The 45,941-nt window shown below is 71.1% G+C and carries 45 protein-coding genes; 30 read left to right on the top strand and 15 right to left on the bottom strand.

All coding sequences use genetic code 11. The annotated features are described in order from the left end of the window. Nucleotides 1-223: hypothetical protein (locus ACGFMK_RS38825; protein ID WP_392774134.1), on the top strand; the 223-nt coding region annotated here is incomplete at its 5' end. Here the strand turns inward: ACGFMK_RS38825 and ACGFMK_RS38820 are convergent. Then, entirely contained in the window at nucleotides 213-1,184 is a 972-nt protein-coding gene (locus ACGFMK_RS38820; protein WP_392774133.1) for a quinone oxidoreductase family protein, read from the bottom strand. The genes ACGFMK_RS38825 and ACGFMK_RS38820 overlap by 11 nt on opposite strands. Nucleotides 1,185-1,278: 94 nt before the next feature. On the opposite strand from ACGFMK_RS38820, the gene ACGFMK_RS38815 reads away from it, so the two are divergent. Then, the gene (locus ACGFMK_RS38815) at nucleotides 1,279-1,584 is read left to right on the top strand and encodes a hypothetical protein (protein ID WP_392774131.1); all 306 of its coding nucleotides are present in this window, start codon (nucleotides 1,279-1,281) and stop codon (nucleotides 1,582-1,584) included. Beyond that, on the top strand, nucleotides 1,581-2,444 hold the full coding sequence (locus tag ACGFMK_RS38810) for a RimK family alpha-L-glutamate ligase (protein ID WP_392774129.1): 864 nt from the start codon (nucleotides 1,581-1,583) through the stop codon (nucleotides 2,442-2,444). Before ACGFMK_RS38815 ends, ACGFMK_RS38810 begins: the two co-directional genes overlap by 4 nt. Before the next feature lie 331 nt (nucleotides 2,445-2,775). Here ACGFMK_RS38810 and ACGFMK_RS38805 read toward each other — a convergent pair whose 3' ends face one another. Then, nucleotides 2,776-2,898, bottom strand: coding sequence for a hypothetical protein (locus ACGFMK_RS38805; protein ID WP_392774127.1), 123 nt, complete (start codon nucleotides 2,896-2,898; stop codon nucleotides 2,776-2,778). A gap of 245 nt (nucleotides 2,899-3,143) precedes the next feature. Here ACGFMK_RS38805 and ACGFMK_RS38800 point away from each other — a divergent pair, with 245 nt between their 5' ends. Beyond that, a complete protein-coding gene (locus ACGFMK_RS38800) occupies nucleotides 3,144-4,343 on the top strand; it encodes a hypothetical protein (protein ID WP_392774126.1) in 1,200 nt (399 codons plus the stop codon). A gap of 211 nt (nucleotides 4,344-4,554) precedes the next feature. Here ACGFMK_RS38800 and ACGFMK_RS38795 read toward each other — a convergent pair whose 3' ends face one another. The 5 genes from ACGFMK_RS38795 to mptB form a co-directional block, all read right to left on the bottom strand. Then, nucleotides 4,555-5,472, bottom strand: coding sequence for an acyl-CoA desaturase (locus ACGFMK_RS38795; protein WP_392774125.1), 918 nt, complete (start codon nucleotides 5,470-5,472; stop codon nucleotides 4,555-4,557). A gap of 49 nt (nucleotides 5,473-5,521) precedes the next feature. Beyond that, complete coding sequence (locus tag ACGFMK_RS38790; RefSeq protein ID WP_392774124.1) at nucleotides 5,522-6,493, bottom strand: heme A synthase; 972 nt, start codon at nucleotides 6,491-6,493, stop codon at nucleotides 5,522-5,524. Nucleotides 6,494-6,723: 230 nt separating this feature from the next. Beyond that, nucleotides 6,724-7,509 (bottom strand): ABC transporter permease, encoded by a 786-nt coding sequence (locus ACGFMK_RS38785; protein WP_392774123.1) that lies wholly within the window; start codon nucleotides 7,507-7,509, stop codon nucleotides 6,724-6,726. Continuing rightward, the gene (locus ACGFMK_RS38780; RefSeq protein ID WP_392774121.1) at nucleotides 7,506-8,432 is read right to left on the bottom strand and encodes an ABC transporter ATP-binding protein; all 927 of its coding nucleotides are present in this window, start codon (nucleotides 8,430-8,432) and stop codon (nucleotides 7,506-7,508) included. The genes ACGFMK_RS38785 and ACGFMK_RS38780 overlap by 4 nt, the downstream gene beginning before the upstream one ends. Before the next feature lie 6 nt (nucleotides 8,433-8,438). Next, the gene (gene mptB / locus ACGFMK_RS38775; protein WP_392774119.1) at nucleotides 8,439-10,070 is read right to left on the bottom strand and encodes a polyprenol phosphomannose-dependent alpha 1,6 mannosyltransferase MptB; all 1,632 of its coding nucleotides are present in this window, start codon (nucleotides 10,068-10,070) and stop codon (nucleotides 8,439-8,441) included. 182 nt (nucleotides 10,071-10,252) lie between these two features. On the opposite strand from mptB, the gene ACGFMK_RS38770 reads away from it, so the two are divergent. Genes ACGFMK_RS38770 through ACGFMK_RS38740 form a run of 7 tightly spaced genes read left to right on the top strand, consistent with a single transcriptional unit; the run spans nucleotide 10,253 to nucleotide 16,637 of the window. Beyond that, nucleotides 10,253-11,029, top strand: a complete 777-nt coding sequence (locus tag ACGFMK_RS38770; RefSeq protein ID WP_392774139.1) for a helix-turn-helix transcriptional regulator — start codon at nucleotides 10,253-10,255, stop codon at nucleotides 11,027-11,029. Next, nucleotides 11,026-12,474, top strand: coding sequence for a Fe-S cluster assembly protein SufB (gene sufB / locus ACGFMK_RS38765; protein WP_285483018.1), 1,449 nt, complete (start codon nucleotides 11,026-11,028; stop codon nucleotides 12,472-12,474). The genes ACGFMK_RS38770 and sufB overlap by 4 nt, the downstream gene beginning before the upstream one ends. Before the next feature lie 2 nt (nucleotides 12,475-12,476). Further along, on the top strand, nucleotides 12,477-13,649 hold the full coding sequence (gene sufD, locus ACGFMK_RS38760) for a Fe-S cluster assembly protein SufD (protein WP_392774117.1): 1,173 nt from the start codon (nucleotides 12,477-12,479) through the stop codon (nucleotides 13,647-13,649). Between the two features lie 27 nt (nucleotides 13,650-13,676). Then, nucleotides 13,677-14,447, top strand: coding sequence for a Fe-S cluster assembly ATPase SufC (gene sufC / locus ACGFMK_RS38755; protein WP_247049213.1), 771 nt, complete (start codon nucleotides 13,677-13,679; stop codon nucleotides 14,445-14,447). A gap of 50 nt (nucleotides 14,448-14,497) precedes the next feature. Then, the gene (locus ACGFMK_RS38750; RefSeq protein WP_392774115.1) at nucleotides 14,498-15,799 is read left to right on the top strand and encodes a cysteine desulfurase; all 1,302 of its coding nucleotides are present in this window, start codon (nucleotides 14,498-14,500) and stop codon (nucleotides 15,797-15,799) included. Next, entirely contained in the window at nucleotides 15,796-16,245 is a 450-nt protein-coding gene (gene sufU / locus ACGFMK_RS38745) for a Fe-S cluster assembly sulfur transfer protein SufU (protein ID WP_392774113.1), read from the top strand. Before ACGFMK_RS38750 ends, sufU begins: the two co-directional genes overlap by 4 nt. Beyond that, entirely contained in the window at nucleotides 16,242-16,637 is a 396-nt protein-coding gene (locus ACGFMK_RS38740; protein ID WP_323330369.1) for a metal-sulfur cluster assembly factor, read from the top strand. The genes sufU and ACGFMK_RS38740 overlap by 4 nt, the downstream gene beginning before the upstream one ends. On the opposite strand, the gene ACGFMK_RS38735 is transcribed toward ACGFMK_RS38740, so the two are convergent. Continuing rightward, the gene (locus ACGFMK_RS38735; RefSeq protein WP_392774111.1) at nucleotides 16,627-17,424 is read right to left on the bottom strand and encodes a DUF4184 family protein; all 798 of its coding nucleotides are present in this window, start codon (nucleotides 17,422-17,424) and stop codon (nucleotides 16,627-16,629) included. The genes ACGFMK_RS38740 and ACGFMK_RS38735 overlap by 11 nt on opposite strands. 17 nt (nucleotides 17,425-17,441) lie before the next feature. Between ACGFMK_RS38735 and ACGFMK_RS38730 the strand changes: the two genes are divergently transcribed. After that, nucleotides 17,442-17,774, top strand: a complete 333-nt coding sequence (locus ACGFMK_RS38730) for a YnfA family protein (protein WP_392774110.1) — start codon at nucleotides 17,442-17,444, stop codon at nucleotides 17,772-17,774. 29 nt (nucleotides 17,775-17,803) lie between these two features. Beyond that, nucleotides 17,804-18,568 (top strand): signal peptidase I, encoded by a 765-nt coding sequence (lepB, locus tag ACGFMK_RS38725; protein ID WP_392774108.1) that lies wholly within the window; start codon nucleotides 17,804-17,806, stop codon nucleotides 18,566-18,568. On the opposite strand, the gene ACGFMK_RS38720 is transcribed toward lepB, so the two are convergent. After that, nucleotides 18,492-20,435, bottom strand: coding sequence for an ABC1 kinase family protein (locus ACGFMK_RS38720; RefSeq protein ID WP_392774106.1), 1,944 nt, complete (start codon nucleotides 20,433-20,435; stop codon nucleotides 18,492-18,494). The genes lepB and ACGFMK_RS38720 overlap by 77 nt on opposite strands. Before the next feature lie 169 nt (nucleotides 20,436-20,604). On the opposite strand from ACGFMK_RS38720, the gene ACGFMK_RS38715 reads away from it, so the two are divergent. From ACGFMK_RS38715 to ACGFMK_RS38705, 3 genes are all read left to right on the top strand, one after another. Further along, nucleotides 20,605-21,147: a snapalysin family zinc-dependent metalloprotease gene (locus tag ACGFMK_RS38715; RefSeq protein ID WP_392774104.1), complete on the top strand. Its 543-nt coding sequence runs from the start codon at nucleotides 20,605-20,607 to the stop codon at nucleotides 21,145-21,147. Nucleotides 21,148-21,334: 187 nt separating this feature from the next. After that, nucleotides 21,335-22,552 carry a sensor histidine kinase gene (locus ACGFMK_RS38710; RefSeq protein WP_392774102.1) on the top strand — a complete coding sequence of 406 codons (1,218 nt, stop codon included), beginning with the start codon at nucleotides 21,335-21,337 and terminating at the stop codon, nucleotides 22,550-22,552. Then, nucleotides 22,549-23,202, top strand: coding sequence for a response regulator (locus ACGFMK_RS38705; protein ID WP_392774100.1), 654 nt, complete (start codon nucleotides 22,549-22,551; stop codon nucleotides 23,200-23,202). The genes ACGFMK_RS38710 and ACGFMK_RS38705 overlap by 4 nt, the downstream gene beginning before the upstream one ends. Before the next feature lie 37 nt (nucleotides 23,203-23,239). Here ACGFMK_RS38705 and cysC read toward each other — a convergent pair whose 3' ends face one another. Continuing rightward, nucleotides 23,240-25,051 (bottom strand): adenylyl-sulfate kinase, encoded by a 1,812-nt coding sequence (cysC, locus tag ACGFMK_RS38700; RefSeq protein ID WP_392774098.1) that lies wholly within the window; start codon nucleotides 25,049-25,051, stop codon nucleotides 23,240-23,242. Next, nucleotides 25,051-25,983, bottom strand: coding sequence for a sulfate adenylyltransferase subunit CysD (gene cysD, locus ACGFMK_RS38695; protein ID WP_392774096.1), 933 nt, complete (start codon nucleotides 25,981-25,983; stop codon nucleotides 25,051-25,053). Before cysD ends, cysC begins: the two co-directional genes overlap by 1 nt. A 39-nt stretch (nucleotides 25,984-26,022) precedes the next feature. Between cysD and ACGFMK_RS38690 the strand changes: the two genes are divergently transcribed. Genes ACGFMK_RS38690 through ACGFMK_RS38670 form a run of 5 tightly spaced genes read left to right on the top strand, consistent with a single transcriptional unit; the run spans nucleotide 26,023 to nucleotide 30,146 of the window. Then, nucleotides 26,023-26,502, top strand: coding sequence for a nuclear transport factor 2 family protein (locus tag ACGFMK_RS38690; RefSeq protein WP_392774095.1), 480 nt, complete (start codon nucleotides 26,023-26,025; stop codon nucleotides 26,500-26,502). Beyond that, nucleotides 26,499-27,689, top strand: a complete 1,191-nt coding sequence (locus ACGFMK_RS38685; protein WP_392774093.1) for a hypothetical protein — start codon at nucleotides 26,499-26,501, stop codon at nucleotides 27,687-27,689. The genes ACGFMK_RS38690 and ACGFMK_RS38685 overlap by 4 nt, the downstream gene beginning before the upstream one ends. A 2-nt stretch (nucleotides 27,690-27,691) precedes the next feature. Then, on the top strand, nucleotides 27,692-28,474 hold the full coding sequence (locus ACGFMK_RS38680) for an SDR family oxidoreductase (protein ID WP_392774091.1): 783 nt from the start codon (nucleotides 27,692-27,694) through the stop codon (nucleotides 28,472-28,474). Between the two features lie 8 nt (nucleotides 28,475-28,482). Continuing rightward, nucleotides 28,483-29,643, top strand: coding sequence for a sulfotransferase family protein (locus ACGFMK_RS38675; RefSeq protein ID WP_392774089.1), 1,161 nt, complete (start codon nucleotides 28,483-28,485; stop codon nucleotides 29,641-29,643). Nucleotides 29,644-29,660: 17 nt separating this feature from the next. Beyond that, nucleotides 29,661-30,146: a hypothetical protein gene (locus ACGFMK_RS38670; protein ID WP_392774087.1), complete on the top strand. Its 486-nt coding sequence runs from the start codon at nucleotides 29,661-29,663 to the stop codon at nucleotides 30,144-30,146. A 2-nt stretch (nucleotides 30,147-30,148) separates the two neighbouring features. Here ACGFMK_RS38670 and ACGFMK_RS38665 read toward each other — a convergent pair whose 3' ends face one another. Next, nucleotides 30,149-31,816: a GGDEF domain-containing protein gene (locus ACGFMK_RS38665; RefSeq protein ID WP_392774086.1), complete on the bottom strand. Its 1,668-nt coding sequence runs from the start codon at nucleotides 31,814-31,816 to the stop codon at nucleotides 30,149-30,151. 137 nt (nucleotides 31,817-31,953) lie between these two features. Between ACGFMK_RS38665 and ACGFMK_RS38660 the strand changes: the two genes are divergently transcribed. After that, a complete protein-coding gene (locus ACGFMK_RS38660; RefSeq protein WP_392774084.1) occupies nucleotides 31,954-32,307 on the top strand; it encodes an ArsR/SmtB family transcription factor in 354 nt (117 codons plus the stop codon). Continuing rightward, a complete protein-coding gene (locus ACGFMK_RS38655) occupies nucleotides 32,304-32,939 on the top strand; it encodes an SRPBCC family protein (RefSeq protein ID WP_392774082.1) in 636 nt (211 codons plus the stop codon). The genes ACGFMK_RS38660 and ACGFMK_RS38655 overlap by 4 nt, the downstream gene beginning before the upstream one ends. 164 nt (nucleotides 32,940-33,103) lie before the next feature. Here ACGFMK_RS38655 and ACGFMK_RS38650 read toward each other — a convergent pair whose 3' ends face one another. Then, complete coding sequence (locus tag ACGFMK_RS38650) at nucleotides 33,104-33,451, bottom strand: PASTA domain-containing protein (protein ID WP_392774080.1); 348 nt, start codon at nucleotides 33,449-33,451, stop codon at nucleotides 33,104-33,106. 82 nt (nucleotides 33,452-33,533) lie between these two features. On the opposite strand from ACGFMK_RS38650, the gene ACGFMK_RS38645 reads away from it, so the two are divergent. The 5 genes from ACGFMK_RS38645 (at nucleotide 33,534) to ACGFMK_RS38625 (ending at nucleotide 41,143) form a co-directional block, all read left to right on the top strand. Continuing rightward, a complete protein-coding gene (locus tag ACGFMK_RS38645) occupies nucleotides 33,534-35,102 on the top strand; it encodes a deoxyguanosinetriphosphate triphosphohydrolase family protein (RefSeq protein ID WP_392774078.1) in 1,569 nt (522 codons plus the stop codon). A 283-nt stretch (nucleotides 35,103-35,385) separates the two neighbouring features. After that, the gene (locus ACGFMK_RS38640; RefSeq protein ID WP_392774076.1) at nucleotides 35,386-38,265 is read left to right on the top strand and encodes a S8 family serine peptidase; all 2,880 of its coding nucleotides are present in this window, start codon (nucleotides 35,386-35,388) and stop codon (nucleotides 38,263-38,265) included. A gap of 65 nt (nucleotides 38,266-38,330) precedes the next feature. Then, entirely contained in the window at nucleotides 38,331-38,981 is a 651-nt protein-coding gene (locus ACGFMK_RS38635; RefSeq protein WP_392774075.1) for an acVLRF1 family peptidyl-tRNA hydrolase, read from the top strand. A 145-nt stretch (nucleotides 38,982-39,126) separates the two neighbouring features. After that, complete coding sequence (locus ACGFMK_RS38630) at nucleotides 39,127-40,755, top strand: ABC-F family ATP-binding cassette domain-containing protein (protein WP_392774073.1); 1,629 nt, start codon at nucleotides 39,127-39,129, stop codon at nucleotides 40,753-40,755. Between the two features lie 178 nt (nucleotides 40,756-40,933). Then, nucleotides 40,934-41,143 (top strand): helix-turn-helix domain-containing protein, encoded by a 210-nt coding sequence (locus ACGFMK_RS38625; RefSeq protein WP_003071237.1) that lies wholly within the window; start codon nucleotides 40,934-40,936, stop codon nucleotides 41,141-41,143. Here ACGFMK_RS38625 and ACGFMK_RS38620 read toward each other — a convergent pair. Further along, complete coding sequence (locus ACGFMK_RS38620; protein ID WP_392774136.1) at nucleotides 41,130-42,455, bottom strand: glycosyltransferase 87 family protein; 1,326 nt, start codon at nucleotides 42,453-42,455, stop codon at nucleotides 41,130-41,132. The two genes, ACGFMK_RS38625 and ACGFMK_RS38620, sit on opposite strands and share 14 nt — an antisense overlap. Before the next feature lie 72 nt (nucleotides 42,456-42,527). Beyond that, complete coding sequence (locus tag ACGFMK_RS38615) at nucleotides 42,528-43,379, bottom strand: LLM class flavin-dependent oxidoreductase (RefSeq protein WP_392774071.1); 852 nt, start codon at nucleotides 43,377-43,379, stop codon at nucleotides 42,528-42,530. 72 nt (nucleotides 43,380-43,451) lie between these two features. Here ACGFMK_RS38615 and ACGFMK_RS38610 point away from each other — a divergent pair, with 72 nt between their 5' ends. Both ACGFMK_RS38610 and ACGFMK_RS38605 read left to right on the top strand, forming a co-directional pair. Then, on the top strand, nucleotides 43,452-43,895 hold the full coding sequence (locus ACGFMK_RS38610) for a MarR family winged helix-turn-helix transcriptional regulator (RefSeq protein ID WP_392774069.1): 444 nt from the start codon (nucleotides 43,452-43,454) through the stop codon (nucleotides 43,893-43,895). A 97-nt stretch (nucleotides 43,896-43,992) separates the two neighbouring features. Next, entirely contained in the window at nucleotides 43,993-45,864 is a 1,872-nt protein-coding gene (locus ACGFMK_RS38605; RefSeq protein ID WP_392774068.1) for an ABC transporter ATP-binding protein, read from the top strand. The last annotated feature ends 77 nt before the right edge of the window (nucleotides 45,865-45,941 follow it).

The following is a 45,941-nucleotide window of genomic DNA, read 5'->3' as shown; positions in this document are numbered from 1 at the left end:
GGGCGGGGGGCGCGATGGGGGGGCCCACGACGGGTGGGGGGACGTCGACGCACCGGGCTTCGACGACCCCGTCTGGGTGCACTTCTCGGTGATCGACCCCGCGAGCCGCGGGGTCGGCCCGGGTGGGTTCCGGCAGCTGACCGTGGGCGCCGAGGTCGAGTTCACCGTCGAGCGCGCCGAGCAGGACGGGTTCCACTGGCGCGCTGTGTGGATCACGGAATGAGCAGCACCTTGCCGGTCGTCCGGCGGCCCTGAAGGTCTTCGTGGGCGCGCTGGGCGTCGGCGAGCGGGTACGTGCCGCCGATGCGGACGGTCAGGTCGCCCGCCAGGACCGCGTCGAACAGCTCCTTCGCGCGCCAGTCCAGCTCCTCGCGCGTGCGGACGTAGTGCACCGACGTCGGGCGGGTCAGGTACAGCGAGCCGCCCGAGTTGAGGCGCTGGGGGTCGACCGGCGGCACCGGGCCGCTGGCCGCGCCGAACAGCGCGAGCAGGCCGCGGATCTTGAGGCTCGCCAGGCTGGCGTCGAAGGTGTCCTTGCCGACGCCGTCGTAGACGACGTCCACGCCTTCGCCGTCGGTCAGGTCGCGGACCGCCTTCGTGAAGTCGTCGCGGTCGTAGCGGATCACTTCGTCGGCGCCGGCCTCACGCGCGAGCTTCGCCTTCTCCTCGGTCGACACCGTGCCGAAGACCCGGGCGCCGCGCGCCTTCGCCAGCTGCACCAGCAGCAGGCCGACGCCGCCGGCGGCCGCGTGCACCAGCACGTCGTGGCCCGGCTGCACCTCGAACGTCGACGCGACCAGGTAGTGCGCCGTGATGCCCTGCAGCATGGTCGCCGCGGCCGTCTCGAGGGAGACGCCCTCGGGCACCTTCACCGCCACCGACGCCGGAAGCAGCTTGCGGGCGGCGTAGCTGCCCAGCGAGCCCTGCCAGGCCACGCGGTCGCCGACCGCGAAGCCCTCGACGTCCGGGCCGACCTCGGCGACCGTGCCCGCGCCCTCCAGGCCCGGGACGAACGGCAGCTCCATCTTGTAGATGCCCTGGCGCTGGTAGGTGTCGATGTAGTTCACCCCGGCCGCGGCGACGTCGACCAGCAGCTCCCCGGCGCCGGGGGCCGCGACGTCCACTTCGGCCGGTTCGAGCACTTCCGGGCCGCCGGTCTTCGTCACCTGCACTGCGGTGGGCATGCGTCCTCCTCGGGGGTCGGGCTTCTACCGGGACAACTATGGCCGACGCCACGCTGTTCCGCGTGCCGGTCGCTTGTTGGTTATGGTTCGGGGCGTGGCTGAGGAAACCGAGGAAAAGACGACCCCGCCGACGTCGGCCCAGCTGACCGCGGCGCGCAAGTTCGTGAAGGCGCACGGCAAGCCGTCCCGCGCGGTGGTGGAGAACATCGGCCGCGCCGGGGCCCGGGTCGTAATGGTCGGGGCCGACGGCGCGCTCGGCGACGTCGTCGTGCCGGCCGTCGCGACCGGTGAGGCGCTGGTCGAGGCCGTCGAGGACCTCGAAACCGCTTCGTGGGACGCGGAGACGGTCAAGGCCACCAAGATCGGTGCCGCGCACCGCCGCAAGATGGCCGGCAAGTGAGCCGCACCGCGATCCTCGTCGGCTGCGCCGAACTGCCCGAGGGCGACGGCGACGAGCACGCCGTCCCGGCCGCGCTGGGCGAGCTGGGCTTCGACGTCTCGTGGGCGGCCTGGGACGACTCCCGCGTCGACTTCGGCGCGGCCGACGCCGTGATCCTGCGCGCCACCTGGGACTACCCGGCCCGCCGCGGCGAGTTCCTCGAGTGGTGCGAGTCGGTGCCCGCGCTGTACAACCCGGCGTCCGTGGTGCGCTGGAACACCGACAAGTCGTACCTGGCGGAGCTGCTGGACGCGGGTGTGCCGGTGGTCCCGACCACGCTGGTCGAGCCGGGCTCGCCGGCCAAATTCCCGAAGTCGGCGTACGTGGTCAAGCCGTCGGTCGGCGCGGGTTCCCGCGGCGCGGCCCGGTTCGACGCCGGCGCGGACGCTTCTTCCCACGTGGCCGCCCTGCACGCTGACGGCCACACCGCGCTGATCCAGCCGTACCAGTCCAGTGTGGACACCGAGGGCGAGCTGGCCCTGTCGTACTTCGGCGGCATCTACTCCCACGCCTTCGCCAAGAGCGCGATGCTCGGGTCCACAATGGACGACTCCGGCCTGTACCTGACCGAGCAGCTGGCCAAGGCCGAGCCGCCCGCCGACGCGATCGCCGTCGCCGAGGACGTCCTGGACGCGGCGTCGGCGCTGCTGGGCATCCTGCGCGCGGAGCTGCTGTACGCCCGGGTGGACCTGGTCCGCGGCCCGGACGGCAAGCCGTTGCTGCTGGAGCTGGAGCTGACGGAGCCCTCGCTGGGCTTCCGCCAGACAGACCCGGCCGCGGCGATGCGCTTCGCCTCGGCGGTCCGCCAGCAGCTGGCGTAGCCGGCGGCGGCCTCGACGATCGCGGTCAGCTCGGCCGGGTGCGACAGGAACGGTGAGAAAGACGACGGCAGCCGTTCGACGTGCCCGGCCCGCCGCGCTGTCCGGATCGACGTCGGCGACGAAGTTCTCGTGCGGCGTCAGCGGCGTGGAGAGGTCGCCGTCGACCTTCCACCAGGACGGCGGCTGCCCGCCGACCGCCCCGAAGGCCCCGTGAACGAACAGCGAGGTCGGACGCGTCATCGGGTCTCCACGGGGCTCGCGGGTCAGGCGCGCACACCCCGGCGGAAGGCCGCGACGAGCCAGCCGCATTTCCGCTGGGCGGAAGACCTGGTCATCGGGCAGCCTGGTAGACGGCTGCCAGCGCGAGGACGACGATCGCGCCGATCGTGGTGACGGCGACGGATCCGGTGATCACGTAAAGGCCGCCTATTCCGGTCAGCCCGGCTTTGATCACTTCTCGCAGCCCCCGTGACCCGCCTCTGCGGGTCGAAGGCCGGCCCCCGATTTCTTTGCCCACCGCACTACCTCTCTCTATGGTGTACTAGTACGCCATAGAGTCGATTGTGCCTCTCGAAGTCTGGGACCAGGAATGATCTTTGATGGTGCGAAGGTGTTTCTGTCGGTCGGGCCGATGCTTTTCTTTTTCCGCCGGTGTCCGGGTTTTCCGCCGGTTGTCGATCTCTGCCCGGAGGCGCCGCGGTGACGGCCCAGCCGGACTGCGAACGCCTGGGCAGGTCTCCCGAGAAGGCGGCGCTGGGCCTGCTCGCCAGACGGCAGGACGGGGATCTGCTCGGAACTCTCCGGCGCGCGGTCGAATCCTCGGTGAGCGGTTCTCCAACCGCGCTCGCCTGTCTTGTCGATCCGACCGCTTCACTGGCCGCCACGCCGGAGGTGCGCACGCTGGCGATCTGGGGGCTCATCGTCGACCGGATCGGCAAGCTGGGCTCGGTGCTGGAACCGCGGGAGCACTTCACCCTGCTCGCCGCGTTCCGGCTCCCGCCGGTGCCGGACGGCGGCGCGAGCTGGGCACCGACCCTCCAGGAACGGTTCCGCCAGCTGGCCAAGGTGCGCGGCCTGTTCGGAAGCCGGGAACCCCTGTCGGACACGCCGATGAACAGGGCTTGGGGGAGTGCGCTCGGGACGCTCTGCGACGCCGTGGCCCGAGCGGTCGCGCGGATCGAGGGGGATGCTTGGCTGCCCTACGTGGAAATCGGGCGCTCGGCCGCGGAAGGAACCTTGCCCGGAACCCGGAGTGCGGAAGGGGTCCGCGCTCCGTCCGAAGGCGCGCAGCCGGTGTTCGTGGAACGGATGGTCGTCACCGTCGTCATGGATCGCCGGACAGCGTTGCGCCGCTTCACCAAACGGGTCGTCGTGGCTCGCGAGGACGGTCTCGACGGTTACGACGTGCACGCGGTGATCGGCTGGTCCGGGAACCTCAGCGATCTCCCCGTCAAGGCCCTGTGGAACTGCCGCCTCGTCGCGCTGCCCGGGGAGCACCCGGGTGATCCCGTGGTGCCCAGGCTGCGGTTCCGGCGGAGGCTGCGGCTGAACGAGTCCTACGGTTTCGCTTCCGAAGCGGTCGACGAGCGCCCCCACGAAGAGCGGCAGTGGATCGGCGTCGCCATCGACCACCACGGTGTGGCGCCGGGGAAGTTCGAGAACGGCGAACCGGTCGCCGGACTGACGATCCGGGTGAACTTCGACGAAGAATGCCTGCCGGAAGCCTGCTGGTGGTACGCGGAGCAGCTGGAGGTCGAAAGGCTGCGCCGGCCGCCGGCGGGGGATCCACGTCTGCTCGACGTCGGGGACGGGTTCGTGCAGCACACCTTCGAGGGGCACTGCCACCCGCGGGAGGAGTACGGCATCGCCTTCAAGTGGCCCCGAACCTGCTGGGAATGAAGCCGCACCTGGCCGATGCGGCTTCCTCTCCCTGGAGACATGGCCTTGGTTCAGTTGCCGGTGTTCCCGCCGCCTTCTCCGCCGCCACCGCCACGCTTGTGGTGGTGTCGGTACACGCTTCCGTCTCCTTATGAATCTTGCGGAGCGTAGTACTACGCTCCGCAAGAGAAGACTACCGTACGTGTTCGCGCAGGCGTGTACTGGGTGGCCGCTAAGCGCGCTTCGCGGCCAGCCGATCCACTCGCGGCCACCGCACATCGGTTGCCCAGCCGAGTTTCTCGAAGCCCCAGATCACCCGGGCCGACACGTCCACCTGGCCCCGCAGCACCCCGTGCCGTGCGCACGTCGGATCCGCGTGGTGGGAGTTGTGCCACGATTCGCCCATCGACAGGATCGCCAGCGGCCAGAAGTTGGCCGCTTTGTCGCGGCTGGCGAACGGGCGCTCGCCGATCAGGTGGCAGATCGAGTTCACCGACCACGACACGTGGTGCAGGAACGCGATGCGGACCAGGCCGGCCCAGAAGAACGCCGTCACCACGCCCCACCACGACCAGCTGATCAGGCCGCCGAGCACGGCCGGCAGGGCGAGGCTGAGCGTGATCCACAGCCAGAAGAAGCGGTTGACGACCCGCAGGTCCGCGTCCGCGACCAGGTCCGGGGCGAAGCGGTCGGCGTTGGTCACCTCGCGGCCGAACATCCAGCCCATGTGCGCGTGCCAGAACCCGCGCAGCAGCGCCGACGGCGACGTGCCGAACAGCCACGGCGAGTGCGGGTCGCCCTCGCGGTCGGCGAAGGCGTGGTGCCGGCGGTGGCTCGCGACCCAGAAGATCACCGAACCCTGCACCGCCATGCTGCCCGCGACGGCCAGCGCGATCCGCAGCGGCCGGTTCGCCTTGAACGCGCCGTGGGTGAAGTAGCGGTGGTAGCCGACGGTCACGCCCAGCGTCGCGAAGACGTAGAACACGGCGGCGAGAATCAGGTCGATCCAGGACATGCCCCAGCCCCAGACGAGCGGGACGGCGATGAGCAGCGCCGCGAACGGCACCAGCAGGAACGTCTTGAGCACGATCATCTCGCCGGTGCCGCGGCGGTGGGAGATGAGCGGCTTGGGCGCGGAGCGCGTCGTCATGGCGCGAACCGTAGCCTGGCCGAGTTACGACGGCGTGGCCGCGGGTTGCTCAGGCGGTGGCGAGTTCCGGTTCCTTCGGCGCGGCGGCCAGCGAGACGACCGGGCCGCGGTCGCGGCTGCCGGTCCACAACGACGCCGTCGCGACGATGACGGCCATCGCGCCGAGGACGTGGAACGACACCATGGCCTCCGGCACCCCCAGCGCGTACTGCAGCGAACCGAGCCCGCCCTGGGCGAGCGCGACCACCCAGACGACCGTGTAGCGCTGCCAGAGCGACTTCGGGGCACCGGCGCGCATCAGCTGCAGGCCGAACACCGCGAGCAGCAGCAGGTAGGCGAGGAGCAGCCCGCCGTGGACCTGGGCGAGCGTCTCGACGGAGACGGCGAGGCGGTGGGTGTTGATGTCGCCGCTGTGCGGGCCGGCGCCGGTGACCGTGGTGCCGGCCGCGAGCACGAGCCACATCACGACGGCGAGCACGACCAGCAGCTTGCGTCCGGCCGCCGGGACCAGCGACCGCGCGGGCTCGTCGCCCTCGCGGAACGCGCGCAGCAGCAGGACGGCCAGCCAGACCAGGGGAGTGGTGGCGAGGAAGTGGATCGCGACGGTCCACCACTCCAGCTTCGCGAGCACGGTCATGCCGCCGACGACGGCCTGCAGCACGACGCCGCCAGGCATCGTCCAGGCGAGCTTCACCAGGCGCTTGCGAGACGGGTGGTCGATCTGGACGCGCCAGGCGGTGATGACGGCGATCGCGGCCACGGCGATGACGACGCCGGTCAGCATCCGGTTGCCGAACTCGATCCACTGGTTCAGCGCGTCGATGCCGGAGTCGTGCTTCGGCACGAGGCTCCCGGCCACGCACTGCGGCCAGGTCGGGCAGCCGAGCCCGGAGCCCGTGACGCGCACGATGGAGCCGGTGACGCCGATCAGCGCCTGCGCCAGGACCGCGGCGACCCCGACGGCCCGCTGCACGGCGGCGGAGGGATACGGCAGGCGGGCGACAAGGCTGGTGAACGGCACGGCATCGATGGTAGAGCGCGTGGAAATCCGGCTTTCGGCAGGTCCCGGCGCCCAGAACGCCGACGCGGGCACAAGGGACCAAGGTCACGTCCGACCCGGGCCGCGGCCCCCACCCTTCCCGGGGGGACGAGCCCAGGCTCAGTCTATCGCCGGTCACCGACATTTCCGGCTCGTGGAGCCCGGCTGCTCGAAGTTGTCCACAACGCCCGAGCCGTGTGGACAGGTCCGTCTCAGGTGAGCTTGGTCGTGCGGCTTGCCAGTGCCCCCGCGGCAGCTGCCCAGACCACCAGCACCGCCATCGGTCCCGGCGCGAACGCGCCGTCCACCAAAGCCGCGCGCATGCCTTCGGCCAGCGCCCCGGACGGCAGCAGCTCGACGACCACCGCCAGCCCGGACGGCAGGGCCGACGGCGCCAGCAGGATCCCGCCCGCCAGCAGCAGTACGAACCAGACGATGTTCGCCAGCGCCAACACGGCTTCCGCGCGCAATGCACCGCCTAGCAGCACGCCCAGCGCGCCGAACGCCAGCGTGCCCAGTACCAGCAGCAGAACCGCCGACAGAAGTCCGGCGAGGGAAGGCGACCAGCCCAGGAACAACGCCACCACGCCGATCACCACCGACTGCAGCACGACCACCACCAGGGCCGCGATGAGCCGGCCCGCGACCAGCAGCCAGCGCGGCAACGCCGTCGCCGAGAGGCGCTTCAGGACGCCGTACCGGCGGTCGAAGCCCAGGGCGATCGCCTGGCCGGTGAACGCCGACGACATCACCGCCAGCGCCAGGATCCGGGGCGTGATCCAGTCCACTTTGGACGTCGAACCGAGCTGGGACGCCGGGAGGATGTCCAGCAGTGACAGGCCGATCAGCAGTGCCAGCGGGATGAGCAGGGTCAGCAGCACCTGCTCGCCGTGGCGCAGGGTGAGGCTCGCCTCGACGCGCGCGTGGGTTCGCAGCATGCGGCCCAGCGAGCCGCGTCCGGGCGCCGGGGTGAACGTGCCGGGTTCGAAAGCCGTCATGCCCGCAGCTCCCGTCCGGTCAGCTCCAGGAAGACCTCTTCCAGCGTGCGGCGGCCGACCTGCAGTTCCTCCGGCAGCACGCCCTGCTGGGCGCACCACGACGTGACCGTCGACACGACCTGCGGGTCGACCAGGCCGACCACGACGTAGGTGCCCGGCGCCGACTCGCGCACGTCGTAGCCCTCCGGCAGCGCCGCGGTGAGCAGTGCCGTGTCGAGCCGCGTGCGGGCCTTGAACCGCAGGCCCGCGGTGCCGCTCTCGTCGATCGTCAGGGTGTGCGGCGCGCCCGAGACGACGACCTTGCCGTGGTCCATGATCACCACGGTGTCGGCCAGCGCTTCGGCCTCTTCCATCAGGTGCGTGGTCAGCAGCACCGAGACGCCGTCGGTGCGCAGCGCGCCCAGCAGGTCCCAGACCAGGCGCCGGGCCTGCGGGTCCATGCCGGCCGTCGGTTCGTCGAGGAACAGCAGCTCGGGCCGCCCCACCAGGGCGCACGCCAGCGAAAGCCGCTGCTGCTGCCCACCGGAGAGGCGCTTGAACGGTGTCCGCCGCACCGAAGCCAGCCCGAGGGTCTCCAGGAGCCAGGCCGGGTCCAGCGGCGACGCCGCGCACGAAGCCACCAGGCGCAGCATCTCGTCGGCGCGGACGCCGGGGTACGCGCCGCCACCCTGGGGCATGATCCCGACGCGGGGGCGCAGCGCCGCCGACTCGCGTACCGGGTCGAAGCCGAGCACCCGGACCGTGCCGGCGTCAGGCTTCAGGAAGCCTTCGCAGATCTCGACGGTGGTGGTCTTGCCGGCCCCGTTCGGGCCGAGCAGCGCGAGCAGGCTGCCGCGCTCCATCCGCAGGTCGAGACCGTCGACCGCGCGGGTGGAGCCGTAGCTTTTGACCAGCCCGCTGATCTCGACGGCAGGGACACTCACATCGCGTCACGATACGGCGTCGGCGTGCGCGGGCACCGGCGGGGACGGCCGGGACAGCAACACGGGCGCGAGGCGCCGCACGATCAGCATCCCGCCGCCGCAGACGACGATCGCCGCGACGTAGGCGAACGGCAGCACGTACGGGCGGCCGTCGAAGGTGCTGCCGGTGGGCGGGAGCAGGAACGGCAGCGCCGCGCTGACCATCGTTGCGGCGACGCGGAAGCGGGACGTCCCGGCCGCCGCGGCGAGCGGGATCACCGCCCACAGCAGGTACCACGGCTGCAGGTTGATCTGCAGGATCATCACCGCGCCGAGGGAGACGCCGAGCCCGATGATCGGCCGGTAGCGCCACTTGAAGCTGTCCCACAGGAACTTGACCGTGATCGCGACGGCGACGGCGTAGCCGAGCATGCCGAAGATCGGCACCAGGGCGCTGGTGTGGTTGCCGAGGTTCAGGGTGATGCCGAGCACGCCGGCCAGGTTGGCCAGCTCGTTGCTCGGCGAGATCCAGCTGTGCACCAGCCCGGGCGCGGCGAAGGTCGCGCCGATCCAGCCGAAGCCGAGCCCGGAGCCGAAGCAGACGGCCGCCAGCACGACGCCGAACCAGGCCGCCATCGGCGCCCCGGCCAGGAATAGGTCCTTGAGCCTGCCGTGCCAGCGCCGCGCGACCATCACCGCGAAGAACGGCAGCGCGAACACCGCCGGCACCTTGACCGCGACGCCGAGGGTGATGATCGCGACACCGAGCCCGATGTACAGCAGTTCACCCTGGGCCAGCGGTGGTGGCGTGTCGCCCTTCACCCGGATCGGCAGCCGACGGATGCCGACCTCCAGCCCGGCGAGCATCAGGCCGATGGCCAGCGCGTCGTTGTGGGCGCCGGCGACGAAGTGGAAGATCAGCAGCGGGTTCAGGGCGCCCAGCCAGAGCGCGGTCGCGGGCTGGACGCCGAAGCGGCGGGCCAGCCGGGGCAGGGCCCAGACGATGAGGACCACGCCGGCCAGCGCGAGCACGCGCTGCAGCAGCACGCCCATCGCGATGCTCTGGCCGGAGATCGGCGCGAGCCAGCCGCCGAGGCGCAGCACCAGCGGCCCGTACGGCGCCGGCGTCTCGCGCCACATGTTCGACACGCCCGCGGTGAACGGGTCGGCGACGCCGAGGGCCTGCGCCGGGCCGAGGGTGTAGGGGTCCATCCCGCGGTGCACGATCTCGCTCTGCGCGAGGTAGCTGTAGACGTCGCGGGAGAACAGCGGCGGGATCACCAGCAGCGGCAGCACCCACAGCGCGATCGTGCGGGCGAGCTGGCCCTGCGACGCGAGCCGAGCGCGGTCCGGGCGGGCGAACTTCCCGAGCATCAGCCAGCTGAGCACCAGGATGCCCATGCCGGAGATGGCGATGGCCAGCGACACGGTGGGGATGCGGGTGAACAGCCGCAGCACCGGGATCTCCTGCACCGGGTTGATCACCGGCGCGGCCCCGGCGCCGAGGGAGCCCAGCGCCAGGAAGAGTGACCCGACCGTGCCGAACCGCCGGACGACGTTCAGCCCCCGCACCTCGTCCCCCACCAGGGGGAGCGCCACGCGGGGCTCGACGGGCGAGAGCGTCACCGGATGCGTGCTCCCGGTGACGATGTCCGCCACTCGCCGGTCCTGCCGTGCAGGATGTTCACCCAGTTCGCCCACAGCCACGGGAGCCAGGGTATCGCCGCCCGCGCGGAGTGAGTCGGGTCACTGCCGAAGACCCCGCCTTTGCCGTCCGCCGGGAAATAAGACACACTTGTGTTGTGAAAAAGACGGAGGCGGGTGACCCGGCGGGCGGCGACATGCCCCGCGCCACGGTCAACGCTGTCCCGTCGCAGGTCAGCGCCGAGGGCAAGACCCGCAACGAGGTCGCCCGGCTGCTCCTGGAACAGGGTCCCATGACCGCCGTCGTGGTCGCCGAGCAGCTCGGGATCAGCCCCGCGGCCGTCCGCCGCCACCTGGACGCTCTTCTCGCGGACGGCGAAGCCGAGACCCGGGACGCGCCCCGCCGAGGACCCCGAGGCCGGGGTCGTCCGGCCAAGCTCTTCCTGCTGACCGAGTCGGGCCGCGCCCGGTTCGGGCACGCCTACGACGACCTGGCCGTCTCCGCCATCCGCTTCCTGGCCGAGCACGCCGGTGAAGACGCCGTGCGCGCGTTCGCCGAGCAGCGCATCGAGAAGCTCGTCGGGCCGCACCGCTCCGCGATCACCGGATCGAGTGATCCGGCGACGCGCGCGGAGGCCCTGGCGACCGCCCTGACCAGGGAGGGCTACGCTGCGTCGACCCGTCAGGTAGGCGCGCCGGCACCCGGTCAGAACGTCGGCGCTCAGCTCTGCCAGCACCACTGTCCGGTCGCCCACGTGGCCGCGGAGTTCCCGCAGCTGTGCGAGGCCGAGACGGAGGCGTTCGCCGAGCTGCTGGGCACCCACGTCCAGCGGCTGGCGACCATCGCGCGCGGTGACTCCGCGTGCACCACCCACGTACCCGCCACGGCGGGTCCGCCGGCCCATCCCGAGCCGGTCAGAACGGTGCCCTCAGGGCGCATAGCACGGATCCCGAATGGAGGGAAACCCGCATGACTGCCGCTGCCGAGCAGCGCACTCCCACCACCGCGCCACTGAGCCAGGAAGAGACCATCGAGTCCCTTGGCAAGTACGCGTTCGGCTGGGCCGACTCCGATGAAGCGGGCGCCAGCGCCCGTCGCGGGCTGAACGAGGATGTCGTCACCGACATCTCCGGCAAGAAGTCCGAACCGGAGTGGATGCGCGAAGCGCGACTGAAGGCGCTCAAGCTCTTCGAGAAGAAGCCCATGCCCAACTGGGGGGCCGACCTCTCCGGGATCGACTTCGACAACATCAAGTACTTCGTCCGCTCCAGCGAGAAGCAGGCTGCGAGCTGGGAAGACCTGCCCGAAGACATCAAGAACACGTACGACAAGCTCGGCATCCCCGAGGCGGAGAAGCAGCGCCTCGTCGCCGGTGTCGCGGCCCAGTACGAGTCCGAGGTCGTCTACCACTCGATCCGCGAGGACCTCGAGAAGCAGGGCGTGCTCTTCCTCGACACGGACACCGCGCTCAAGACGCACCCGGAGCTGTTCGAGGAGTACTTCGGCTCGGTCATCCCGGCCGGCGACAACAAGTTCTCCGCACTGAACACGGCGGTGTGGTCCGGCGGCTCGTTCATCTACGTGCCCAAGGGCGTCAAGGTGGACATCCCGCTGCAGGCCTACTTCCGGATCAACACCGAGAACATGGGCCAGTTCGAGCGCACCCTGATCATCGTCGACGAAGACGCCTACGTGCACTACGTCGAGGGCTGCACGGCGCCGATCTACCAGTCCGACTCGCTGCACTCGGCGGTCGTGGAGATCATCGTCAAGAAGGGCGCCCGCTGCCGCTACACGACCATCCAGAACTGGTCGAACAACGTCTACAACCTGGTCACCAAGCGCGCCAAGTGCGAAGAAGGCGCGACCATGGAATGGATCGACGGCAACATCGGTTCCAAGGTGACCATGAAGTACCCGTCGGTCTTCCTCATGGGCGAGCACGCCAAGGGTGAGGTCCTCTCGGTCGCGTTCGCGGGCGAGGGCCAGCACCAGGACGCGGGCGCCAAGATGGAGCACCTCGCGCCGTACACCTCCTCGACGATCGTGTCGAAGTCGGTGGCGCGCGGCGGCGGCCGCACCTCGTACCGCGGCCTGGTCCGCGTGGCGAAGCGGGCGCACCACTCGCGCTCCAGCGTCGTGTGCGACGCCCTGCTGGTCGACACGATCTCGCGCTCGGACACCTACCCGTACGTGGACATCCGCAACGACGAGGTGTCCATGGGCCACGAGGCCACGGTGTCCAAGGTCAGCGAAGAGCAGCTGTTCTACCTGATGTCGCGCGGCCTCGACGAGGCCGAGGCGATGGCGATGATCGTGCGCGGGTTCGTCGAGCCCATCGCGCGTGAGCTGCCGATGGAGTACGCGCTCGAGCTGAACCGCCTGATCGAGCTCCAGATGGAAGGGTCCGTCGGCTAGTCATGTCGGTTACCGAGAACAACGTTTCCGAAGCTCTCCGCGAGGGGGCCGTCATTCCGGCGGCCTCCCGCGCGGAGCGCTTCACCTCCTACGACGTCGAGGCCTTCGAGGTCCCGGGCGGCCGTGAGGAGAACTGGCGCTTCACGCCGATGAAGCGGCTGCGCGGCCTGCACGACGGCAGCGCGCCCGCCACCGGCGAGATCACGCTGGAAGCCGACGCCGCCCCCGAGCTGACCATCGAGACCGTCGGCCGCGACGACGCGCGCCTCGGCCAGGCCGGCGTGCCGAGCGACCGCGTCGCCGCGCAGGCCTACTCCTCGTTCACCACGGCCACCGTCGTGACGGTGCCCAAGGAGACGAAGGCGTCCAAGCCGTCCGTGCTGCGCATCCACGGCCCGGGGGTGGACAAGGTCGCCTACGGGCACCTGCAGGTCCGCGCCGAGGCGTTCGCCGAAGCCGTCGTCGTCCTCGACCACGTCGGCTCCGGCACCTACGCCGACAACGTCGAGTTCGTCATCGGTGACGGCGCCAAGGTCACCGTAGTCAGCGTCCAGGACTGGGCCGACGACGCGGTGCACGTCTCCGAGCAGCACCTGAAGCTGGGCCGCGACGCCGCGCTGCGGCACACCGTGATCACCCTGGGCGGTGACCTGGTCCGCGTCTCGCCGACGGCGACCTTCGCCGACAAGGGCGGCGACGTCGACATGCTCGGCGTTTACTTCGCCGACGGCGGCCAGCACCAGGAGCACCGCCTCTTCGTCGACCACGCGGTCCCGAACTGCAAGTCGCGGGTGGGCTACAAGGGCGCGCTGCAGGGCGAGGGCGCGCACACGGTCTGGATCGGCGACGTGCTGATCCGCGCCGCGGCCGAGGCCACCGACACCTACGAGTTCAACCGCAACCTCGTGCTCACGCCCGGGGCGCGCGCGGACTCCGTGCCGAACCTGGAGATCGAGACCGGCGAGATCGAAGGCGCCGGCCACGCGAGCGCGACGGGAAGGTTCGACGACGAGCAGTTGTTCTACCTCCAGTCGCGCGGGATCGCCGAAGAAGCCGCCCGCCGTCTGGTCGTGCGCGGGTTCTTCCACGAGATCCTGGTGAAGATCGACGTCCCCGAGGTGCGGGAGCGCCTCGAAGCCGCGATCGAGGCCGAGCTCGAAGCCGTTGGCGCCTGACCGCTCTCTGACTTAGGAAACGAAGAAATGGCTACCCTGGAAATCAAGGACCTGCACGCCTCGGTCAACACCGACGAAGGCGCCAAGGAGATCCTCAAGGGCGTGAACCTGACGATCAAGTCGGGCGAGACCCACGCGATCATGGGCCCCAACGGCTCCGGCAAGTCCACCCTGTCCTACGCGATCGCCGGTCACCCGAAGTACCAGGTGACCTCCGGCGAGGTGCTGCTCGACGGCGAGAACGTCCTCGAGATGAGCGTCGACGAGCGCGCCCGCGCCGGCCTGTTCCTGGCCATGCAGTACCCGGTCGAGGTGCCCGGCGTGTCCATGTCCAACTTCCTCCGCACCGCCGCCACCGCGGTCCGCGGCGAGGCTCCCAAGCTTCGCCTGTGGGTCAAGGAGGTCAAGGAGGAGATGGGCAAGCTCGAGATCTCGCAGGAGTTCGCCGAGCGCTCGGTCAACGAGGGCTTCTCCGGCGGCGAGAAGAAGCGCCACGAGATCCTGCAGCTGGCGCTGCTCAAGCCGAAGTTCGCCATCCTCGACGAGACCGACTCCGGCCTCGACGTCGACGCCCTGCGCGTCGTCTCCGAGGGCGTCAACGCCTACAAGGCTTCGAGCGAGGTCGGCGTCATGCTGATCACGCACTACACCCGGATCCTGCGGCACATCACGCCGGACTTCGTGCACGTCTTCGCCGGCGGCCAGATCGTCGAGTCGGGCGGCAAGGAGCTGGCCGACGAGCTGGAGGAGCACGGCTACGTCAAGTACGCCGGCAAGCCCGAGCCGGCCGCGCTCTGACGTTTCCCACCCCAGGACTACACCGAGAAAGAAAGAGAGGAGCCGGCCCGATGACCACCACCTCGGCTAGCTCTGTTCCTTTGGACGTCGCCGCCCTGCGCGCCGACTTCCCGATCCTGTCGCGCACCGTCCGCGACGGGAAACCCTTGGTGTACCTGGACTCCGGGGCGACCTCGCAACGCCCGACCGCGGTGTTCGACGCCGAACGCGACTACGTCTTCACGTCGAACGCCGCCGTCCACCGCGGTGCGCACCAGCTGTCCGAAGAGGCCACCGACGCCTACGAGTCCGCGCGCGCGAAGATCGCGGAGTTCGTCGGCGCCGACCCCGAGGAGCTGGTGTTCACCAAGAACGCGACCGAGGGCATCAACCTCGTCGCGTACTCGATGAGCAACGCCGCCACGGCCGGTCCGGAAGCCGAGCGCTTCCGGGTCGGCCCGGGCGACGAGATCGTCATCACCGAGATGGAGCACCACGCGAACCTCGTGCCCTGGCAGCAGCTGTGCCAGCGCACCGGGGCGACGTTGAAGTGGTTCAAGGTGACCGCGGATGGCAGGCTCGACCTGTCCGATGTGGACGAACTGATCACGCCGCGCACGAAGGTGGTCGCGTTCGCGCACCAGTCGAACGTCCTCGGCACGGTCAACCCCGTCTCGTTGCTCGTCGAAAAGGCCAAGGCCGTCGGCGCGCTCACCGTGCTCGACGCCTGCCAGTCGGTGCCCCACTTCGCCGTCGACTTCCACGCGCTGGGTGTCGACTTCGCGGTGTTCTCCGGCCACAAGATGCTCGGCCCGTCCGGCATCGGTGTCCTTTACGGGCGCACCGAGCTGCTCTCGGCCATGCCGCCGTTCCTCACCGGCGGGTCGATGATCGAGATGGTCAAGATGGAGGCCACCACCTTCGCGCCGCCACCGCAGCGGTTCGAGGCGGGCGTGCCGATGACGTCGCAGGCCATCGGCCTCGGCGCGGCCGTGGACTACCTCTCGGCCGTCGGCATGGACCGCATCGCGGCGCACGAGCACGAGCTCGCCGCGGCGGCCCTCGAAGGCATCGGCGCCATCCCCGGCGTCCGGATCATCGGGCCGACCGATCTGAAGGACCGCGGCGCGACCGTGTCGTTCGTGATCGACGGCGTGCACCCGCACGACGCCGGTCAGGTGCTCGACAGCCTGGGCATCGCCGTCCGCGTCGGCCACCACTGCGCGTGGCCGCTGCACCGGGCGTGCGGCGCGCAGGCGACCGTGCGGGCGTCGTTCTACCTCTACAACACGCTGTCCGAAGTGGACGCCCTGGTAGCGGGTGTTCGCGAGGCCCAGAAGTTCTTCGGAGTGGCCCAAGAGGTGACACAGTGAACCTGGAGAGCATGTACCAGGAGATCATCCTGGACCACTACAAGAACCCGCACGGGCGCGGCCTGCGCGACCCGTTCGACGCCGAGTCGTTCCAGGTCAACCCGACCTGCGGCGACGAGGTGACACTGCGGGTCAAGCTCGACGACGGGAAGGTCTCCGACGTCTCCTACGACGGCCAGGGCTGCTCCATCAGCCAGGCCTCGACGTCGGTCATGACGGACCTCGTCACCGGGCACACCCTCGAGGAAGCGTTCACCACCATGGACGCGTTCGTCGAACTGATGCAGGGCAAGGGAAAGGTCGAACCGGACGAGGAAGTGCTGGAGGACGGCATCGCCTTCGCGGGCGTCGCCAAGTACCCGGCCAGGGTCAAGTGCGCCCTCCTCGGCTGGATGGCCTTCAAGGACGCCGTCGCCCGGACCACCAGTGGAGTTGAGAAAGCATGACCGAAGAGACCGCCACTCGTGAGGGGCGCACCGCCGCCGACCTCGACGCCGAAACCACCGCGACGCAGGACATCGACCTCGCGAAGCTCGAGGACGTCGAAGAGGCCATGCGCGACGTCGTCGACCCCGAGCTCGGCATCAACGTCGTCGACCTGGGCCTGGTCTACGACATCCGCGTCGAGCCGGACAACACGGCGACCATTGACATGACGCTCACGTCGGCGGCCTGCCCGCTGACCGACGTCATCGAGGACCAGACGTCGGCCGCGCTGACGTCCGGCGGCCTCGTCAAGGACTTCCGGATCAACTGGGTCTGGATGCCGCCGTGGGGCCCGGAGAAGATCACCGAGGACGGCCGCGAGCAGCTGCGCGCCCTCGGCTTCACCGTCTGACTTCTCGCACACAAAGCGGGTCACCCTCCGGGGTGGCCCGCTTTGTGTATAACGACCTATACCGCGCGTGCCAGGCCAACGCGTACAGGACGAGCGTGGTGAGGAAGCCGCTGCCGGCGCCGGTGACCGCGAGATAGGTCGCGTTGCCGACCACACCCGCGCGGGTCATCGGGTCGTGGTGGGCCAGGAACGGCAGTACCTGCGCCAGGACGCCCGCCGAGGCTCCGATGATGAGGAACGCCACTACCGCCTTGCGATGGCGGGTGGCCGGCGGCGCCGGTTCGGCCGGCGCGGCGCGGTACCACTTCCGCAGCCACCACAGGAGAATCGCGGCCCCGGCGATGGTGCTGACCAGCTGGATCAGCCGGCCGACGTCGACCCCGGTGACGAGCGGGGTCCGCAGGAAGGCGAACCCGTCGTTCTCGTGGGTGAAGGCGTCCCAGCCGACGTGGGTGGCGGCGCCGATGACCAGGGACAGCGCGATCCAGCCCGGCCGTCGCCAATCGAAGGGGTGACGGGGGAGCCGTTCGGCCAGGGGTTTCGGGGCCAGGGCCAGCAGGGGGCGTTTCAGGACGACCTGGAAGAGCGCGAGGATCACCAGCGCGAGGAGCGGGTCGAGCCAGAGGGCCGAGGCGAGTTCGTGCGTCTTCGTCAGGCCGACGCCGGGAAGCCGTGGCACGAACCAGAAGACGTCCGGCGCCACGGACCCGGCGACGAGCGCGGACGGGACCAGCGGCCCGCGCAGCAGCGGGAGCACGGCGGCGGGATGGCTCAGCGTGAACGGCACGGAGCTAGTATCCCGGGGTGGTCCTGCGGTCGATCCTCCTGTTCCTGGCCGCGGCGGTCTGCGAAATCGGCGGCGCGTGGCTGATCTGGCAAGGCGTCCGCGAGCACCGCGGCTGGCTCTGGATCGGCGGCGGCCTGGTCGCCCTGGGCCTGTACGGCTTCGTGGCCACCCTCCAGCCGGACGCCCAGTTCGGCCGCATCCTGGCGGCGTACGGCGGCGTGTTCGTGGCGGGCTCGCTGGCCTGGGGGATGGTGGCGGACGGTTACCGCCCCGACCGGTACGACGTGATCGGCGCGCTGCTCTGTCTCGCGGGGGTCGCGGTGATCATGTACGTGCCCCGGACGGGGTAACGCTGTCCGCTGTGTCCCGATAGATCTTCGTGACCGAACCTGCCTTCCCGCCCGCACCACCGTCCTCGCCGAAACGCTCCGGTGTGTCCAAGGTGCTGCTGGTGATGATCGTCGTCGCGGTGCTCGGGGTGGCCGCCGGCGTCTACGGCGTCGGCCGGATCATGGTGGGGTACGAGGCCTACAAGATCCCGGGCGCGCACATGAGCCCGACCCTGGTGCCCGGTGACCAGCTCGTGGTGCGCCGGGCGAACGGCACCGAGGTGCACCGCGGGGACCTCGTCGCCATCGACGCCGGCTCGTTCGCCCAGCCGAGCCACGAGGGCGTCAGCGTCTTCCGCGTGGTCGGGATCGCCGGGGACACCGTCGCCTGCTGCACCGACCGTCGCCTCTCGGTGAACGGCAAGCCGATCACCGAGCCCTACATCAACCCCGGCGACGACGCCCTCTTCGGGTTCTCCACCAAGGTCCCCGACGGCGCGATCTTCGTCGAGGGTGACAACCGTGGCAACTCCGACGACTCGCGGTTCAGCGGTCCCGTGCGGCTGTCCGGTGTCATCGGGTTCGTGGTCGCGACCGGCACGGTCATCACCCCGCGGACGCTGGCCCCGGTGACCGCCTTCACCGACGCGAGCCTGCCGGGAACCCCGTACTCCGACTCGACGCTCCCCACCCTGCGGTGGTGGATCCTCGGCGGGTTCGTGCTGTTCGCCGCCGGGCTCATCGGCGTGATCGTGAGCGCTGTCCGGAGCGCCGGAAGACGACGAAAAGCAGCCGCAGCCCCACCAGCGCACTGATCACCAGCAGGTTGTAACCGAAGGCCTGGTTCAGCGTCAGCTCCGGCAGGATCCGCGGGCCGCTCGTGCCGGTCAGCAGGAACACCGCCATCAACCCCGTTGCCGCGCCGACGAAGGCCAGCAGGACCTCGTGGACCAGGCCGGTGACGACGTCGCGGTCGCGTTCGTCGGAGAACAGCCGGACGTTCACCGACAGCCGGCCCTCCTCCAGCGCGGCGCCGATCCGGTCGACGCGGCGGGGGATGCGGCGCAGCACCGGGAGCAGCGCCGTCAGCTCGGTGACCGCCGTGCGGCCCAGCGAGCCGGGCCGCAGTCCGGCGCCGACCTGCTCGACGGCGAACGCGCGGGACTCGGCCACGACGTCGAAGCCGGGGGAGAGAGCGGCGAGCGTGCCCTCGACGGTGGCCAGGGCCCGGAACACCGCGGCCACCGGCGGCGGGACGCTCAGCCGGAAGTCCGCGATCACCCGGAACAGGCCGGTGAACAGGTCGACGTCCGGGGTGCGGCTCGGCCCGAAGTGGCGGGCGACCAGGGCGCCGAGGGCGCGTTCGAGGCGTTGCTCGTCGATGTCGCCGGTGCGGTCGACGATCTCCAGCAGCCCGTCGCGCAGGCCCGCCGGATCACCGCGGTCCAGGGCCAGCACGAGGTTCTGCAGGCCGCCGCGCAGCCCGGAGTCGAGGCGGCCGACCGAGCCGAAGTCGAGCAGGCCGAGCCTTCCGTCGGCCAGCAGCATGAGGTTGCCCGGGTGCGGGTCGGCGTGGAAGACGCCGCCGATCATGACCTGGTCGAGCAGGCACCGCAGCAGCGACCGGGCGAGCCGCTCGCGGTCGGGCGCAGGCGCGGTCTCCAGGGGTTTGCCGTCGAGCCGGGACATCACCAGGACGCGCTCCGTGGACAGTGCTTTGTGGACGGTCGGCAGCACGACGTCCGGGCCGGAAGTGGCGGCCACGGCGGCGATGTTGCGGGCCTCGATGGTGAAGTCCAGCTCTTCGGCCAGCGCCGCGGCGAACCCGTCGGCGAGTTCGGCGACGCCGAGCGAGCGCGCCCAGTCCGCCCGTTCCTCCAGGGCGGCGGCGACCCGGCGGACGATGTCGACGTCACGTTCGGCCTGCTCCCGCACACCGGGCCGCTGGACCTTCACGACGACGTCCTCGCCGCTGCGCAACCGTGCTTTGTAGACCTGCGCGACCGACGCCGCCGCAAGGGGTTCCGGGTCGAACTCGGCGAAGACGTCGTCGGGTGAGCCGCCGAGCTCGGCTTCCAGCACCGCCCAGACGGCTTCGGCGCGGGCGGGCGCGACCTGGTCCTGGAGCTTGCCCAGTTCCTCGACGAACGCCGGGGGCAGCAGGTCCGAGCGCGTCGAAAGGAGCTGGCCGAGCTTCACGAACGTCACGCCGCCCTCCTCGAGCGCGCGGCGCAGCGAGCGGGCGAGCTTGGCGTGCCGTCCCGGCGCCAGGCCGGGTTCGCGGCGCCCGGCGAGGTAGCGGCCGAGGCCGTGCTTGATCGCGATCCGGCTGATCTGCGAGTACCGGCGGGCGCGCGACACCCGGGCGCGCACCGCTCGCAGTCGGCCGAGCCCGAGGCCGCCCGGGAACGCCATCTCGGCGACGAACAGGAAGAGCAGGGTCGCGAGGAAAGCGCTGCCTGCCAACGGGATCAGCAGTCCGAGCGCCGCGGCGCCGTGGTGCAGCAGAGAAACCGGGAACGCCCGCGCGATCCCGCCCGCGACGAGCCAGCCGAACGCGGCGCCGCACAGCGCGCGGGCGGTGCCGATCCGGACGCCGAGCACCCGCCTCGACGCGACCACGAGCGGCCACAGCACGAGCGCGTACAGGGGGAGGGTCAGCAGGCCCAGCAGGATGTCCACGCCGGGGAGCAGACCACGGCGGCCGGGCGGGGCGGCTCACGCGGCGGCGGGAGCGGGCTCCCTCGTGCGAGGGAGCTACTTTCGGCCGTGGCCCGGACCACCGGTGGACTTCTAACCTGACCGCGCGAACCACGGTGAAGTGTTCTCTAACCGGACAAAAGGAGACACGATGAACGGACGTCTGCTCGGACGGATCCTGGTGCTGGCCGCGGCGGTCACGGTGCCGCTGGGCGCCGGGCTCACCACGGCTTCCGCCGCGCCGGCCGCGGTCACGACGGTGTACTACAGCTCGTCCGGCGCGCCCGACTACCTGGCGCAGATCGACCAGGGCGCGGCCAACTGGAACGCCGTGGTCACCGACGTCAAGCTGGTCAAGCGCAGCAGCGGTGCCACGGTCAAGTTCCACGAGATCCACAGCGGCGGCTCGTACACGAACACGAACGGCCACGGCCGGGGCGACATCTACCTCGACACCAGCCAGGTCGCGGAGGGCTTCGACCCGACCCGGATCGCGGCGCACGAGCTGGGCCACAACCTCGGCCTGCCCGACGACTACACCGGCCCGTGCACCGAGCTGATGTCCGGCCACGGCCCGGGCACGGCGTGCAAGAACGCGAAGCCGTCGGCCGCGGAGGCGGCGAAGGTCCAGTCCCTGTGGGCGAACGGCTTCGCGGCGGCCCGCACGGCGGAGACCCGCCAGGTCGCTTACTGACCGCTTCGCGCCTGGTTGCCCACAGGGCAAGCGAGATGTGGACAACCAGGCGCCGGCGGCGGCCTTTCGGGGTTTCCGTCGGAGGGCCCCGGTACGCTGGAAGCGGGGCCGGACCCCCGGAGAGGGCGGGGGGCGCCTCCATCTCGAGAGGGAAGCAGCCGGGCCCGCGAGCTGCGAAGATCGCCGGGTGCGTGTACTCCGGCCGCTGGTGAGCAGGGCGACCTACCGCCGCTGGGTGTACCTCGTCCTCGGCGGGGCGATCAGCGTGCCCTACCTGCTGTTCGCCGCCGTGGCCGTGCCGTCGCTGCTGCCCTTCGCCGCGACGCTGGGGCGGGCCACCCTGATCGGTGGCCTCGTCACGTTGCTCGTCGTGGGCGGGACGGCCTTCCTGCCCGCCGTGCACGTCCTCGAGTCCACCGCCGTGCGCGAGCTGCTCGACAACCCGGCGCCCGGCGCGCCCGCGAAACCGCGTACGCGGCCGGGGCGGATGCGGGCCGCGGCGATGTTCGTGCTGCACGTGGTGGTCGGGTTCGGGGTCAGCTTGGCCAGCCTGGCCGCGCCGGTCGCGTTCGGGTTCTCGGTCAGCGCCGTGTTCACCGGCAAGCTGGTCCAAGGCGAGGCCGAGGTCACCGTGCCGAAGGGCTGGGCGTCCGCGTGGATCCCGGTCGTCTTCGCGGTCACCCTGGTGATGCTGATCTACGCCGTGTGGGTGATCGGGGCGCTGCTGCGCCGGGCCGCCGCGCGGTTGCTCGGGATGACCGCGGCCGACCGGATCGCCCAGCTGGAACGGCGGACCGAGCAGCTCGCCGAGCGCAACCGGCTGGCCAGGGAGCTGCACGACTCGGTGGGGCACGCGCTGAGCGTCGTGTCGATCCAGGCCGGTGCCGCCCGGCGGACCCTGCGCACCGATCCGGAGTTCACCGAACGCGCGCTCGGCGCCATCGAGGACTCGGCCCGCACCGCGCTCGACGACCTCGACCACGTGCTCGGGCTGCTGCGCGAAGAAGCCGCGGGCCGGACGCCGCAGCCGTCGCTGACCGAGCTGCCGAACCTCCTCGAGGAGACCCGCCTGGCCGGCACCGAGGTCACCGCCGCGATCGCGGGCGACTTGGCCGCGGTGCCGGCGGTGGTGTCGCGCGAGGTGTACCGGATCCTGCAGGAATGCCTGACCAACGCCGTCCGCCACGCCGGTAGGGTCCCGGTGACGCTGGCCGTCGACGTCACGGCCAGCGGCCTGGTCGCCCGGGTCGGCAACCCGCTCGGCAGCGGGACGCCGCGGGCCGGGCGCCGCGGCCTGCGCGGGATGGCCGAGCGGGCGGCCGTGCTCGGCGGCGAGCTGACGGCCGGGCGGGCCGGGGAACGGTGGGAGGTCGTGGTGCGGGTGCCGTGGGGGAGCGGACGATGAACGTCGGGGTGCTGCTGGTCGACGACGAACCGCTGATCCGCGCCGGGCTGCGCGCGATCGTCGACAGCGAAGACGGCCTGACCGTGCTCGGCGAGGCCGCCGACGGCGCCGAGGTGCCCGGGCTGGTGGCCCGGCTACGCCCCGACGTCGTCCTGATGGACGTCCGGATGCCCGCGGTGGACGGGATCCGCGCCACCGCGCACCTGATGTCCACTGTGGATAGTCCACCGAAGGTGATCGTGGTGACCACCTTCGAGAACGACGACCACGTCTACGACGCGCTCGTCGCCGGCGCCAGCGGGTTCCTGCTCAAGCGGGCCCGGCCGGAGGAGATCGTCGCGGCGATCCGGACCGTCGTGACGGGGGAGTCGCTGCTGTTCCCGGCGGCGATCCGCCGGCTGGCCGCCCAGCACTCGCCGTCGCCGGCGGGCGACGGCCTGGCGAGCGTCGGGCTGACCGAGCGCGAGCGTGAAGTGCTGCGGCTGATGGCCACTGGACTGTCCAATGTGGAGATCGCGAATGCGCTGTACCTGGGCGTCCAGACGGTGAAGACCCACGTCGGCAACGTCCTGGCCAAGCTCGGCGCCCGCGATCGCACCCAGGCCGTCGTCCGCGCCTACGACTCCGGGTTCGTCACACCCGCCGGTTAGCCCGCGCCGCCGGAGGTGCTGCCCGGACGGGCAGCGGTCAGCCGAGGTCGTCGAGCAAGGCCTGGATCGCCGCGGCCATCGCGGCCGGGTCGCCGTCGCCGGGGCGCAGCACCAGGTCGGGAGCCGTCGGCCGCTCGTACGGCGCGTCGATGCCGGTGAACCCGGTGATCTCCCCGGCGCGCGCCTTCGCGTACATCCCCTTCGGGTCGCGCGCCTCGCACATCTCCAGCGGCGTGTCGACGAAGACCTCGGCGAATGGCAGCCCCGCGTGGATCGACCGGGCCTGCTCCCGGTCCGCCGCGTACGGGCTGATCAGCGACGCGATCGCGACGACACCCGCGTCGGCGAACAGCTTGGCGACCTCGGCGACGCGCCGGACGTTCTCCGCGCGGTCGGCCGGGCTGAACCCGAGGCCCGCGTTGAGCCCGTGGCGCAGGTTGTCGCCGTCCAGCAGGTAGGCCGGGCGGCCCGCGGCGACCAGCCGGCGTTCCAGCTCCACCGCCACCGACGACTTGCCCGACGCCGAGAGCCCGGTCAGCCACACCGTGGCGCCGCGCGTCGGCCGGTCCTCGCGGCGCACCGCCGTGGTGTGCCAGACGACCGGGGACGCCGCGGCGCCGGTGATCATCCCGGCCGCGACCGTGTCGCCGGTGTGCTCGTCGACCAGCAGGAAGCCGCCGGTGGCGCGGTTGCGGCGGTAGGCGTCGAACAGCAGGGGCGCGCGGGTGCGCAGCCGGATCCGGCCGATGTCGTTGAGCCGCAACGACTCCGCCGTCTCGTCGCGGTGCAGCGTGGTGACGTCGAGGCGGTAATCGAGCTTCTCCACGGACCCGCGGGTCTCGGTGGTCGTGTGCCGGACGACGTAGGTCGCGCCCGGGGTCAGCTCGGCCCGCTCGGAGAACCAGCAGACCAGCGCGTCGACCTCGCGGGCGGACTCCGCGCGGTTGCCGGGGCGGCACAACATCGCGCCGCGGCCGAGATCGAGGTCGTCGGCCAGTTCGACCGTCACGGCCTGCCCGGTGAACGCCTCGTCGAGGGGCGTTCCGCCCGGGCCCCACACCGCGCGCACCTGGGTGGTGAACCCGGACGGCAGTGCCACGACCTCGTCACCCGGCTTGAACACGCCGCCGGCGATCGTGCCCGCGTAACCGCGGAAGTCCGAGCGCCGGATCACGTACTGCACCGGGAACCGCGCGTCGATCAGGTTGCGGTCGGACGCGACGTGCACCTCTTCGAGCTGGTGCAGCAGCGAAGTCCCCTCGTACCACGGCATGCTGGCGCTGCGGTGGACGACGTTGTCGCCGTGCAGCGCCGAGACCGGCACGAACGTCAGGTCGGCGACGTCGAGCTTCATCGCGAACCGCCGGAAGTCCTCGCGGATCTCGTCGAACCGCTCCTGGGACCAGCCGACGAGGTCCATCTTGTTGACGCACACCACGAGGTGTCCGATCCCGAGCAGGGACGCGAGGAACGCGTGCCGCCGGGACTGTTCGAGGACGCCCTTGCGTGCGTCGACGAGCACCAGCGCCAGGTCGGCGGTGGACGCGCCGGTCACCATGTTCCGGGTGTACTGCAGGTGCCCCGGGGTGTCGGCGATGATGAACTTCCGCTTGGGCGTGGCGAAGTAGCGGTGCGCGACGTCGATGGTGATGCCCTGCTCGCGTTCGGCGCGCAGGCCGTCGGTGAGCAGCGCGAGGTCGGGGTAGTCCTCGCCGCGCTCGCGGCTCGTCCGTTCGAGGGCGGCGAGCTGGTCGGTGAAGATCGCCTTCGAGTCGAACAGCAGCCGCCCGATCAGCGTGGACTTGCCGTCGTCGACGCTGCCCGCCGTGGCGATCCGCAGCAGCTGCATCAGAAGTAGCCTTCCCGCTTGCGGTCTTCCATGCCTGCCTCGGAAATCCTATCGTCCGCTCGGGTGGCACCGCGCTCGGTGATCCGCGTCGCGGCCACCTCGGCGACCACTTCGGACGGGGTCGCCGCCGGCGATTCGACGCAGCCGGTGCACGTCGCGTCGCCGACGGTCCGGAACCGCACGGTCGCCTCGTACGGCGTCTCACCGTCTACAAGAGACAGAAACCGTGTTGCGGCGAGCAACATCCCGTCGCGCTGGACGACCTCGCGCCGATGCGCGTAGTACAACGGTGGCAAGGCGATCCGCTCGTCACGGATGTACTGCCAAATGTCCAGCTCGGTCCAGTTCGACAGCGGGAAGACGCGGATGTGCTCCCCGCGCCGGTGCCGCCCGTTGTAGAGGTTCCACAGCTCGGGCCGCTGCGCCCGCGGGTCCCACTGGCCGTGCTCGTCGCGGAAGCTGAACACACGCTCCTTGGCCCGGGCCTTCTCCTCGTCGCGGCGGGCGCCGCCGAACACGGCGTCGAAGCCGCCTTCCCGGATGGCGCGCAGCAGCGTGGCGGTCTGCAGCCGGTTGCGGCTGGCGCGCGGCCCGGTCTCCTCGACGACGCGCCCGGCGTCGAGGTCGTCCTGCACGCTCGCGACGTGCAGCCGCAGGCCGAGGGAGGCGACGGTCTCGTCGCGGAACCGCAGCACCTCGTCGAAGTTGTGGCCGGTGTCGACGTGCAGCACCGGGAACGGCAGCGGCGCCGGCCAGAACGCCTTCGCGGCGACGTGCAGCATCACCACCGAGTCCTTGCCGCCGGAAAAGAGCAGGACGGGGTGCTCGAAGGTCGCCGCCACCTCGCGGAAGACGTGCACGGCCTCCGCTTCGAGCGCGGCCAGGTGCGACAGCTCGTACGAGGTCACGGACACCCGAAAAAAGTAGAACATGTTCTTGTCATCGGTCAAGCGGTGCGAGACCCTGTGACGATGGACCTGGTCGTACTCGAAGAGATCCGCCGGCTGAAGTACCGCTACCTGCGCGGCGTCGACCTGAAGCTGTGGGACGAGGTGGCCGACACCTTCACCGTCGACGCCACGGCCGACTACGGGACCCGCGCCACGGGCCGTGAAGGGCATCAGCTCGCCGGCCGCGACGCCATCCTCGAGTTCCTCACCAAGAGCCTCGGCAACGGCATCATCACCGTGCACCACGCAGGTCAACCCGAGATCGACGTCGACGGCGACACCGCGACCGGGCGGTGGTCGTTCACCGACAAGGTGATCGTGCCCGACCACAAGGTGATCATCGACGGCGCCGCGTTCTACGAGGACACCTACCGCCGCGACACCGACGGCGCGTGGCGGATGACGCACATCGGCTACACCCGGACGTACGAGTCGATGACCTCCTGGGAAGGCAACCCGGGCTTCCGGCTGCTCGCCAACCGCTGGGCCGTTCCGGCATGATCGAGAACGAGTTCTCGCTGACGCGGCCGTTCGCTGACGCGATCGTCGAAGCCGAAAAGCTGCTCGCCGGCGCGCCGCACGTGAAGACCGAGCAGGACCTGCTGGAGGGGTACGACTACCTCGCGGGCAGCATCCGGGCGTCGCTGCAGATGGCCTGGGCCTACCAGCGCGACTTCCCGTACTTCACCTCCTCCACCGGGCCGTACACGAAGATGGGGCTGGACAACCCGGACACGCTCTACTTCAACGCGAACATCCGCGACGACCGTGAGTACCTGGTCACCGGCGTCCGGGGGACCACCGCCGACCTGAGCTTCCAGATCCTCAACGGCGACTACTCGCCGGTCGTGGTGCCCGACAGCCTCGCCGCGTTCGACGACCGCGCGATCGAAATCGACGAAGACGGCCGGTTCGAGCTGCGCTTCGGCCCGGCGCGCGAGAACCCCGGACCGAACTACTTCACCCTGGGCCAGGGCTCGTCGATGCTCGTGGTGCGCGAGGTCCACAGCGACTGGGCGACCGAGAAGCGCGGCGAGATCCGCATCCAGTGCGTCGACACCGCGGGGCAGGCGCCGCCGGTGCCGGACCGGTCGGCGCTGGCCAAGCGCTACGGCGTCACCGGCAAGATCCTGCTGAGCCGGTTGAAGACGTTCCTGGCCTTCCCGAAGTGGTTCTACGACGACCTGCCGGTGAACACGATGACCGAGCCGCGTTCGACGCCGGGCGGGCTGACCACGCAGTTCTCCTCGGCCGGACATTACGAGCTGGGCGACGAAGAGGCGATGGTCGTCACCGTGCCGCGCTGCGCCGACGCGCCGTACCAGGGCATCCAGCTCGGCAGCCTCTGGTACGTCTCGCTCGACTACATCAACCACCAGACGAGCCTCACCGCCGACCAGGCGCGGGTCGACCCGGACGGCAAGATCCGGTTCGTCATCAGCGAGCGCGACCCCGGCGTCGCGAACTGGCTGGAGCGCACCGGGCACGACCGCGGGTACGTCCAGATCCGCTGGCAGCGGCTCGCCCGCGACCTCGGCCCGGACGACGGCCCGGTCGTCGAGGTCGTCAAGGTGGACGACCTGCCGGACCGGGTGCCGTTCTACGACGAAGCCCGGGTGACGCCGGAGGAATGGGCGTCGAGGATCGCGGCCCGGCAGGACGCCGTCGCCGCCCGGATGCTGGGGTGAGCATGTCGGAGTTGTTGCGGGACAAGGTGGTCGTCGTCTCGGGCATAGGCCCGGGCCTCGGCCGGTCGATCGCCGTGCGCAGCGCCATGGCCGGTGCGGACGTCGTGCTCGCCGCGCGCACCGAGTCGCGGCTCACCGAGGTCGCCAAGGAGGTCACCGATCTCGGCCGCCGGGCCGTCGCGGTCCGGACCGACATCGACGACGCCGACTCCGCCGCCAACCTGGTGAGCGAGGCCGTCGAGGCGTTCGGCCGGGTGGACGCGGTGGTGCACAACGCCTTCGCCGTCCCGCCGCTGACCGATCTGGCCACTGTGGACTTCGACGCGGTCCGCGCGGGCTTCGAAACCGCGGCGATCTCCGTGCTCCGGCTGACCCGGCTGTTCCTGCCCGCGCTCAAGGAGAGCAAGGGCTCGCTGGTGATGATCAACTCGGCGGTGCTGCGGCATTCGCGGCGGACGTTCGGCGCGTACAAGATGGCGAAATCGTCGCTGCTGTCGCTGTCGCAGAGCCTGGCGAGCGAACTCGGGCCGGACGGCATCCGCGTCAACACGGTCGCGCCCGGGTACATCTGGGCGCCGAACCTCAAGTGGTACTTCAATTATCTGGCCAAGGAACGCGGGATCACGGCCGAGGAGGTCTACGCCGAGACGGCGTCGACCATCGACCTGCGCAAGCTGCCGGAACCCGACGAGATCGCCGACGCCGTGGTGTTCCTCGCGTCGCCGATGGCGCGCGCGATCACCGGGCAGTGCCTCGACGTCAACGGCGGCGAGTACCACCACTAGGAGGATCCATGCTCCCCGGCCGGGCCGACCTGGGCACGTTCGACGACCTGCACGCCTCGGCGTCGAAGCTCACCGGGCTCGACGACTTCGGCGGCGACGACTACGTCGAGGGCCTGCGTGTGCTGCTGGAGTCGTTCGAGGCGGACGAGGACCTGACGCCGTTCGGGAACAAGGTGCACCGCGCGATGCTGCGCGGCGCGCTCGTCGCCCGATTGCTCAGTGAGGCGGGCTGGAAGCAGCACCCGGCGTCGGCTTCCGTGGCGATCGAGCGGCCGATCTTCGTGACCGGCCTGCCCCGCACCGGCACGACGGCGCTGCACCGGCTGCTCGTCGAGGACCCCGCGCACCAGGGGCTCGAGGTGTGGCTCGCCGAGGTGCCGCAGCCGCGGCCGCCGCGTTCGACGTGGGCGGAGAACCCGGTGTTCCAGGGGATCCAGGCCGGCTACGAGCGTCACCACGTCGAGCACCCGGAGTTCATGGGCGTGCACCACATGTCCGCGGACCAGGTCGAGGAGTGCTGGCAGCTGCTGCGGCAGTCGATGCGGTCGGTGTCGTTCGAGTGCCTCGCGCACCTGCCGCGCTACTCGCGCTGGCTGGCGAAGCAGGACTGGACGGATGCCTACGGCCGCCACCGGCGCAACCTGCAGCTGATCGGGCTGCCGGACGCGGACCGGCGGTGGGTGCTGAAGAACCCGAGCCACCTGTTCGCGCTGGACGCCCTGATGGCGGCGTACCCGGACGCGCTGGTGATCCAGACCCACCGCGCGCCGCGCACGATCATGGGCTCGATGTGCAGCCTGGCGGAGAAGGCCGCGGACGGCTGGTCGTCGAAGTTCCGCGGCGAGGTGATCGGGCGCTCGCAGCTGGACCTGTGGGCCCGCGGCGCGGACGAGTTCCACGCCTCTCGCGCCCGGTATGACGCGGCCCAATTCTGCGATGTGGCGTACGAGGACTTCGTCGCGGACCCGGTCGGCACGGTGTCCACTGTGTACGACCACTTCGGACTGACGTTGACCCGGGAAGCGAGGTCGGCGATGACGGCGGTGCACGAGGAGAGCCGCACGGGCTCGGCGAAGCCGGTGCACAGGTACAGCCTGGCGGACTTCGGCCTGACGGCCGAGGAGGTCGACGAGCGCTTCGCGGATTACTTGCGTACCTACGGCTCGTGAGTGGGAGACTGCCTCGTGTGTCTTCGATCTGGACGGCCGTCGTCGCCGTGGCGGGAACCCTCCTCGGTTCCGGCCTGACTTACCTGTTCCAGCGCTTGACGTTGCGGCGGACGGCCGCGGAAGCCCGGAGCGAGAAGCGCCGCGAGGAGTTCACGAACGCCGTCGCCGCGTACGCGTCCGTGGCCGCCACGCTCAGGCGGGCGGAGTTCGATCGGGCCAAGAAGCGGCTCGAGGGCGTGAAGGGCGAAAGCCGCGAAGCTGTGCGGCAGGAGACGTACCACCTGCGCGCCGAGGCGCAGAGCGCCTACTACCTCGTCCGGCTCCTCGCGGACCCGGACGTCGACGGGGACCTGGTCCGCGACGCGGAGGAGGTCATCAGCCGGTCACGGTCGATCACCGCGGACTCGAACATGATGAGCGAGGCGGTCGAGCGGAGTGACGAAGCAGCCGAAGCGCTGCGCACGTTCATCGACCGGGCGAACCGGCGCCTGTCGACTTTCTGACGTCACCCGGCCGCGGCCTGCAGCCCGCGCGTCCCGATGCCGCGCAGGACCTCGACGCGGTCGGAACCCGGGCGGCTCAGCACCCAGCTCGACCCGGGGACCGCCTTCGCGCGCTTCTTCAACGGCGCCAGCAGACGGGACACCTCCTGGTACGACCGGATCGAGCCGCTCGCGCACACCAGCGTCGCCAGCGAGACCGTCACCGGGAGGCCGTCCGCCTGCCAGCGACGGTCCAGCAGGGCGCCCGCCACCGTCGCGATCTCGTCGACGTCACAGACGACCAGGAAGTCGTCGCCGCCGACGTGGCTGACCCGCATCCGCCGCAGGCCGCCGGACAGCGAGGTGAGCGCCGCGCCCAGCTCGCGGATCAGGTCGTCGCCCGCGGCGAACCCGGCCGTGTCGTTGACCGTCTTGAACGCGTCGATGTCGAGCCACGCGGCGACGAACGGCTCGCCGATCGTGATCCGGCGGGCGACGTCGCGGGCCACCGTGTCGCTGCCCGGCAGCCGGGTCAGCGGGTTGAGCGCCGCCGCGGCCTCGACCTTCGCCTCGGCCACGCCACGGACCACCTCGGTCACCAGCACCACCCCGAGGCAGCGGCCGACGTCGTCGACCACCACGACGTCGTCGCCGGTGCGGCCCCAGTCGGCGTCGGTGACCAGCTCGAGGAACTCCATCGCGCCGGCGCGCGCTTCGATCGTGTGCGGGGCGTCGGCGAGCCGCTCGGCCGGGCGCTTCGCGTGCAGTGCATGGCCGTACGGCCCGGTGACGGCGACCAGGAACCGCGTCCGGTCCACCGACCAGCGGGGCCGGTTCAGCTCGTCGACGCCGATGACGCCCGAGGGCGCGTCGGCCGCCGCGAGCACCTCACGGACCTCGTCGCACGTCGCGGTCTCCGGCAGCGTCGTGGCCGGGCGCAGGAAGTCGCCGACGCACTGGGCCGGGCCCGGGGTGCCGGCCGCGGCGGCGGGCGCCCGGTTGAGCAGGGCCGGGGCCGGGCCGGCGGCGGTCGGCGGGGCGAGCAGGTTGCCCTGCGCGATCCGGATGCCGAGGCCGCGGACGGCGTCGAGCTGGGGGTCGGTCTCCAGGCCGGTCGCGACCAGCCGGGTGCCGGTGCGGCTGGTGTAGTGCTGCAGCGCCTCGACGACGGCGACCGAGGACTGGTCGTCGGGCAGCCCACGCAGCACGGTGCGGTCCAGCTTGATCAGGTCGACCGGCGCCTCGACGAGCAGGCTCAGCGGCAGGTCGCCGCGGCCGAGACCGTCGAGGGCCAGCCGGAAGCCGAGGTCGGCCAGCGCCCGCATCCCGGCCAGCGCGCGTTCGGTCGGCAGCGGGGAGAACGGCGGGCCGATCTCGAGGACGACGTCGCGGGTGCGGCGCCCGGCGTTGCCGAGCTCGGCCAGCAGGTCGTCGAGCATCGCCAGCGGCGCGCCGAGCGTGCGGGCGGAGAGGTTCAGGTGCAGCGGCAACGACGTCTCGTCCTGCCGGACGGCGGCGATGGCGAGGCCCAGGTCGACCTCGGCGAGCCGGCCTTCGCGGCGGGCCTGGGTCAGCAGCTCCGGAACGGTTCCGTTGCCCGGCCTGGCCAGCGCTTCGTGAGCCACGACGCCCCCGGTCTGGAGGCTGTACAGCGGCTGGAAGGCGAAGCGGACCGCGCGTGGCGACTTCACGTCTCCGATGCTCGCCGCTCGCGCGCCGAAACGAAACCCATGTCGACTGATGTTCATCGCAGCGGCACCCGGGTTACTCACATCGGGTTACTGTATCGCGCTTGACTTATATAAGTGGACACTTGTAACTTGGCCGGGTGCACGCGTTCGACGTCCTCGGCGATCCGGTCCGCCGCCGCATCCTCGAGCTGCTGGCCGACGGCGAACGGGCCGCCGGGGCGGTGACCGAGGTGATCCGGGCCGAGTTCGGCATCTCGCAGCCCGCGGTGTCCCAGCACCTGAAAGTGCTGCGGGACAACGGCTTCGCGATCGTCCGCCAGGAGGGCGCCCGACGGCTGTACGCGGTCGGGCACGAGCCGCTGCAGGACATCGACGTCTGGCTCGCCCGGTTCCGCCGGTTCTGGACCCCGCACCTCGACGCGCTGGCCACCGAAATCGCCCGCGGCAAGCGCGCCCGGCGCCTCGCCGAAGAAGAAGGAGACTCTCCGTGATCGACGTCAGCCACCAGATCAGCGCCATCCGCCGGACGCTCGGCGACCGGGTGATCGACGCGAAGGACGCCCGCGTCCTGACCATCAGCCAGGTCTACGACACCGACGTCGACGACCTGTGGGACGCCTGCACGAACGCCGAGCGCATCCCGCGCTGGTTCCTGCCGGTCAGCGGCGAGCTGAAGCTCGGCGGGCACTACCAGCTGGAGGGCAACGCGGGCGGCACGGTCGAGCGCTGCGACCCGCCACGCGGCTTCGCCGCGACGTGGGAGTTCGGCGGCAACGTCAGCTGGATCGAGGTGCGGCTGACGCCGGAGGGCGACGGCACCCGGTTCGAGCTGGAGCACGTCGCGCACGTCGACGAGCGCTGGGACGAGTTCGGCCCGGGCGCGGTCGGCATCGGCTGGGACGGGATGCTGGTCGGCCTGGTCCTGCACCTGGCCAACCCGGGCACGGCCGTCGACGCCGAAGCGGCGATGGCCTGGATGATGTCGTCGGAAGGCATCCGGTTCATGACGGCGTCAGGCGAAGCCTGGTACGAAGCCGACGTCGCGGCGGGCGCCGACCCGGTCAACGCGCGCGCGGCGGCCGACCGCACCCTGGCGGCGTACACGACCCCGCCTCAGGCCTGACTAAGCCGTGTCGTCCATCCAGGTACGCGTGTCGTCCGCCTGGATACGCGTGTCGGCCGTTCCGGTACGGGCGCCCGCGCGGGCCTGGATGGACGACACGCGTACTCGGCTGGACGACACGCGTACCCAGGCGGACGACACGCGTACACAGCTGGACGACACGGTCAGCGTTCGGTGATCTTGACCGCGGTCAGGGTGATCACCGCGTCGGGCTGGACCTCGGTGCCCGGCGCGGGGTCCTGGCCCGTCTGGACCCAGTTGCGGTCGATCAGCAGTGCGCGGCCCTGGCCGGTGCCGTCGACCTCGCGCAGGTTGTAGAGGCCGGCCTTCTGCATCGCGTTCTGGGCGTCCTGGTGGTTCATGCCGGAGACGTCCGGGACCTTGATCAACGCGGCCGACGTCGGAGCCGCGGAAGCCGCGGTGGTGGTGGCGCGCCCCGGCTCGCCCGGTGGAGCGCCGCACCCCGCCGCGACCAGGGCGAACGCGACCAGCAGGACCGGGGTTCGGGACATGGTGACCTCCTGGAACCAGGAGTACCCGCGCCCGGTACGGCGTGCGCCCGCCGATCAGGTGAAGCCGGATAAGGTCGGGCGCATGGATCACGGCACCGAAACGGACCTCCGCGCGGCTCGACGGGACCCGGTGACCAACGCCGGCGGGTTCACCGACCTGGCGAGCAGCCCGTTCCGGATCGACCGCGACCGGATCGCCGCGTCGCCGTTCTTCGCGCGGCTCGGCGGGGTGACGCAGGTGGTCAGCGCCGGCGGGGCCGGGCTGCTGCACAACCGGCTCACCCACAGCCTGAAGGTCGCGCAGGTCGCGCGGGCCATCGCCGAGCGGATCACCACCGGCCCCGAAGCCGATCTGGCCGCGAAGCTGGGCGGCTGCGACCCGGACGTCGCCGAGGCCGCCGCGCTCGCGCACGACCTCGGGCACCCGCCGTTCGGGCACCTCGGCGAGCAGACGCTCGACCGCGTCGCCCGGCACCGCTTCGGCCTCGCCGACGGCTTCGAGGGCAACGCGCAGTCGTTCCGCATCATCACCACCACCGACGTCCGCGGGCCGTCGGCGATCGGGCTCGACCTGACCACCGCCGTGCGCGCCGCCGTCCTCAAGTACCCGTGGCTGCGGCTGCACCACCCCGCGCCGCACCCGTCGGGGATGGCCGTCCCGCCGCGCGGCGCCGCCGAGCCGGACGACCACCCGGGCACCGGCGCGGCCAAGTTCTCCGCCTACGCCACCGAACTCGACGACTTCGAGCAGGCCCGCGCCGCGTTCTCCGGGCGGATCGAGAGCTGGCAGCAGACGGTCGAGGCGTCCGTGATGGACACCGCCGACGACATCGCCTACGCCATCCACGACCTGCAGGACTTCCACCGCATCGGCGTCCTGCAGCACGCGCCGGTCGCGGCGGAGCTGGGGGAGTGGCTGCTGCACGCCGAGGAGCTCGCCGGGCTCGACGACGACACGCTGTACGCGGAACTGCGCCGTCCGGGCCGGTCGCTGGAACGCCTGCGCCGCCGGATGCACGCCAAGGACGCGTGGATCGTCGACGACGACGCCTTCGCCGCGGCGGTCGCGCGGGTGCGCGCGGAACTCGTCGACGGGCTGCTGGCCGGCGCCTTCGACGGCTCGACCGAGGCCGAGCAGGCGACGGCGGCGTTTTCGGCGAACTGGACCGCCCGCCTCGTCGACGGCGTGTTCGTGGTGGCGTCGCCGTCCACCCGCGCCGGCCACGTGACCCTGGCGACGGCCCAGTGGCACGAGGTCCAGGTGCTGAAGTTCGTGCACCGGCGGTTCGTGCTGCTGCGCCCGGACCTCGCGCTGCACCAGCGCGGGCAGGCCGGCGTGGTCGCGAGCCTGGTCGACGCGCTCGACGCGTGGCTGCTGGACCGCGACGAGGTCTCCCGGCTGCCCCGCCGGCTGCACGACCTGGTCGAGCTGGCCCGCGCCGAGTACACGGGCCTGGCGCGCACGGCACCGGAGCTGCTCGTCGGCGCGACGGGCGAGCCGGTGACCGGAGCGGACGAGGTGCGCAACCTCGCGCGGGGCCGGGCGGTGGTGGACTTCGTGGCGTCGCTGACGGACAAGCAGGCGGTGACCCTTTTGGACGCTTTGTCCGGGCGGTCGGCGCAGCCGTGGTCGGATTCGTTCGTCCTGTGATGGGGGAACGATCCCACCGGTTGTCCGGTTCTTGTCCGTTCGTGAGTCCTGTGCGTCCTGTGCCGCGTTGAGCGGTTCGACTGAACGGCCTACGACTTACGGTCCATTCAGGAAATTACCCATCCGATGTCACTCGAACGGCTGATGCTTACAGAGAACTCACAGTACTTAGCTGGGTCCTGCCGGTGATCACCGGCGTCGGTCAGCGTGAGTCGGGGCACGCGCCTGGAGATATCGGAGGGCGCACGTGCGTCGTACCCGTTCCACGAGATCGAGATCCACTGTGCTCACGGCCGGGGCGGCGGCGTTGCTCGCCGCGCTCGGCCTGGTGTCGCCGCCCGCCGCGGGCGCCGCCACCGCGTCCACACCGGACACCTTCAGCGCCACCGCGCAGCAGCAGATCGCCGCCCTGCAGGCCGTCAAGGCCGGGAAGACCGCGGCGGAGTCCAAAGTAGACAGCAAGCTGCTCGTCGCCGAAAAGGGCGTCGGGAAGCAGCTGACCGCACTGCAGTCCGGGGCCGCCGTCTCGAAGACCGGGACGGTGCTGGTCGACATCCGCGCGACCAAGGTCTCCCCGGACCTCATCTCCGGGCTCACCAAGGCCGGGGCGGGCATCCGCGCGGTGTCCGACCGGTACGGCAGCATCCGGGCCGAGGTGCCGCTGGCCGCCGTCAGCGCGATCGCCGCCCGCGGCGACGTCAAGCGCGTCGAGCAGGCCGACCAGGCCCTGACCGCCCGCGAACTGGCCACCCCCGCGACGACGCCGGGCAAGGCCGCCGAGACCAAGCAGCAGAAGGCCGCCCGCATCTCGGGTGAGCTGCAGAAGGCCCTGACGAGCAAGACCCAGCAGCGCAGCGCCGCCGCGGCCGCCACGCTGACCAGCGAGGGCGACCGCGCGCACAACGCCGACATCGCCCGCCAGCAGTTCGGCGTCACCGGCGTCGGCGTCAAGGCGTGCGCCCTGTCGGACGGCGTCGACTCACTGGCCACTTCGCAGGCCAAGGGGGAGCTGCCGCCGAACGTCGACGTCATCGCCGGGCAGGAGGGCGACGGCGACGAGGGCACCGCGATGCTCGAGATCATCCACGACCTCGCGCCCAAGGCCGCGCTCGGCTTCGCGTCGGCGTTCAACTCCGACGCCAGCTTCGCGGACAACATCCGCAAGCTGCGCTTCGAGTCGCACTGCGACGTCATCGTCGACGACGTCATCTACTTCAAGGAAAGCCCGTTCCAGGACTGGATCATCGCCCAGGCCGTGAACGACGTGACCGCCGACGGCGCGCTGTACTTCTCGTCGGCGGGCAACGAGGGCAACGTCCTCGACGGCACCGCCGGGCACTGGGAAGGCGACTTCGTCGACTCCGGCAAGTCGGTCGGCAAGTTCGCCGGTGTCGCGCACAACTTCGCCGGCGCGGCGGGCAACCAGATCTACGAGCCCGTCTCGGACGCGTCGTCGGCCGGCGTGCCGGTGACGCTGCACTGGTCGGACCCGCTCGGCGCCTCGTCGAACGACTACGACCTCTACCTGCTCGACTCGACGGGCGCGGTCGTCAGCTTCAGCCAGGACGTCCAGGACGGCACCCAGGACCCGTTCGAGATCCTGCAGACGCCGATCTTCGGCGGCTCGGGCCTGCGCCTGGCCGTCGTGAAGTTCTCGGGTGCGGGCCGCTACCTGTCGCTGTCCGCGCTGCGCGGGCGGTTCAAGGACTCGGCGGACGGGCTCAAGGCCTACAACACCCCGGGCGTGACGGTCGGCCACTCGGCCGCGCGTGACGCCTTCAGCGTGGCCGCCACCCCGGCGGCCGCGGCGTTCGGCCGGCCCCTCGAGCCGGGTGACCCGGCCAACCCGGCCGGCCCGTTCCCGGGTTCGTTCAGCAGCTCGTCGAAGGCCGAGCGGTTCAGCTCCGACGGCCCGCGGCGCGTGTTCTACGAAGCCGACGGCACCCCGATCACCCCGGGCAACGTCTCCTCGACCGGTGGTGAGGTCCGGAACAAGCCGGAGATCACCGCGGCCGACGGCGTGCAGACCAGCGTCACCGGCTTCAGCCCGTTCTTCGGCACGTCGGCCGCCGCGCCGCACGCCGGGGCCATCGCGGCGCTGGTGCTCTCGGGCAACCCCGGCCTGCCGCCGTCGGAGGTCCGGGAAGCGCTGCTCAACACGGCCGTCGACATCGAGACCCCGGGCCGCGACAACGTCACCGGCGCCGGCGTCATCCTCGCCGACAAGGTGCTCGCCTACACCGGCGCCAGCCCGCAGCCGCTCGCGGTGGCCAAGCAGCCGACGGTCACCCCGGCCGACGGCGGCTCCGCGCTCGACCCGGGTGACACCGCCAAGGTGACCCTGCCGGTGACCAACGACGGTGACGGCGCCGCCGTCTCCACCAGCGTCGTGCTCACCAGCCCGACCCCGGGTGTCACCGTGGCGCCGCGCGCCAAGTCCTACGGCACCATCAGCCCGGGACAGACCGGCGTCAACGACTTCACCATCACCGTCCCGGCGAGCCAGCAGCTCGGCGTGCCGGTCGTGCTGAACGCCAAGGTCACCTTCGCCGGTGCGCACTCGCCGACGACGTCGACGTTCTCGCTCCCGGTCGGCACCCCGTCGCCGGTCGCGCAGGACTTCGCCTACACCGGCGCGCCGGTGGCGATCCCGGACAACAGCCCGGTCGGCGCTTCGGTGACCATCCCGGTCACCGGGGTCGGCCGCGCGTCGAAGGTGTCGTTCTCGGTGGACGGCACCACCTGCAGCACCGACCCGCTTTCGACGGCGGTCGGCCTGAACCACTCCTACGTCGGTGACCTGGTCGGCTCGCTGACCTCGCCGTCCGGGGCCAAGGCCACGGTGTTCCAGCGCAACGGCGGTTCGGGCAAGAACCTGTGCAAGGTCGTCTTCGCCGACGACGCCGCGACCGCGTTCAGCACGGTGACGGCGTCCAACGCGCCGTTCACCGGTTCGTACAAGCCGGCGAACGCCCTCAGCGGCTTGACCGGGGCCGTCGTCGACGGCAGCTGGACGTTCTTCGTGGCCGACGTGGCCGGCGGCGACGTCGGCTCGATCCGCTCGGTCGCCCTGCACATCAACGGGTTCGTCCAGCCCGCGGGGGCCGGCCGGCCGTCGAACGTGCACGGCGTCACGAACAACGGTCCGGTGCACCCGCAGTAACCTGATCGCACAACGGAAACCACGGGGCCGTCGCGGAAACGCGGCGGCCCCGTACCGTTGTGCCCATGGCGAAGGCACGGCAGGTCGCGGGCGGCGGGCGCGCCGTCGAGGTCCCGCCGGACCGGCTCGCCGGCTGGTTCGACCGGTTCGCCGGTCGGCACGACGGCGTCGTGACGACCGAAGCCACCCCCGGCGAGGTCCGCGTGGTCGCGGGCGACGGCACCACGGCGATCGCGACCGTCCCTTTCGGACCCTTGGCCGTCCTTTCGCTCGAAGGCCTCGTGGCGCACGCGCTGGCGCCGCGGCGGATCGCGCTCCTGCTGGTGCGGCTCGGCAGCCACAGCGTCGGCATCGCCTACGACGGCCGGATCGAGGTCTCCCGCACCGACCGTCACCTCGTCCACGGCCGGTCCGCCGCGGGCGGCTGGTCGCAGCAGCGCTTCGCCCGGCGCCGGGAAGGACAGGCGCGCCACGCGCTGCAGGCGTCCGCGGCCGACGCCGCCGAGGTGCTCGTCCCCCGACTGTCCGAAGTGGACGCCGTCGTGCTCGGCGGCGACCGGCGGGCCCTGGACGAGCTGCGCGCGGACCGCCGCCTGGCGCCGCTGTTCGCCCGCGCCGAACCGCGCGTGCTGGAGCTCGGCGAGCCGCGGCGGAGCATTCTGGAAGAAGCCGCCGCGCGGGCCCTCGACGTGGAGATCACGCTGCGCGACGGGTGAGCCCGCACACGTCGGCGAAAACCCGTGGACGACGCCCCGTACACTGGTTGCGTGGAGATCCTTCTGGAGTGAGCCGTCGCGCCGGTCAACCCGACCGGTTCGCTTGACGCTGTCCACCATTCACCCCCTTTCCCGGGAGTTTTCCTTGATCACGGCCACCGGCCTTGAGCTGCGCGCGGGTTCGCGCATCCTGCTCGACGGCGCGACCCTCCGCATCCAGCCCGGCGACCGCATCGGCCTCGTCGGCCGCAACGGCGCCGGCAAGACCACCTCGCTGAAGGTCCTCGCCGGCGAAGGCGAGGCCCACGCGGGTGACGTCCGTCGCACCGGCGAGCTCGGCTACCTGCCGCAGGACCCGCGTGAAGGCGACCTGTCGGTCACCGCGAAGGACCGCGTGCTGTCCGCGCGCGGTCTCGACAAGCTGATGCGCGACATGGAGAAGGCGCAGGCCTCGATGGCCGAGCTGGTCGACGACGCGCAGCGCGACAAGGCGATCAACCGCTACGCCCGGCTCGAGGAGCGGTTCTCCTCGCAGGGCGGGTACGCCGCGGAGAGCGAAGCCGCGCGCATCTGCTCGAACCTCGGCCTCGCCGACCGGGTGCTCTCCCAGACGCTGGGGACGCTCTCGGGTGGCCAGCGCCGCCGCGTCGAGCTGGCGCGGATCCTGTTCGCCGCGGCCGAGGCGGGCGCCGGCGGCAAGTCCGAGACGATCCTGCTGCTCGACGAGCCGACCAACCACCTCGACGCCGACTCCATCAACTGGCTGCGCGGGTTCCTCAAGCAGCACGACGGCGGCCTGGTCGTGATCAGCCACGACGTCGAGCTGCTCGCCGACGTCGTCAACAAGGTGTGGTTCCTCGACGCCACCCGCGGCGAGCTCGACCTCTACAACATGAGCTGGCAGCGGTACCTGGACGCACGCGCCACCGACGAGAAGCGCCGCCGCCGCGAGCGCGCCAACGCCGAGAAGAAGGCGGCGGCGTTGCAGACGCAGGCCGCGAAGCTCGGCGCGAAGGCGACGAAGGCCGTGGCGGCCAAGAACATGGCGCGGCGCGCGGAGCAGATGCTGTCGTCGCTCGACGCCACCCGCCAGGCCGACAAGGTCGCCCGGATCAAGTTCCCCGAGCCCGCGCCCTGCGGCCGCACGCCGCTCATGGCGGAGGGGCTGTCGAAGTCGTACGGCTCGCTCGAAATCTTCACCGGCGTCGACCTCGCCGTCGACCGTGGCTCGAAGGTGGTCGTGCTCGGCTTGAACGGCGCCGGAAAGACCACTTTGCTCCGGCTGCTCGGCGGAATGGAAACCCCGGACACCGGCGGCATCGTCCCGGGTCACGGAATGCGTTTGGGCTATTACGCACAGGAACACGAAACTCTTGATCATGATGCGTCGGTGTGGGAAAACATCCGACATCTCGCTCCGGACACCGGTGCGCAGGAGTTGCGGAACCTCCTCGGTTCGTTCCTCTTCACCGGCGAACAACTCGACCAGCCCGCCGGCACGCTTTCCGGCGGTGAGAAGACCCGGCTCGCCCTGGCCGGCCTGGTCTCCAGCGCTGCCAACGTGTTGCTGCTCGACGAGCCGACGAACAACCTGGACCCGGCCAGCCGCGCCCAGGTCCTGGACGCTTTGCGTAGTTTCTCGGGCGCCGTCGTCCTGGTGACGCACGACCCGGGCGCGGTCGAAGCCCTGGAGCCGGAGCGGGTCATCCTGCTGCCCGACGGCACCGAGGACCATTGGTCGCCGGACTATCTGGAACTTGTCCAGCTTGCGTGAGCCGTGCGTCCATTCGGGTGCAAGATCACTGCCGGTGAGGCACTGGAATGGCCCAATGTGATCGCAGTTTCGGCCGTTTTAGGGCTGTCGTCTGGCATTCCGGCGCTCAGTGTTCGATCATTGCCCCGGCAGGGGCCGATATGTGGCCCAGAACACTCTCGGCGGGAAGGCGATCGACGTGGCTGATCTCAAGAAAGGCGCGCGGATCACCGGCAACACGCGCGACAAGCTGGCCGCTGACCTCAAGAAGAAATACGAGAAGGGCTCGAGCATCCGGGCCCTCGCGGAGTCGACGGGCCGCTCCTACGGGTTCGTCCACCGGGTGCTGTCGGAGTCCGGGGTTCAGCTGCGGGGGCGCGGCGGGGCCACCAGGGTCAAGAAGAAGTAGTCGCTGACTGCTGCGCGGGGGGCGCAGCGGGACCGCGAGTTCCGGCTTCGGCCATGCGGAACACCAGGTACCCGCCGAGGAGGACCAGCGGGTACACCAGGTAGCCGTAGCGAGTGGCCGGAGTCAGCAGGATCAACGCGCCGAGTCCGACGGCGATGCGCAGCAGTGCACCGGAGCCGTTCGCGGGGGGCCGGCGCACCAGCCAGACCAGCATCGCCACGGCCGCGGCGCCGACGAGCACGAACGCCGCCACCTGGCCGATCGCCCCGGTTTCGGCGATCAGGTGGCCCGGCAGCGGGCTCGCCGCGGGTGAACGCACGACACCCATCCCCAGCGGGAACCGGAAGACGTGCTCCACGAACGCCGCCGGATCCACCAGGTACACCGGCAGGTGCACCACGGCCGTCGTGGCCACCAGCGCGGTCGCGAACCGCGCCACTGCGGGCCAGTCGAGCCCCTTTCCCCGTCGTACCAGCACGAACACGGCCAGCACCGCGGCTGCGGGCGCGACGATGAGCTTCGCGCTGATCACCAGCGCGAGCACGAGACCCGACCAGGCACCGCGTCCGGTCGCGGCGAGGGCGCACGCGAGCACCAGCAGTCCCACGATCGCCAGGTCCGGGCCGGCCACGGCCCAGGTGAGCGCGGTCAGCGGGCAGGCCAGCGCGAGCTGCGCGGCGCCGACCGGGACTCGTGGCCACTTCAGCAGTTTCAGCGTGCCGAGCACGCACGCGCAGGTCGCCAGCGCGAACATCCAGCGGGCGTCGGTGAGGGCGTCGGTCAGCGGGGTGCCGCCGAACAGCGCCCGCGGCAGGCCGAAGACCGTCATCACCGGGCCGTAGGGCGTGTAATCGTTTACCACCGGCGCCCGGCCGAGCGCGGTGACGTCGACGTAGGGGGTTCCGTGGTGCAGCAGCAGATCCGCGGACCGCTCGATCACCCAGACCTCGGGCTGGGCGGCCCAGGAGAACGGCGTGATCAGCCAGTCCACTCCGGTCAGCCGGCGAATCACCAGGACTGCCAACGGAAGGATCATTGCCAACAGGGCGACGGCGGCGATCCCGCACCAGCGCGAACCGAGTGGGCCGCGTGGCGTACGCCCCGTGCGTGCGGACAGCAGCAGCCAGCCGCTGTGCAGCGCGCCGAAGCCGTACGCAGCCGTCGCGAAGGTGCCCCAGACGCGGTAGCCGTAGAACTCGGCGACGAGCGCGGTCGGCAGCGCGAAGGCCAGGCAGCCGAGGTAGAAGCCCAGGTCCCACTTGAGGGGACCGGTGCCGGGGGAATGGGTCGGTGCCGTGAAGAACCGCACCACGCGCCCCCGCTCGGGCGCCAGGCCCACCTCCGTTTCCACCAGGTCAGGCTACCGAGGGGCCCGCGGTCCGCTTCAGCCGAGGTCGCGCAGGCGGGGCAGCAGTTTCGCGGCGGCTTCGGACGCGCGGACGACGTCACCGTGCCCGGTCGGCATCAGGATCAGCTCGGTGAACCCGGCCTCGACGTAGCTCTCCGCGAGGCGCAGCGCGCTGTCCGCGTCGGACGGCACGCGGAACTGCGCGGCCCGGCGGATCGTCGCCGGGTCACGGCCGACCTCGGCGCAATGGCGGTCGAGAACCGACGAAAGCCGTTGCAGTTCGACGATTTCGGTGCCGGGAAGGGCTGCGTTGAGCCAGACGTCGGCGTGCTCGGCGACCACGCGCAGGCCGCGCTTCTCGCCGCTGCTGCCGAGCCACAGCGGCGGCTTTTCCTGCACCGGCTTGGGATCGCTGAGCGCGCCGGTCAGCGTGTAGTGCCGGCTGGCGTGGTCGGTGACCGGCTCGGTCCACAACAGACGGAGGATTTCGCAGGTTTCGGCGAGCCGTTCGACACGTTCGATCGCCGGGGCGGTCGGGGTGCCCATCATCGTGTCGGTCAGGGCGTCGCCGCCCGCGCCGAGGCCGACGTCGAGCCGGCCGCCGGAAAGGTGGTCGACGGTCACCGCGATCTTGGCGAACGTGCCGGGGTGCCGGTTGGTGTTGCCGGACACCAGGCAGCCGATGCGCACGCGCTTCGTCGCCTCGGCCATCGCGGCCAGCAGGCTCCAGCCGTCGAAGATGTCGCCGGTGCGGTCCGGGCCCATCGGGACGAGGTGGTCGAACACCCAGCAGCCGTCGAAGCCGCCGTCGTCGGCGATCGCCCAGAGTTCGCGGAGGGTGGCGACGCCGACGTGCTGCTGGGACGGTTTGAGACCCACGGTGGTCATGGTGCACTCCTGATTATCAGTTGTAAAAATCATCAGCAAGACTGACGATCAGGGTAGGGGTAGAGTTCTCGCATGTCCAGCGACCTCGAGACCGGCCCGCCGCCCGCGGTCACCCGGCGGCTCGGCTACCTGCTGAAGCACGCCCAGCTGCGGCTGTACGAGCTGGCGGAGCCGCTGTACGAGCCGCTCGGGGTGACCGGGCGGCAGCTGGCGCTGCTCACGCTGTTCGGCGACGGTCCCGCGCAGTCCCAGCAGGACGGCGCGGCCCGGCTCGGCATCGACCGGACGACGATGGTCGCGCTCGTCGACGAACTGGAGGCGAAGGGCCTCGTCCGGCGCGAGGTCGCGCCCGGTGACCGCCGTAAGCGCCTCGTCCGGTTGACTGACGAGGGGGATCGCGTTCGCCGTGCGGGAGAAGAGGCCACGGGCGAAGCCGAGACACTGTTGCTGGCGCCGCTGGGCGCCGAGGCGGAGCGGCTGCGTGCCGCGCTGCAGCTGGTCGTTCGCGGCGAGTGAACGCGATCGGGAAGCAATCGGACGGCGGCCGCGTTGTCCAGGTCATATCCGAAGAAAACCTCAGCTTTGGTAGAGGTTTTGGAACTGGGGGTCTCCCGTGGACAACACCTGGGCGCTGCTCAGCTCGGCGATGCGCGCCAACGACGTGCCGAAGGGGCTGAACCGCGGCACGTTCAAGCGCGTCGCCCGCTTCGCCCGGCCGCACTGGCGGGCGCTGCTGATCTTCCTCGTGCTGACCGTCGTCTCGGCGGTGCTGGCGGTGACGACCCCGGTCCTGGCGGGCAAGGTGGTCGACGCGATCGTCAGCGGGCACGACCTGTCCGTCGTGATCTGGCTGGCGATCGTGATCGCCGGGCTGGCGGTCGCCGATGCCGGGTTCGGCCTGATCGAGCGCTGGCAGTCCGCGCGCATCGGGGAAGGCATCATCTACGACCTGCGCCGCGCGGTCTTCGAGCACGTGCAGCGCATGCCGATCGCGTTCTTCACCCGCACCCGCACCGGGGCGCTGGTCTCCCGGCTGAACAACGACGTCATCGGCGCGCAGCGGACGTTCACCGCGACGCTGTCCGGCCTGGTCACCAACACGATCCAGCTGGCGCTGTCGCTGGCCGTCATGCTCACGCTGTCCTGGCAGGTCACGCTGCTCGCGCTGGTGCTGCTGCCGATCTTCGTGCTGCCGGCGCGCCGGCTCGGCCGCCGGATGGCCGGGCTGCAGCGGGAAGCCGCGAATCTGAACGCCGGCATGACGACGCAGATGACGGAACGGTTCTCCGCGCCGGGCGCCACCCTCGTCAAGCTCTTCGGCCACCCCGTGCAGGAAGCCGACGACTTCGGCGTACGCGCCGGGCGCGTGCGTGACATCGGCATCCGGACCGCGATGCTGACCCGCTGGTTCATGACCAGCCTGACGCTCGTCTCGGCGCTCGCGCAGGCGCTGGTCTACGGCCTCGGCGGGTACCTCGCGCTGACCGGGCAGCTCGCGCCGGGCACCGTCGTCGCGCTGGCGCTGCTGCTGACCCGGCTCTACGCGCCGCTGACCGCGCTGGCCAACGTCCGCGTCGACGTGATGACCGCGCTGGTGTCGTTCGAGCGCGTCTTCGAGGTGCTTGACCTCGACCCGATGATCCAGGAGAAGCCGTCCGCGCGGACGCTGCCGCCTTCGGACGGTGTCGCGGTCGAATTCTCCGACGTCCGCTTCGGGTACCCGGCCGCGGACCGGTACTCGCTGGCGTCGCTGGAGGACGTCTCGACGCTCGATCACCGCGGCGGCGAAGAGGTGCTGCACGGGATCTCGTTCCGCGCGGAGCCGGGGCAGATGGTCGCGCTGGTCGGGTCTTCGGGCGCGGGGAAGTCGACGATCGCGTCGCTGCTGCCGCGGCTCTACGACGTCGACTCGGGTTCGGTCCGGCTGTCCGATGTGGACGTTCGTGACCTGACTTTCGCTTCGCTGCGGGAAACCGTCGGCGTCGTCACGCAGGACGGGCACCTGTTCCACGAGACGATCCGCGCGAACCTGGCCTACGCGCGTCCGGGCGTCACCGACGACGAGATCTGGGAAGCGCTCGAGCGCGCCCGGCTCGGGGAGCTGGTGCACTCCCTGCCGGACGGCCTGGAAACCACGGTGGGGGAGCGGGGTTACCGGCTCTCCGGCGGTGAGCGCCAGCGGCTGACGATCGCGCGGCTGCTGCTCGCGCAGCCGAAGGTCGTCGTGCTCGACGAGGCGACCGCGCACCTGGACTCCGAGTCCGAGGCCGCGGTCGGCGAAGCCCTGACCCACGCGCTGGCCGGCCGCACGGCCCTGGTCATCGCACACCGGCTGTCGACGGTCCGCGCCGCCGACCAGATCCTGGTCCTGGAGCACGGCGAGATCGTCGAACGCGGCACGCACGACGAGCTCCTGGCCGCGAACGGCCGCTACGCGACCCTCCACGCCACCCAGTTCGCCGACCAGGAACCCGCGGTGGCCTGAACCCGGACGGACGACACGCGTACCTGCGCGGACGACACGCGTACCTGGATGGACGACACGACCCGGAGCCTTGGCCC

It is taken from the genome of Amycolatopsis sp. NPDC049252 (assembly GCF_043197175.1).
In the GTDB taxonomy this organism is placed as follows: domain Bacteria; phylum Actinomycetota; class Actinomycetes; order Mycobacteriales; family Pseudonocardiaceae; genus Amycolatopsis.
This window is presented reverse-complemented; position numbering and strand designations above follow the sequence as displayed.

Bases quoted from the DNA above. Each gene is read 5' to 3' on its own strand.
- ACGFMK_RS38770 (WP_392774139.1), top strand. From the start codon at position 10,253: ATGCCCCGCGCCACGGTCAACGCTGTCCCGTCGCAGGTCAGCGCCGAG.
- sufC (WP_247049213.1), top strand. From the start codon at position 13,677: ATGGCTACCCTGGAAATCAAGGACCTGCACGCCTCGGTCAACACCGAC.
- ACGFMK_RS38740 (WP_323330369.1), top strand. From the start codon at position 16,242: ATGACCGAAGAGACCGCCACTCGTGAGGGGCGCACCGCCGCCGACCTC.
- ACGFMK_RS38635 (WP_392774075.1), top strand. From the start codon at position 38,331: ATGGCGAAGGCACGGCAGGTCGCGGGCGGCGGGCGCGCCGTCGAGGTC.
- ACGFMK_RS38650 (WP_392774080.1), bottom strand. From the start codon at position 33,451: ATGTCCCGAACCCCGGTCCTGCTGGTCGCGTTCGCCCTGGTCGCGGCG.
- ACGFMK_RS38785 (WP_392774123.1), bottom strand. From the start codon at position 7,509: ATGACGGCTTTCGAACCCGGCACGTTCACCCCGGCGCCCGGACGCGGC.
- ACGFMK_RS38680 (WP_392774091.1), top strand. From the start codon at position 27,692: ATGTCGGAGTTGTTGCGGGACAAGGTGGTCGTCGTCTCGGGCATAGGC.
- ACGFMK_RS38675 (WP_392774089.1), top strand. From the start codon at position 28,483: ATGCTCCCCGGCCGGGCCGACCTGGGCACGTTCGACGACCTGCACGCC.
- sufB (WP_285483018.1), top strand. From the start codon at position 11,026: ATGACTGCCGCTGCCGAGCAGCGCACTCCCACCACCGCGCCACTGAGC.
- ACGFMK_RS38750 (WP_392774115.1), top strand. From the start codon at position 14,498: ATGACCACCACCTCGGCTAGCTCTGTTCCTTTGGACGTCGCCGCCCTG.
- ACGFMK_RS38610 (WP_392774069.1), top strand. From the start codon at position 43,452: ATGTCCAGCGACCTCGAGACCGGCCCGCCGCCCGCGGTCACCCGGCGG.
- ACGFMK_RS38690 (WP_392774095.1), top strand. From the start codon at position 26,023: ATGGACCTGGTCGTACTCGAAGAGATCCGCCGGCTGAAGTACCGCTAC.
- ACGFMK_RS38615 (WP_392774071.1), bottom strand. From the start codon at position 43,379: ATGACCACCGTGGGTCTCAAACCGTCCCAGCAGCACGTCGGCGTCGCC.
- ACGFMK_RS38795 (WP_392774125.1), bottom strand. From the start codon at position 5,472: ATGACGACGCGCTCCGCGCCCAAGCCGCTCATCTCCCACCGCCGCGGC.
- cysC (WP_392774098.1), bottom strand. From the start codon at position 25,051: ATGCAGCTGCTGCGGATCGCCACGGCGGGCAGCGTCGACGACGGCAAG.
- ACGFMK_RS38705 (WP_392774100.1), top strand. From the start codon at position 22,549: ATGAACGTCGGGGTGCTGCTGGTCGACGACGAACCGCTGATCCGCGCC.
- ACGFMK_RS38645 (WP_392774078.1), top strand. From the start codon at position 33,534: ATGGATCACGGCACCGAAACGGACCTCCGCGCGGCTCGACGGGACCCG.
- ACGFMK_RS38685 (WP_392774093.1), top strand. From the start codon at position 26,499: ATGATCGAGAACGAGTTCTCGCTGACGCGGCCGTTCGCTGACGCGATC.
- ACGFMK_RS38820 (WP_392774133.1), bottom strand. From the start codon at position 1,184: ATGCCCACCGCAGTGCAGGTGACGAAGACCGGCGGCCCGGAAGTGCTC.
- cysD (WP_392774096.1), bottom strand. From the start codon at position 25,983: ATGTTCTACTTTTTTCGGGTGTCCGTGACCTCGTACGAGCTGTCGCAC.
- ACGFMK_RS38715 (WP_392774104.1), top strand. From the start codon at position 20,605: ATGAACGGACGTCTGCTCGGACGGATCCTGGTGCTGGCCGCGGCGGTC.
- sufD (WP_392774117.1), top strand. From the start codon at position 12,477: ATGTCGGTTACCGAGAACAACGTTTCCGAAGCTCTCCGCGAGGGGGCC.